Source organism: Necropsobacter massiliensis (genome assembly GCF_000827595.2).
Taxonomy (GTDB): domain Bacteria; phylum Pseudomonadota; class Gammaproteobacteria; order Enterobacterales; family Pasteurellaceae; genus Necropsobacter; species Necropsobacter massiliensis.
The window spans coordinates 1-41,408 of the sequence record NZ_LN776187.1 but is presented as its reverse complement, the minus strand read 5'-3'; the positions used below and the strand labels follow the sequence as shown (position 1 = coordinate 41,408).

The following is a 41,408-nucleotide window of genomic DNA, read 5'->3' as shown; positions in this document are numbered from 1 at the left end:
GCTTGGTGACATTTAACCCGTCTTGTGCCTGTAAACCAAAACCTCCGTTCACTTTCGTATTCAGATTTGTGATATTTTGATTGGTCGCATATAACTGGCTACCGTTTACTGCCTCCGTTGAATCTGCTGCAAGCGAACCGTTCGCCACATTCGTGATCGTCCGGTTGCCCGCATTAATACCGTCGGCGGTGACTTGAACCTTACCAACTGTTAAACCTGTTGTGTTAAAGACATTATTACCCGCGGTTACACTATCTACCGTAATATTTTTCGCTAACGATAAAGTCACGCCCTTTTCCGTTGTGGTACTAATGATATTGCTATCACCGGCAACGGCTAATTCACTGCCCAAAGCATAAGTATGGTTAGTGGTTCCATTACCGAATTTAATACCTTTTGCGATATTTTCTGCATTTTTACTAATATTCTGAGCATTATTGCTCACATTTGTATTAGTCGCATTTAAATCGTTTTTCACGCTATTAATCGCATTGGCATTATTAGTGATATTTTGCGTATTGTTTGCTACGGTTGAATTAGTGGCGTTCAAACCGTCTTTTACAGTATTAATCACATTGGTATTATTAGTGATATTCTGTGCATTATTTGCCACATTTGCATTAGTTGCATTTAACTGGCTGAGATTCACCGCATCACTCTCTGACGTACCATTAGCGACATTAGTAATTGTTTTATTACCCGCGTTAATACCGTCAGCGGTTATTTTTACATCACCAACCGTTAAACCTGTCGTATTCAATACATTATTGCCTGCAGTTACACTACTGACAGTAATGTTGTCTGCCAAGCTCAGTTTCACACCACCATCAATAGTTTCACTGACAAGGTTATTGTTACTTACCGTAACATTTAATGTATCGCCTAACTGATACTGTTTAGCTTTCGTGCCGTTACCAAACTGAATGCCTTTTGCGATGTTTTTCGCATTAGTCGCAACATTCGTATTGGTTGTATTCAATCCGTCATTTAAGGTTTGAATCGCGTTTGTATTATTAATGATATTTTGCGTATTGTTTTCCACTGTTGCATTAGTAACATTTAATCCGTCATGCAATGCATTAATTGCTTTTGTATTATTTGCTACCGTAACATTTGTGGCATTTAATTGACTAAGATTCACAGCATCATTATCTGACGTACCATTAGCTACATGAGTAATCGTCTTATTACCCGCATTAATCCCATCAGCAGTGATATTGACATCACCAACGGTCAAACCGCTCTTATTCAATACATTACCGCCCGCGGTTACGCTCTCTACCGTAATATTTTTCGCTAACGATAAACTTACACCCTTTTCCGTTGTGGTACTAATGATATTGCTATCACCGGCAATGGCTAATTCATCCCCTAAAGCATAAGTATTGTTAGTGGTGCCGTTGCCAAATTTTAGCCCTTTATCGACCGCACTTTTCGCATCAACACCTTGAGTAATATTGGCTTTTGTCGTATCAGATAAATCAACCGCATATTCAGTCACATTATTGGCTTTTTCCGTCGGTTTAACAGTTATTGCCTCCGAGGCATTGACCACTGTTGCCGCATTGGCATTAATGGTGTAAGTTGTCACGCCATTTTCTGCCTGCTGAGAAGTAATATTAGTATTATTCCCTGCGTTTAATAGAACTTTTGCAGCAGTTAGCTGCGCCACTGTTACTGCATCATATAAATCTGTGCCGTTAGCTACATTAGTGATCCGTTGATCTCCCGCATCAATACCTGTTGCTGCAACTTTCACATCACCAACGGTCAAACCGCTTGTATTCAAGACATTACCGCCCGCTGTCACGCTGCTAACCGTAATATTATCCGCCAAGCTCAGCTTCACACCTTTTGATGTTGTAGAACTCACAATATTGCTATCACCGGCAACGGCTAATTCACTGCCCAAAGCATAAGTATGGTTAGTGGTGCCGTTACCGAATTTAATACCTTTTGCGATATTTTCTGCATTGGTCGCAATATGTTGGGTGTTAGTCGCAACGTTCGCATTGGTCGTATTCAAGCCATCATTTAGGGTTTTAATTGAGTTCGCATTATTAGTGATATTCGCCGTATTATTTGCCACAGTTGCATTGGTGGCATTTAACTGACTGAGATTCACCGCATCACTATCTGACGTGCCGTTAGCCACATTGGTGATTTTTTGATGACCCGCATCAATGCCTGTTGCCGCAACTTTAACGCCGCCGACGGTCAAACCGGTTGCGTTAAATACATTATCGCCCGCATTGAGGGTTGTGATATTTGCCGTGCTAAAAGTCACATTGTCGGTGGTTGAAATTTTAATATTACCGTCGGTTTCAGCCGTAACATTAATGTTCTTTCCATCAATAAAGTTTAATGTACGATTAGTTTGATCAATAACTTTAGCCTGTTGCCCATCAACTTGCGCAGTCCAAGACTGTAATGCCGTATCGGCTTTGGCTAACGAACTGTTGGCGCTTTCTGTCAGACTCACGACATAATCCGTCACCGTACCGTTAACCGTTCCGACCACATTCACTTTATCGCTGCCGGTCACCGTTGTGGTTTTCTCGGAATCGTTAATGGCTTTTGCCACTTGTTGTGCAGTCGCAAAAGTATCGCCGTTTTGCACCGCACTTACCGTACCATCAGTTGCGACAGACAAGTCAGACTGATTCACAGAATAGGTTACTGTTGCAGTACTGCCGGTAGGATCAACGGAAACATTCGCCGTTGTCCCCGTTCCATTGGCAAAATTCACATGATCGCCGGAACCTACCACATCTTTTTGAGCAGTATTTTCCTGAATATTCCATGATGAAGCATTGGAAACCGCCGCTTTCAATTGGGCGACGTTAACCGCATCGCTATCCGCCGAACCTGCCGCTACATTGATAATCTGGCGTTTTACCTCCGACGAACCGACACTAACCGCACCGCGAGAGGCTTTAGTATTATTGATTGCCGTTTTTTGAGCCTCATCAGCTGTCGCCGGAATATAGGGTGAATAGCCAGCGGCATCCCAAGAATTTCGATCCGCCACACTTCCGCTACCAATTGCAACGCCATTTTGCACCGTTACGGACGCATTTGCGCCTAATGCAGTACCGTTTAAACCGTCACCGGAAACAGTACTGCCGTTACCAATCGCGATCCCATAATTTTTAGATACATTACTGCCGTGTCCGATTGCCACGGCGCTCACCGCACTGCTGCTCACATTGCTTGACGATCCCACTGCGACGGAATATTGTCCGTTAATGGTAATATTATCCCCCACAGCAACCGCATTGCCGACAGACACTTGCGTATCCGACCCCACTGCCACCGTGCCCTGCCCTGTGCTGGTTACATTGGTGTTATTACCAATGGCAATCGACCCCTGCTGTGCGCCGGTGACACTAGCATTATTCCCCAGCGCAATCGCACTAACGCCGGTAACATTGGATTGTTGCCCGATCGCAATGGCGCCATTGTTTGCCGATGTTCCCACCGCCGATCCATTACCGATCGCAATGCCGCCTTGCGCGGCTTCGACTTTACTGGCGTTACCGATGGCAATCGCACTGTTTTCGACATTTGTGCTCACTGTCGCGCCCCGCCCCAAGGCAAGGCTGTCCTGACCGCCTTGAATTGTTGCCGAATCGCCGATTACAGTATTATTGGCTTTAGCCGTATCGGTAATTGTTGAATTATTGCCCAGTGCGATGCCTGAATTCGCCACACTCGCAATGGTGCTGTCTTTACCGATCGCAATAGAGTTTGCCGATTTTGCACCGTCATTGTTATAGTTATTCCCGCCACTGCTATTAACGCTGAAATAATGTACACCAGCATTAGCAGAAACATTGTCAATTTTCGTATTTAAGAGATTGGCGACACCATACAGCTGACTGCCGTTAATGGCGTCTGTACTGGTTGCGGAAATTAAGCCCGGCGCCACATTTTGCACACGGCGGGTCGCATTTGCGCTACCGACGCTGACAACGCCGGCAACCATATCACCGCCAGCAAAATTTAATACCTGTCCGCTGATTACCGAACTGTCCGAAGTATATGATTGACTCAGGCCTTTGGTTGTACCTGCCTCGGCAACATATGCACTGCCATTACCCAGAAAAACGGAGTTGGTCGCGGTTGTCGTCACATTATTGCCTAAAATAAATGCATTATCGGTTTTCGTCGAGCCAGCAATATTGTTATTATTCCCGATAATCGTCACATCGCTGGCATTGGCAACAGTATTATTATGTCCGAAAACATTTACCCCGCTAACGACGTTATTATTTTTATCGGTGCCCGAAATCGTGTTTTTTATTCCGATTGCAACAGACTTATCCGCGGTCACTGTTGAACCATAGCCAATGGCAATTGCCGGTATGTCGCTACTCGCACCATTATTACCGCCTTTGGCAGTCACATTGGTACCGATAGCAATATCTTTCGTGTTAACGGAAGTCGCATTGTAACCGGCAGCTAAAGAATAAGCGCCGTTTGCCGCAGAAATAGAACCCAGCGCTAACGAATCGGTGCCGTTCGCGCGCGATCCTGCCCCGACTACAGTTGAATTAATACCTAAAGCCGTTGTGTTATAACCTACGGCGGTTGTCCGATTTGTCAATGCCGATGCCATTGCACCGATTGCCGTTGCTTCGATATTATTCGTGCTGTTTATTGAAGATAAATTGGTAGTCCCCGATGTGCCGGTACCATAACCTGCCGTCGCGCCGATACCGATGGCGGTGGAGCCTTGGCTTAACGCCTGTGCATGAACTCCAACCACCACCGAACCGATACCGCTTGAAACCGATTGACGGTATTTATTATTGATTCCTTCGCGGAAATAGCCCGGTGAAGAACTGATATTAAACGTATAAACATTATTAGAATCGTCACCTCCAATGACGATCGCGCCCCATTCAGCGGTAAACGCATCATTACCGATCGCCATAGACTGTTGTGCGTTTGCAGAGGCATTTGCCCCCAGCGCAAGCGCTTGTATGCCGGTGGCAGTCGCATTGGCACCGATAGCCGTCGCACCGTTGGTATCCCCGCCGTAACTGGTTGCAGTTGCATTATAACCAAAGGCTATAGCGGACATCCCGTTGCTGGTTGCACCCACGCCGATTGCAGTGGAATTGACCCCTTTCGCGGTGGAATTGTAGCCCATGGCAATCGCATTCTGCTGCTGGGCTTTGGCGAAGCTACCGATTGCAATAGAATCTTTGACCGATGCACCGGCACTGAAACCCAATGCAACCGCTCCCGTTCCGCTAGTCGATGTATTGGTGCCGATAGCAATAGAATCATTATCACGTGTTGTGGAATTATTACCTATGGCGATGGAATTGGTACCACCGGCAGTTGCCGTGCCGGTATTATAAGGGTATAGACCTCGCATAGTATCCATCGATATTGCGGCATGCACAGTCGATGAGAATGAAATTAAAGAAAAAGCGACCGCACTTAAGGTAAAACCAACACGCGCCAGTACACCTTGATTTTTCGTTATAGAAGAAACCGATGATTTAACCTTGCCGCGATTATTTGCCAGTTCGGATACCACAACAAAATGCTGCGTAGTATGATTCCAGATAACTTTAAACACTTTATTCATAAATACATTCCTTTAAATCTAATAAACAAAATAAACTCTTCCCTTTTATTTCAAAGGGTGTTTTACGTTGATGAAAACGAGAGAAAAAAGACTAACTGTGTGACAAATATCACTCGATAAAAACAGTACTATTCATTGAGTTATATCCCAAACAATGAACAATTTTTACTATCTAAATTCGCGAGAATAAACCGCTGTCTCAAACGAACACATTATCTAATTAAGATGGCGATTTAACCTAAAATTAATACCGAAGATATTCCTTTACTGATCGATGCTATTCGACATAAACCGTTTTAACGGCTTATCTCCATAACAACTACTTTCCTTAATAAAATGTAAATACCTTTTCACTTACAATAAAAAACCACTTTAAACATATTTAATGGAAAATATATTTATAAGTGGCTGTTTTACCTAAACGCCATAATACGCCGAGTCTTACTACAAACTAATAGAGTCTGTATAACACATAAGATATTTACAATGTACTAGACATAGGTCTGCGCCAGTGCGCCAGTGCGCCAGTGCGCCAGTGCGCCAGTGCGCCAGTGCGCCAGTGCGCCAGTGCACGTCTGTAGGTCTGCGCCAGTGCGCCAGTGCGCCAGTGCGCCAGTGCGCCAGTGCGCCAGTGCGCCAGTGCGCCAGTGAACTATAGTCGAATTAAAAGTTTTGTCAACTCAACATCCTACTTAATCATGGTTAAAACGATGATCATTTACCTAACTTTACATAAGCTGACAAAAACTTAATGATTGGTGATAATTAATCTATTTCTGGCGAAAAAATATATGTTCAGCGACTATTCTATAATCGTTCTTTACATAACGGCTTTCTATTCATCAGTTGCTTTATAATGTTATATTTATGCTACAAAAAAACCGCACTTTAATTGCTTAAAGTGCGGTTCAAATTTAATGAGATTTTAAAATTTATTCGGCATCATCCGCCATATTTAGCATTTCGGCCAAACTTGCAGTTGCATCATCTGCGCTGAATGTAAATTCAGCCGCGATTTCTTCATCGTCGATGGCAGATAGTTTTGTCGCAACATCCGCCTCAACAATGCCGGCGGCACGGTTTTTCACACGGTTTTGGTGATACGCAAAACCGGTACCGGCAGGAATTAAACGACCGACAATTACATTTTCTTTTAGACCGCGTAATTCATCGCGTTTACCGGCAACCGCCGCTTCAGTTAATACGCGCGTAGTTTCTTGGAATGACGCTGCAGAAATGAAGGATTCCGTCGCCAATGAAGCCTTGGTAATACCCAACAATTCGCGTTCAAACTCAACCAACGGTTTGCCTTCCGCTTCACGTTTACGATTAACGATCTTCACGCGCGCCACTTCCACCTGCTCGCCTTCCAAGAATTCAGAATCGTAAGCATTGGTAATAATGGCTTTGCGCAACATCTGACGCACAATCACTTCGATATGTTTATCGTTAATTTTTACCCCTTGCAGGCGGTAAACTTCCTGCACTTCATTAACGATATAATCGGTGACCGCATGCACACCACGTAAACGTAAAATATCATGCGGAGTTTCCGCACCGTCGGAGATTAAATCGCCGCGTTGTACCATTTCGCCTTCGAATACGTTGAGCTGACGCCATTTCGGAATCATTTCTTCGTACACTTCACCTTCGGTCGGTGTAATTAATAAGCGGCGTTTACCTTTGGTTTCCTTGCCGAAAGAAACAATACCCGAAATTTCTGCCAGAATTGCCGGCTCTTTCGGTTTACGCGCTTCAAACAAGTCTGCTACGCGCGGCAGACCACCGGTAATATCTTTGGTTCCCACAGATTCCTGTGGAATACGCGCCAGCGGTTCACCAATCGATACTTCCGCACCATCGTCAAGCGTAACAATCGCTTTACCCGGTAAGAAGTATTGTGCCAGCACGTCGGTTCCTGGAATAAAGATGTCATTGCCCTGCGCATCAACCAATTTTAATGCCGGACGCAGATCTTTACCCGCCGTCGCACGTTCACCCACATCCTGTACCACGATGGAGGACAAGCCGGTCAGTTCATCGGTTTGGCGGGTAACTGTCAGACCATCGACAATATCCACGAATTTAACCAAACCGCTCACTTCGGAAACAACCGGCATTGTATGCGGATCCCAGTTGGCAACTACTTCGCCAGCAGTCACTTCCTGACCGTCGCCTTTGCTCAGCACCGCACCGTAAGGTACTTTATAGTGTTCTTTAGTACGTCCGAAAGTATCAATAATGGTCAATTCGGTATTACGTGAAGTCAGCACCAGTTTGCCTTCTTTGTTAGTCACTGATTTGACGTTAGCTAAACGTAACGTACCGGTATTTTTCACCTGAACGCTGGATTCTTTCGCCGCCGCAGACGCCGCACCACCGATATGGAATGTACGCATGGTCAACTGTGTACCCGGCTCACCGATAGATTGCGCCGCAATCACACCAACCGCTTCGCCCTGATTAATCAGATGTCCGCGCGCCAAATCACGACCGTAACATTTCGCACAAACACCGAAATCGGTATTACAGGTTACAACCGACCGCACTTTGATACTGTCTACGGAGTTTTCATCAATCAGATCACAAAGTCTTTCATCCAACAGCGTATTACGTGGAATCAAGACTTCTTCGGTACCCGGTTTCAGAATATCTTCCGCCGCCACACGACCCAATACGCGATCACGCAGCGCTTCTTTTACGTCACCGCCCTCGATTAACGGGGTCATCACGATACCTTCATGGGTGCCGCAGTCGTCTTCAACAATAACCAGATCCTGCGCTACATCCACTAAACGACGGGTTAGATAACCGGAGTTCGCCGTTTTCAGTGCCGTATCCGCCAAACCTTTACGTGCACCGTGAGTGGAAATAAAGTATTGCAGAACGTTCAGCCCTTCACGGAAGTTTGCGGTAATCGGCGTTTCGATAATCGAACCGTCCGGACGCGCCATTAAGCCGCGCATTCCCGCCAACTGACGAATCTGCGCCGCGGAACCACGCGCCCCGGAATCCGCCATCATAAAGATGCTGTTGAAAGACGCTTGTTTTTCCGGCTGACCGTCACGGTTAATCACTTCTTCCGTGGACAAGTTTTCCATCATCGCTTTGGCAACCCGTTCATTAGCAGCCGCCCAAATATCGATCACTTTGTTATAGCGCTCGCCGGCGGTCACAAGACCGGACTGGAATTGTTCCTGAATCTCGGCAACTTCTTTTTCCGCTGCGGAAATAATTTCGTATTTCTTCGCCGGAATCACCATATCGTCAATACCGACGGAGGAACCGGAACGTGCCGCATAAGCAAAACCGGTATACATAATCTGGTCGGCAAATAAAACGCTGGCTTTTAACCCCAGACGACGGTAGCTTTCATTAATTAATTTTGAGATTGCTTTTTTGCCTAATGTCTGGTTAAACAGTTTAAACGGCATACCTTTCGGCGCGATCATCCACAAAATAGCACGACCGACGGTGGTATCGACCAAATGAGTTTGCGCCACAAATTCGTCCGCCGCATTTTTTACATATTCGGTAATCCGCACTTTCACGCGGGAATGCAGTTCCGCCTGACCGGTGCGGTAGGCTTTTTCCGCTTCACGCGGGTCTTGCAGCAACATACCTTCGCCTTTACCGTTCACTTTATCGCGGGTCATGTAATACAGCCCCAACACCACGTCCTGCGACGGAACGATAATCGGCTCACCGTTCGCTGGCGATAAAATGTTATTGGTGGACATCATTAACGCACGCGCTTCCAACTGCGCTTCCAGCGTTAACGGCACGTGAACCGCCATTTGGTCACCATCGAAGTCCGCGTTGAACGCCGCACAAACCAACGGATGCAACTGAATCGCCTTACCTTCAATCAAAATCGGCTCAAAAGCCTGAATCCCCAGACGGTGCAAGGTTGGTGCACGGTTTAACAAAATCGGATGTTCGCGGATCACTTCAGCCAGAATATCCCATACGATAGCGTCTTCACGCTCGACCATTTTCTTCGCCGCTTTAATAGTTGTAGCGAAGCCGCGGCTTTCTAATTTTGCATAAATAAACGGACGGAATAACTCCAACGCCATTTTTTTCGGCAGACCGCATTGATGCAGATGTAAGTAAGGCCCTACAGTAATAACTGAACGACCGGAATAGTCAACACGTTTACCCAACAGGTTCTGACGGAAACGACCCTGTTTACCTTTGATCATATCCGCCAACGATTTTAATGGACGACGATTTGAACCGGTGATCGCGCGACCGCGACGACCGTTATCCAACAGCGCGTCGACCGATTCCTGCAACATACGTTTTTCGTTGCGCACGATAATATCCGGTGCAATCAAATCCAATAAACGTTTCAGACGGTTGTTACGGTTAATCACGCGACGGTATAAATCGTTCAGATCGGAGGTAGCAAAACGACCACCATCCAACGGCACCAACGGACGTAAATCCGGCGGCAACACCGGCAGTACAGTCATCACCATCCATTCCGGTTTATTGCCAGACTGAATAAAGGCTTCCAATAATTTCAAGCGCTTAGTGATCTTTTTGCGTTTGGTCTCGGAATTGGTTTCCTGCAATTCTTCACGCAGTGTCTCGCATTCCTGTTCTAAATCCATATCACGCAGCAGGGACTGAATGGCTTCGGCGCCCATTTTCGCATCGAATTCGTCCGCCCAGCGATCTTCGGCATCCATATATTGTTCTTCGGTTAACAACTGACCTTTTTCCAGATCGGTCATGCCCGGTTCAATCACAATATAGGACTCAAAATACAGCACCCGTTCAATATCGCGCAACGGCATATCCAATAATAAACCGATACGGGACGGCAATGATTTTAAAAACCAGATATGCGCCACCGGCGAGGCGAGTTCAATATGCCCCATGCGCTCACGGCGCACTTTTGCTTGCGTCACTTCCACGCCGCATTTTTCACAAATCACACCGCGGTGTTTTAAGCGTTTATATTTACCGCATAGACATTCGTAATCTTTTACCGGCCCGAAGATACGCGCACAGAACAGACCGTCGCGTTCGGGTTTAAATGTACGGTAGTTGATGGTTTCCGGTTTTTTGACTTCACCGTATGACCAAGAACGGATCATATCGGGTGAGGCCAATCCAATTTTAATCACATCAAAATCTTCTGAGGTTTTTGATTGCGTTTTTAAAAACTTAACTAAGTCTTTCACAGATTTGCTCCTGTCGGAGTTAAACTTATTCAAGTGCGGTCAAAATTTTTAATATTTCCACCGCACTTGGGCGTACTTTGCAAAATGTTACATGCCGTAACCGGCACACTCGGTGCCGCCCTGCCGCAGGTCTAAGCCAAAAACGGGCAAGGCGAATCGACTACTCTTCATCCAAGTCGATATTAATACCGAGGGAACGGATCTCTTTCATAATAACGTTGAAAGATTCCGGCGTACCCGGATCCATTTGATGTGTACCGCCGACGATATTTTTATACATCTTGGTACGACCGTTCACATCATCAGATTTCACGGTGAGCATTTCCTGTAAGGTATAAGCGGCACCGTAGGCTTCCAGCGCCCAAACTTCCATTTCCCCGAAACGCTGACCACCGAACTGCGCTTTACCGCCCAGCGGCTGCTGAGTCACAAGGCTGTAAGAACCGGTGGAACGCGCGTGCATTTTGTCGTCAACCAAGTGGTTCAGTTTGAGCATATACATATAACCGACAGTTACCGGGCGTTCGAATTTCTCACCGGTACGACCGTCATACAAGGTAATCTGACCGGAAGTCGGCAAGCCGCCCAATTCCAACAGACCTTTGATTTCCTCTTCATGTGCACCGTCAAATACCGGTGTTGCCAGCGGCATACCTTTGCGCAGATTTTGCGCCAGACGCATGACTTCTCCGTCGGTAAAGCTGTTCAGATCCACAACCTGAGAACCACCGCCGAGATCATAAGCTTTCTGAATATAACCGCGCAGTTTCTCAACGTCCTGTTTCTGTTTAATCATGGCATTGATCTGATCGCCGATACCTTTCGCTGCCAACCCTAAGTGGGTTTCCAGAATCTGACCGATATTCATACGGGACGGAACGCCCAGCGGGTTCAATACGATATCCACCGGCTGACCGTTTTCATCGTACGGCATATCTTCAATCGGGTTAATTTTGGAAATAACCCCTTTGTTACCGTGACGACCCGCCATTTTATCACCTGGTTGAATCTGGCGTTTCACCGCAAGATATACTTTCACCACTTTCAGTACACCCGGTGCCAAATCATCACCTTGAATGATCTTGCCGCGTTTTACTTCAAGTTTGTGTTCAAAGTCCTTACGCAATTCTTCATATTGCTCCGCCAGTTGTTCCAGCTGATTCTGTTTTGCTTCATCGGCTAACGTCTGTTCCAGCCATTTACTGCGTTCTAGTTTATCCAGCTGGCTTGCATCAGCGCCGCTGCTCATTAACAAATTCCGCACACGGGCAAATAAACCGGCTTCCAGAATTTCAAGCTCTTCGACCAAGTCTTTTTTCGCCTGTTTTAACTGCATTTCTTCAATTTCAAGCGCGCGTTTGTCTTTTTCCACACCGTCACGGGTGAAGACCTGAACATCAATGACCGTACCGGAAACGCTGTTCGGCACGCGCAGCGAAGAATCTTTTACGTCGGAGGCTTTTTCACCGAAGATTGCACGCAGCAATTTTTCTTCCGGCGTTAACTGGGTTTCACCTTTTGGTGTTACTTTACCCACCAGAATATCGCCGCCGCGCACTTCCGCCCCGATATATACGATACCGGACTCATCCAGTTTGCTTAATGCGGCTTCACCCACGTTCGGAATATCTGCGGTGATTTCTTCGGAACCTAATTTGGTATCACGCGCCACACAGGACAATTCCTGAATATGAATCGTAGTGAAACGATCTTCTTGCACCACACGTTCAGACACCAACATGGAGTCTTCAAAGTTATAACCGTTCCACGGCATAAATGCCACTCGCATATTCTGACCCAGCGCCAGTTCGCCTAAATCGGTGGACGGACCGTCAGCCAGAATTTCACCGCGTTCAATCGGCTCGCCTAATTCCACGCAAGGAATCTGGTTGATACAGGTGTTTTGGTTGGAACGGGTGTATTTGATCAGGTTATAAATATCAATACCTGCTTCACCGGCAACAGTTTCGTCCTCGTTGACTTTCACCACGATACGCGATGCGTCCACATATTGAATGGTTCCGCCGCGTTTCGCCACGACCGCCACACCGGAGTCAAGCGCGACTGGTTTTTCCATACCGGTACCGACCAGCGGTTTGTCCGCACGTAAAGTCGGTACTGCTTGACGCTGCATGTTCGCCCCCATCAAGGCACGGTTCGCATCGTCATGTTCAAGGAACGGGATCAATGCCGCCGCAACGGAAACCACCTGCTGAGTAGAAACGTCCATATAATGAATTTCTTCCGGACGATATAAACCGGACTCACCATATTCGCCGCGACAAGTCACGAACGCATCGGTAAAACGCAGCTCGGCATCAAGATTTGAGTTTGCCTGCGCGATAACGTACTTGCCTTCTTCAATCGCCGATAAATATTCGATTTCTTCCGTCACCTGACCGTTAACCACTTTACGATACGGCGTTTCTAAGAAACCATAATCGTTAGTACGTGCATACACGGATAATGAGTTGATCAAACCGATATTCGGACCTTCCGGCGTTTCGATTGGGCAGACACGACCATAGTGAGTCGCATGTACGTCACGCACCTCAAACCCAGCACGCTCACGGGTTAAACCACCCGGACCCAATGCGGAAATACGACGTTTATGTGTGACTTCCGATAACGGGTTGTTCTGATCCATAAACTGAGACAACTGTGAAGAGCCAAAAAACTCTTTCACTGCGGCGGAAATCGGTTTCGCATTGATTAAATCCTGCGGCGTTATCGCATCCAAATCGCCTAAAGACAGACGTTCTTTCACGGCGCGTTCAACACGTACCAATCCGATACGGAATTGGTTTTCCGCCATTTCACCGACAGAACGAATACGGCGGTTACCTAAGTGGTCAATATCGTCCACCTCACCACGACCATTTCGAATGTCGATTAATTTTTTCATTACGCTGACGATATCTTCTTTGCTTAAGATACCGCTACCGACGGTTTCTTCAAGACCTAAAGAGCGGTTGAATTTCATCCGACCGACCGCAGATAAATCGTAACGTTCCTGCGAGAAGAATAAATTATCGAATAAACCTTCTGCCGCTTCTTTTGTCGGCGGTTCACCCGGACGCATCATCCGGTAAATTTCAACCAGTGCGCTTAAGCGGTCGTTAGACGGATCAACGCGTAAAGTTTCCGAAATATAAGGGCCGTAGTCCAAATCATTGGTAAATAAGGTTTCAATGGTGGTGTAACCCGCCTGCGCCAGTTTGGCTAAAAGCTCCAGCGACAGTTCCATATTGGCAGGACAAATCAGTTCGCCGGACTCTAAATCCACATAATCTTTTGCCGCGACTTTACCGACGATATATTCCGTTGGCACTTCAACCTGCGCAATCTGATCTTTTTCTAAGGTACGAATATGCCGGGCCGTAATACGACGACCGCGCTCAACATACACTTTACCGTTCGCTTCAATATCGAAAGACGCAGTTTCGCCGCGCAGTCTTTCCGGTACCAGCGTCATTAATAATTTATTATCGCGAATCTCAAACTGAATTTTATCGAAAAACAGATCCAGAATTTCTTCCGTGCTGTAATTCAGCGCACGTAAGATAATGGTTGCTGGTAATTTACGGCGACGGTCAATACGGGCATATAAATTATCTTTCGGATCAAACTCAAAATCCAACCAAGAACCGCGGTAAGGAATAATACGTGCGTTATACAACACTTTACCCGATGAATGGGTTTTCCCTTTATCGCTGTCAAAAAATACGCCGGGGCTGCGATGCAACTGCGACACGATCACACGCTCAGTACCGTTAATAACAAAAGTACCGTTATCGGTCATCAGTGGGATTTCGCCCATATACACTTCTTGTTCTTTAATATCTTTAATCGTGCCGGGCGCCGCATCTTTGTCGTAGCTGACTAAACGCAATTTTACTCGCAACGGTGCAGCGAAAGTGGTACCGCGAATCTGACATTCTCTGACATCAAATACCGGCTCGCCCAACTGATAGCTGACATATTGCAGCTCGGTATTGCCATTGTTGCTTACAATCGGAAATACGGAACGAAACGCCGCTTCCAGACCTTGCTGGCCTTCCGGATCGCGTTGAATGAATTTATCGAAAGAATCGAGTTGAATGGTTAATAAATAAGGGACATTTAAAACTTGCGGACGTTTGCCGAAGTCTTTACGAATACGTTTTTTCTCGGTATATGAGTAAACCATAGGGTTCCTCTGCTTGCTGTTCAGTGACCCAATCGTACCTGCATCAAAAATGCGAAAGCCGTACGACAATGATTAACCGTTAATAATGACCGCACTCTGAACCTTACTTCTATAGTGGGACGATAACTCAAAATAAAGACTTAATCTTGAGCAAGATAGAAACCATAACGGCTAATGTATTTCTACCCTAGGATAACACAAAAGGCTAGACGAAATAGTCATCTAGCCGGGAATGCGAAATTCGGACCGATGATTATACAAAAACTATCGATTCAAGGCAATAAAATTAACAAATAAATAATCGAAAAGTGCTGTGCTTTTTTCTGTAGTTTCGACAAACCAGCAATCTTACCAATGCTGTTTTATCCTGCGCTTTATCGGGGTAACAAAAAAGCCAACGAGATTTCGTTGGCTTTTTTACACCTGAAAACAGGTAAGACACCAAATCAATGATTATTTGATTTCTACCTGTGCGCCAGCTTCCTCTAAAGATTTTTTCAGTTCTTCAGCTTCAGCTTTAGCAATGCCTTCTTTCAATACTGCCGGTGCAGATTCAACTAAGTCTTTAGCTTCTTTCAAGCCTAAACCTGTTGCACCGCGAACCGCTTTAATTACAGCAACTTTGTTAGCGCCTGCTGCAGCAAGAACAACGTCGAATTCAGTTTTTTCTTCTGCTGCTTCAGCTGGACCTGCCGCTACTGCAACTGCTGCTGCCGCTGCGGAAACACCGAATTTTTCTTCCATTGCAGAAATTAATTCTACGATTTCAGTTACAGATTTAGAAGCGATCGCTTCAATGATTTGTTCGTTAGTTAATGACATAACAATCAATTCCTAAAGTAAATAAATTAAACCAATTAAGAAACGCTTGAATTAAGCCGCTTCCTGTAATTTGTCGCGGTATGCCGCAAGTGTGCGTACAAGTTTGCCTGCCGCAGCTTCTTTCATAGTACCCATTAAACGTGCAATTGCTTCTTCGTAAGTCGGTAATGTTGCTAAGAATTCAACATCTTGGATCTTACCTTCAAAGGCGGCACCTTTAATTTCAAACTTATCGTTTGCTTTAGCGAAATCTTTGAATAAGCGCGCTGCCGCACCCGGATGTTCGTTAGAAAACGCGATAAGTGTCGGACCGACAAAAGTATCTTTCAAGCATTCGTAATCTGTTCCCTCAACCGCACGACGCAATAAAGTATTACGTACCACACGGATTGACACCCCAGCTTCACGAGCTACTTTACGTAGTTCGGTCATTTTATCAACAGTAACACCACGGGAATCCGCGATAACCGCCGATAGGGCACCTTTGGCTGCTTCATTTACTTCGGCAACAATTGCTTGTTTGTCTTGAAGATTTAATGCCATTGGCTGTTAGCTCCTGAATACACTCCGATTGCTCGGAATAAAATTACCCGATATCACAATATCGGGACGGATTCGGTGCACAGAAGCAAGAAAAATTCTCATTCTGTATCACCATCTACGTAGGATAATTAAGATACTAACCGAATTGAAACGGCTTACATCCCCTACGGTCTTCGACGGGGCTTGATAAAGGTCAAGCACCATCAGAACATTATGCCTTAAAGGCATAAAGAGGGCGCGTATTATATATACAATGCACACCCTTGTAAAGCAAGATACGGATTATAAGCCGGCGTGATCCACCGCAACACCTGCACCCTGCGTAGTAGAAAGGCTGACTTTCTTAATAAAGATACCTTTTGCGCTGGCCGGTTTCGCTTTATTCAACGCCGCTAATAACGCTTGTAGGTTTTCTTTTAATTGTTCTGCGGAGAAATCCGCTTTACCGATAGTGGTATGGATAATACCGTTTTTATCGTTGCGGTAACGAACCTGACCGGATTTTGCGTTTTTAACTGCTTCCGCCACATTCGGTGTCACAGTACCGACTTTCGGGTTCGGCATTAAGCCGCGCGGACCTAAAATCTGACCCAACTGACCGACAACGCGCATTGCATCAGGTGATGCGATAACCACGTCAAAGTTCATTTCGCCTTTTTTAATCTGTTCGGCTAAATCTTCCATACCGACTAAATCTGCACCAGCTTCTTTTGCCGCTTCAGCATTTGCACCCTGTGTAAATACTGCGACACGAACGGAACGACCGGTACCGTTTGGCAATACGGTTGCGCCGCGAACGTTCTGATCGGATTTACGCGCGTCAATACCCAAGTTAACTGCGACATCAACACTTTCAACAAATTTTGCAGTGGCGAATTGTTTTAATACTGCGATCGCTTCATTGATCTCATACACTTTGTTTGAATCAACGCCCGCTTTAATCGCTTTCATACGTTTGGTTAGTTTAGCCATTGATTAGTCCTCCACTACCAAACCCATTGAACGTGCAGTACCTTCAATAGATTTCATCTTAGTTTCAACAGTCGCACCGGTCATATCGGCCGCTTTCACTTCAGCGATTTCGCGTACTTGTGCACGGGTTACTTTACCGACTTTGTCTTTGTTCGGTTTACCTGAACCGGATTTAACGCCTGCTGCTTTTTTCAGTAATACTGCCGCTGGCGGTGTTTTGGTCACGAATGTGAATGAACGGTCTGCATAGACAGTGATAACGACCGGAATCGGCAAGCCTTTTTCAATGCTCTCAGTACGAGCATTGAACGCTTTACAGAATTCCATAATGTTCACACCCTGCTGACCCAAAGCCGGACCAACCGGTGGTGAAGGATTTGCCATACCTGCCGCGACTTGCAGCTTAACGTAGGCTTGTACTTTTTTTGCCATTTTAGTTTCCTCTTAATGGGTGATAACGCTATTAACAGCTCCCCGTGGTTACGAAGGGTCGTATTCTAATCAAACACGACCTCTATTTCAAGTAAAATTCTCGCTTTTATCCGCCTAAACCAACTACCGTCAGGCAAAAGTGCGGTCAAAAATTAACGCGTTTTTTCCACCTGACCAAATTCCAACTCAACTGGCGTCGCACGACCGAAAATAGAAACGGAAACTTTCAGGCGACCTTTTTCGTAATCCACCTCTTCCACCGTTCCGTTGAAATCGGCAAACGGTCCTTCCGTCACCCGCACTTCTTCGCCCGGTTGGAACGTGGTACGCGGTTTCGGTTTATCGGAATTCTGCTCAAGACGATTTAAAATAATATCCGCTTCACGATTACTGATCGGCGCCGGTTTATCCGGTGTGCCACCGATAAAGCCCATTACGCGCGGCACACTGCGCACCAGCTGCCAAGTATAATCGTTCATTTCCATTTGTACTAATACATAGCCCGGGAAATATTTACGTTCGCTTTTACGGCGTTTGCCGCCGACATTTTCAACCACTTCTTCCGTCGGAACCAGCACTTCACCGAACTGATCTTCCATCTGATGAAGTTTAATATATTCGCGCAACGTTGCGGCGACCCGCCCTTCAAATCCTGAAAAGGCTTGCAACACATACCAACGTTTTTTTGCTGCATTTTCCGTCATGTTAGAACCTCAAATCCGTCAAAAATGTAACTACCGATACGATAATCGAATCCATTCCCCATAAAATGAGTGATACGACCACGGTGACGCCCATCACAATCAACGTTGTCTGCATTGCTTCCTGACGCGTAGGCCATACAACCTTTCTTAATTCCGTTCTGGAGTCTTTCAAAAATCCGCGCGCTTTCGTCCCTTGATTGGTGACCGCTGCAATACCCAATGCGGCAAGCAGTAACACAACAACCCCGACAACACGTACAGGAGTCGAAAATTGCTCGACTAAATAAATATTACCTAATGCAGCAACGGCAATGACAACCACTACAAGCAGCCACAAAAAGTTATTTGCTCCTTTGGACTTTCGCTCATCAACGACTTCCGGAGCATTTTTCTTTTTATCAATATCTAACGCCATAATTTAATCCATTATTCAACTGTTAAAACAGGGATCCGCTTTGAACGCGTGATTGTAGCACTTTCTGATTTTATTGCCTATCAAAAATATCTGCTTTTATGACATATTTTTCCGCCCATAACAAAAAGGGCATCTTTCGATACCCTCTTTATTCGACATGTTCGCTTGACTATTTGATAATCTTCGCTACCACACCCGCACCAACGGTACGACCGCCTTCACGAATCGCAAAACGTAAACCTTGGTCCATCGCGATTGGGTGGATTAAGCTTACTGTCATTTTGATATTATCGCCTGGCATTACCATTTCCACGCCTTCCGGTAACTCGATAGTACCAGTTACGTCCGTAGTACGGAAGTAGAACTGTGGACGGTAGCCTTTGAAGAATGGAGTATGACGACCGCCTTCTTCTTTGGACAATACGTATACTTCAGATTCAAAATCAGTATGCGGAGTAATTGAACCCGGTTTCGCCAACACCTGACCACGTTCGATTTCTTCACGTTTGGTACCACGTAATAATGCACCGATGTTTTCACCTGCACGACCTTCGTCTAACAGTTTACGGAACATTTCAACACCGGTTACGGTTGTTTTCGCTGTCGGTTTGATACCCACGATTTCTACTTCATCACCAGTACGGATAATACCGCGTTCAACACGACCAGTGACTACCGTACCACGACCAGATATTGAGAATACGTCTTCAATTGGCAACAAGAATGGTTGGTCGATAGCACGTTCCGGTTCAGGAATGTAAGTATCTAAGTGGTTGGCTAATTCCAGGATTTTTTCTTCCCATGCCGCATCGCCTTCCAACGCTTTTAACGCTGAACCACGTACGATTGGCGTGTCATCTCCCGGGAAGTCATATTGAGACAGCAGCTCACGCACTTCCATTTCAACCAATTCTAATAACTCTTCATCGTCCACCATGTCGCATTTGTTTAAGAATACGATAATGTAAGGAACGCCGACTTGGCGACCTAATAAGATGTGTTCGCGAGTCTGTGGCATCGGACCGTCAGTCGCCGCAACGACAAGAATCGCACCATCCATCTGTGCCGCACCGGTAATCATGTTTTTCACATAGTCCGCGTGTCCCGGGCAGTCAACGTGTGCGTAGTGACGTGTCGGTGTGTCATATTCAACGTGAGAAGTGTTGATGGTGATACCGCGCGCTTTTTCTTCCGGCGCGTTATCAATCTGGTCAAATGCGCGTGCCGCACCGCCGTAATGTTTGGATAATACGGTTGTGATTGCTGCGGTTAAAGTTGTTTTACCATGGTCAACGTGGCCAATTGTACCCACGTTAACGTGCGGTTTTGTACGTTCAAATTTTTCTTTAGACATTGAGAGTCCCTCTAAACAAACACGGTTATCGATGGTTCAATATACCACATTAACCAAATGTAGAAAATCAAGTAATGCTAACCAGGAGAGAAAAATTAAGAAGTGGTGCTGATAGGCGGATTTGAACCGCCGACCTCACCCTTACCAAGGGTGCGCTCTACCAACTGAGCTATATCAGCGCTTTACTTGGAGCGGGCAGCGGGAATCGAACCCGCATCATCAGCTTGGAAGGCTGAGGTAATAGCCATTATACGATGCCCGCAGTCCTAAATTCATCTGTCCCATCAGGATTCATTAAAATGGTGGAGGGGGAAGGATTCGAACCTTCGAAGGCTGAGCCGGCAGATTTACAGTCTGCTCCCTTTGGCCGCTCGGGAACCCCTCCGCATTTAACAAAACACTTGTTTATGAAAATGGTGCCGACTATCGGAATCGAACTGATGACCTACTGATTACAAGTCAGTTGCTCTACCTACTGAGCTAAGTCGGCGTCATAAGCAAGTGAGGCGTATTATAGGGAAAAATTTACCTGTGACAAGCATTTTTTATTAAAAAAATCTTTTTTTTTAATCATTCGGCTATTTCTCAAACAAAACGCATAAATTTTATAAAAAAAGTTGTAATATAGTGAAAATTTTTATGCGCAAGCATGCATTTATAAGGTATATTCCCCCTATTCAATGATCAATTACAGGTGCAAAGATTACCGTGGAATCCCCAACGCCGGACGTCTATTCAAGCCAGTTAACGCCGTTTCTTACCTTTAATCGTCAGCAATGGGCCGAGTTGCGTAAGTCCGTTCCGCTGAAACTGACCGAACAGGATCTTAAACCGCTGCTTGGTTTTAATGAAGATCTGGCGTTAGACGAAGTCAGTACCATTTATCTGCCGCTGGCACGCTTGATCAACTATTATATAGAAGAAAATCTGCACCGCCGCACCGTGTTGAACCGTTTTCTCGGCGGGCAGCATCCCGAAGTGCCTTATATTATCAGTATTGCTGGCAGTGTCGCAGTCGGTAAAAGCACTTCGGCAAGAATTCTGCAATCTTTACTTTCCAACTGGCCCGAGGTACGGAAAGTGGATCTGATCACCACAGACGGCTTTTTGCACCCGCTGGCAAAATTAAAGCGGGATAATTTACTGCATAAAAAAGGCTTTCCGGTATCCTACGACACACAACGCCTAATTCGTTTTTTAGCCGATATCAAATCCGGCAAAGCCGAAGTACAAGCGCCGATTTATTCCCATTTAACCTATGATATCGTGCCGGATCAATTTAATCTCGTTGACCGTCCGGATATTCTAATCTTGGAAGGACTGAATGTGTTGCAAACCGGCGGCAGCAACGCCAATCAGACCTTTGTTTCCGACTTCGTGGATTTTGCCGTGTATGTGGATGCGGAAGAAGCGCTGTTGAAGGAATGGTATATCCGCCGGTTTCTGAAATTCCGCCAAAGCGCGTTTAATGATCCGAATTCATATTTCAAACATTATGCCGCCTTATCAGAAACCGAAGCCATTGCCACGGCAGGAAAAATCTGGGATGAAATCAACGGATTGAATTTAAGACAGAATATTCTACCGACCCGCGAACGGGCAAATTTAATTCTGAAAAAAGGCGCCGATCACGCCGTCGAGCTGGTCAAGTTAAGAAAATAAACAAAAAAACGACCGCACTTTTTCTTCAACAAACCGGGCAAGCCGAGCTTATCCCGGTTATTTGTTTTTATTCCACCATAAAACAGGCGATTTTCACCCCGTCTGGATAGGTTTTCAAGCTCGGCTGTTGCTGCTTACAACGTGCTGTCGCTAAGTGGCAGCGGGTATGAAAGGCACAGCCCTGCGGCGGGTTCAACGGACTCGGCAGTTCACCTTCCAGCTTAATCCGTCGGCGACGTAACGCAGGTGAAAGTCGTGGCGTGGCGGAAAGTAGCGCCTGCGTATAAGGGTGGCGCGGATTATTGAAAATATGTGCGCGGCTTCCCTGCTCCACGCAACGCCCTAAATACATCACCATAACGTCATCGGCAATATGTTCCACGACCGATAAATCATGGGAAATAAACACATAAGACAACCCCAGTTCAGCCTGCAATGTCAGCATTAAATTCAATACCTGCGCCCGCACAGACACATCCAGCGCTGAAACCGGCTCATCCGCCACCACAATATCCGGATTCAGCATTAACCCGCGCGCAATGGCAATGCGCTGGCGCTGCCCGCCAGAAAACATATGCGGATAACGATCGTAATATTCCGCACGCAACCCGACTTTCGCCATCATATCCAGCACACGCGCTTTACGCGCCGATGCGGAAAGTGCGGTGTTAATTATCAACGGTTCTTGCAAAATGCTGCCGATTGTCTTGCGTGGATTTAAGGACGCATAAGGATTCTGAAAAACTATCTGAATTTTCTGCCGCCGCAACTTACGAGTGGTCGGGTCATCGGTCAGAAGATGCCGTCCGTGATAAAATAATTCTCCCGCAGTGGGCGATTCAATCAAGCTCAGCAAGCGCCCCAGCGTCGATTTTCCACAGCCCGACTCGCCTACTACCGCCAGCGTTTTCCCCTTATCCAAACGAAAAGACACGCCATCCAGCGCTTTCACCGTCTGGGATGCAGAAAACAGACCTTTTTTCAACGAGTAATATTTTTTCAGATTTAACCCTTCGAGCAACGGTGGCGATGCGGACGGTTCAGACATGGCTCGGTTCTCCTTGCGAATTCAACGGCGTATGGCATTTTACCTGATGTTCATGCAGTTGATAGAGTGGCGGCTCCTCTCGCCGGCAATGTTCCGTCGCATAAGGACAGCGCGGATGCAGCAAACAGCCATGCGGTCGGTCATATTTGCCCGGCACCACGCCTGGCAAGGATTGTAGGCGCGATTTACCCGCGGCGAATTCCGGCAACGAACGCAACAGCGCCTGGGTATAGGGATGTCGTGGCGTGGTAAAAATCGTTGCCGCCCGACCTTGTTCTACGATCTGCCCAGCATACATCACGATAATACGCTGTGCCGCTTGTGCCACTAGCGCCAGATCATGAGAGATCAGAATCAGCGCCATATTTTCTTTTTTCTGTAACGCCAGCAGGAGATCCATAATTTGTGCCTGAATGGTCACATCCAGTGCGGTGGTCGGTTCGTCGGCAATCAGTAATTTCGGGTTACAAGCGATCGCCATGGCGATCATCACGCGTTGGCTCATCCCGCCCGATAACTGATGGGGATACACCGACAAACGAGATTCCGCTGCGGGAATACCGACCAAGCGCAACAATTCGATTGCGCGAGCGCGACGAGATTTTTTATTGCCGCCCTGGTGCGCCTTTAACGCTTCCATAATCTGAAATCCAATGCTGTAACAAGGGTTCAGACTGGTCATCGGATCCTGAAAAATCATTGCGATTTCCGCTCCGATTAGGTGCTGCCTTTCCTTTTTATTGAGGGTCAGTAAATCGCGCTGATCAAAAACTAGCCTCTCGGCACTAACTCGCCCCGGATAGTCAATTAATCCCATAACCGCCAGCGAACTCACCGATTTGCCCGAGCCAGACTCACCGACAATACCGAGCACTTCACCCTCATCAATATGATAGCTGATCCGATCCACCGCTTGAAATGCGGCGTTTTGCGCACCGAATCCGACGGAAAGCTGCTCAACCTTCAGTAATGCCATATATTCTCCCGCTTATTGCCGTAGTTTCGGATCCAGTGCATCGCGTAAACCGTCGCCCATCAAATTAAACGCCAACACGGTCAGCAATACCGCCAAGCCCGGAAAAGTCACCACCCACCAAGCCCGTTGCACAAATTGTAACGCTTCCGCCAGCATAGCGCCCCACTCCGGTGTCGGTGGCTGTGCGCCAATCCCAAGAAAACCCAGCGCCGCCATATCTAAAATGGCATTAGAAAAACCCAATGTGGTTTGTACGATAAGCGGTGCTACGCAATTCGGCAGGATAACGATAAACATCAGCCGCAAAGCGCCAGCACCGACCACGCGTGAAGCGATGACATAATCACGATTGATTTCGTTTAAAACGGCGGCACGGGTCAGCCGCACATAACTTGGCAGCGAAACCAGCGCAATGGCAAAAGATGCATTCAGCAACGACGGACCTAAAATCGCAACAATCGCAATTGCCAGCAATAAACTCGGCATCGCCAGCATAATATCAATCAGGCGCATAATCAGCAGATCCACCAGTCCGCCGGCATAACCTGCTAACAACCCCAACGACACGCCAAAAATAAAAGATAACGACACCACCAGCAAACCGATCAATAGCGACAATCGCGCACCGTAAATCAAACGCGACAGAATATCGCGCCCCACATCGTCGGTGCCCAGAAGATAGCGCCAGCTGCCGCCATCCTGCCAAGCAGGCGGCATTAATAACGCCTCTCTTGCCTGCGTAATCGGATCGTACGGGGCTACGACGTCGGCAAAAATACTGAGGACAAAAATCACCACAATATATGCCAATCCGATTACCGCGCCTTTATTGCGACCAAACTGCGCCCAAAACTCTCGCAGTGGCGTTTGCACCCTGATTGGCGTTACGAATTCGGACATAACATTTCCCCACTTATTATTGATGGCGAATACGTGGATTCAGCACGCCATAAAGTAAATCAACACATACATTAATCAGAATAATGAGCGTCGCAATAATCAGCACCGCACCTTGCACCACCGGATAATCGCGGTCGCGAATTGCCTCAATCACCCATTTGCCGATTCCCGGCCAAGCAAAAATAGTTTCGGTCAGAATCGCACCAGACAACAGCTGCCCGACAATCAACCCAATAACCGTCACTACCGGAATCAAAGCATTACGCAGAGCATGCACTACAATCACCCGCATCGGAGTCAACCCTTTGGCGCGGGCGGTACGAATATAATCCTCGCTCAACACTTCCAACATAGACGAACGCGTCATGCGCGAAATCACCGCCAACGGTACCGTCCCCAACACTACGGCGGGCAAAATCAGGTGCGAAACGGCGGATTGAAATGCGCCCGCCTCGCCGGACAACCAGCTGTCAATCAGCATAAAACCGGTAATTTCATCAATCCAAAATGCCGCATCAATTCTGCCGGAAACCGGTGTAATCCCCAACTGCACCGACATCACCAACATCAATAGCAGCCCCCACCAGAAAATCGGCATCGAATAGCCGGTCAGCGACACCGCCATAACCGTGTGATCAAATATCGAACCGCGCTTTACCGCCGCCACCATTCCCACCGGAATACCGATAATCACAGCAAACAAAATCGCGCACACAGACAATTCAATGGTGGCAGGAAACAGCGATAAAAACGCCTGCATCACCGGCTCGTTATTTTTGAACGATTGACCTAAATCACCGTGCGCAATACTTTTTAGATAATTGCCGTATTGAATATACAACGGCTGATCCAATCCCAGCTGCCGTTTCATTTGTTGGTGCATTTCCGGGCTTAATCCGCGTTCTCCCATGCGGATTTCAATCGGATCGCCCGGAATCAAATGAAGCAGCGCAAAGGTCAGCAATGTAATGCCGATAAAGGTCGGCACAACCATGACAATACGCTTAAAAATAAACTGAAACATAAATTGCTCCATATTTAACACCGGACTGTATGCTGAGAACGCCCCCGCAAACGCAGCGACACGCTTGCAACAAGCAAGACTAAAAACAACGCCGAAAACGACCGCACTTTCGGACCGCCCGCAAACCGCATAGTAGTCTCTACCGAAGCGCATTGTTCAGCGTGGCGGCATTGCCAGCGGTAGGCGTTACACTGCTTGATTGCGCCATTATCAATGGTGATTTCGGATAGTTATATCACTAAACCCGCCACTGACCTAACGATAAAAATGCGGTCAAAGACAACCGCACTTTTCACCCTCAATAGCCCTACTCGACACTGACACCATAAAATGCGCTGTAACCGAACGGGCTTTGTTTATAATCCCGCACGCGCAAACTTAACGGTGTAAACGTAACCGAATGGGCGACGGTAATCCACGGCGCCTGTTCTTTCACGATAACCTGCGCCTGTTTATACAGCTGCGCTCGCGCATTTTGATCTTTCAAACTGATGGCTTTTGCCAGCAGCGCATCAAACTCGGCATTTTTCCAGCGTGCATAATTGCTGTTGCCCGCATTCTCACCGCTTAATAGCGGCGACAGGAAATTGTCTGGATCGCCGTTGTCGCCCGACCAGCCGTAGGTGCCAGCAGCAAACTGCCCTTCTTTGGTACGTTTGATGTAATCACCCCATTCATAACTGACCAACTTGGCTTTCACACCGATTTTTTCCCAGTCATTTTGCACAATTTCTGCCATGCGACGCGGATTCGGATTAGAATTACGCACTACCGGTTGTACCCATAATTCGGTTGTAAAACCGTTTGGATAGCCGGCTTCAGTCAGCAGTTGTTTGGCTTTTTCCAGATCATAAGGATAATCCTCGATCGCATCGTTATAGCCCCAAATCGTCGGCGGTAGCGGATTTTTCGCCGCAATGCCGGCACCCTGATAAACCACATTCAAAATCGTTTGCTTATCGGTGGCGTAATTCAGCGCCTGACGCACTTTTAGATTATCAAACGGTGCTTTTTCGGTATTAAATGCGATATAAGCCACATTCAGCCCTTCCTGCGACAGCAACTGAATTTTCGGATCCTGTTTCATGCGCACTAAATCCGCCGCATTCGGAAAATCCATCATATCGCAGGCGCCGGTCTGCAATTTGGCATAACGCGCGGTAGCGTCCGGCGTAATGCTGAAAATCAGGCGGTCAATCGGCGCTTTCCCTTTCCAATATGCTTTATTGGCGAGAAAACGAATCGCCTGCTCAAGCTGATAACCGGCAAACACGAACGGACCGGTGCCGATCGGCTGGTTATCAATGGTTTCTGGTTTGCCCGCCGCCAACATGGCATCGGCATATTCGGCCGAATAAATGGAAATAAAATCCATACCGAGACTGGCAAGGAACGTGGCGTCCGGTTTAGTCAGGGTAATGCGCACCGTATGCTCATCCAGTTTTTCTATTGATTTCAGCAGGCTTGGAAATTTCATTGCGTTGAAATAAGGATAAGTGCCGTTGGACACCTTGTGATAAGGGTGATTCGGGTCAAGCTGGCGATTAAAGGAAAACAAGACATCATCGGCGTTAAACTCACGAGTTGGGATAAAAACCTTATTTGAGTGAAATTTCACCCCTTTGCGCAAATGAAAGGTATAAGTCAACCCGTCGTCGCTGATTTCCCAACTTTCTGCCAGCCCCGGCTCCAGCTCCGTACTGCCGCGTTTAAACTCCACCAAACGATTATATACCTGCTGCGAACTGGCATTATAGGAAATGCCGTCCATCACCAGCGCCGGACTGAATCCGGATGGCGAACGGCTGGTACAGTTGATGAAGGTGGTTTCTTGCGCCGCTGCCAATGTGGCGACGGACAGCAGTAATGCAGCTAGGGATAATTTCACGCTGAATTTCATTCTTCCTCCGGATTTCAAAAGATTACGATAAGACCGTACAGCATACCGATTACAGTCTAGCGGGGTTGGTCGCGTATGTTAAGCGCCGCGCCGTATAAAATGCGCAACTGCGCCTCACTATATGATCAAAGTGCGGTGAGTTTAAAGAATAAAATTGTCTTTGCTATAACCAAAGACTATATAAAACGGAAAACCGGGACAATGCCCGGTTTCTCAATGAAATAATCTGCGTTAATGGAAAAATGCCGCAACTTCGACAAACACCTTCAGCAAACTGGCATTCAATAAGTCAATAAAGAACGCACCAACCATAGGGACGATTAAAAATGCTTTATGCGACGGTCCATAATGAGAAGTTACCGCCTGCATATTGGCTACCGCGGTCGGGGTTGCGCCCAAACCGAAACCGCAATGTCCGGCACTCAGCACAATGGCGTCATAATCTTTCCCCATTGCGCGGTAAGTTACCACTACCGCATACAGCGCCATGACTACAACCTGTACGACCAACAGGACAAAAATCGGCAGCGCCAGATCCGCCAGTTCCCACAATTTTAACGACATCAGCGCAATCGCCAGAAAAATCGACAAACCGACCGTGCCTAATACATCAATCGCGGCGTCCGCCACTTTAAATTTGAAAATATGCGCCAGCGCATTGCGGATAATCACCCCGGTAAACAAACACCAGACAAAAGTCGGCAGCTGAAACGCGGTGCCTTTTGTCCACATATCCAGATGCTGCCCCACGAACAAACAAATAGACAGCATAGTAATGGTTTCGATGACTGAACGGGTATTGATCTTACGGCGATATATGGGTTTTTCAAAGGCTTCTTCCACATCGTCCACATTTTCATCTTCCAGCACTTCTTCTTTATGTAAGCGCTTCAGTAAAAAACTGGCGACCGGACCACCGATAATCCCGCCAAACACCAGACCGAATGTCGCGCAGGCCATCGCCAGCTCCATGGCGCCCTGAATACCGAAACGGGCAGCCAGATCTTCAGCCCAGGCCGCGCCAGTACCGTGCCCGCCGGTTAATGTCACCGAACCGGCAATTAACCCATAAGCCGGATCCAGCCCTAACAACATGGAACCGAACACACCGACTACATTCTGTAACGCAATCAGTCCCGCCGCTACAAACAGGAACACCACCAGCGGCTTACCACCTTTCACCAGGCGGGCGAAGTTTGCGCTTAATCCAATAGAACTGAAAAAAACCAGCATCATATTACGCTGTAAATCCGTATCGAAACCGAAACTGACGCCCCACATCTGATGCGCGAACGTTAACGCGATCGCCACAATAAACCCGCCGACTACCGGTTCCGGAATATTGTAGTGATTTAATAAATGAATGCGCTTGACTAAAAAATAACCGAGCAGTAAAACAAGACAGGCCAGCGCCAGCGTTTCATAAGTATCAAAATTCATATTTTCCTCTTAATTATTATGCCGAACATCAGGGTATCGTCCGGAATATGAAAGGGTATTTCGTGCTTAAAATACACCTAAAATGCAGCGGATAAAAGGGTTTATCCGCGAAAAAAGGGAAGAAAATATAACAGAAAAACATCACTTTCGCCATAATAACGGAATATAAAGTCGAATCTTAGACGCTCAACCAAAAAGTCACCGGTCCATCATTGGTCAGGCTTACCTGCATATCGGCGGCGAATTTACCACTGGAAACACGGATTTTTTCACCGCACTTTTGCACAAAATAGTCATATAACTGACAGGCCGCCTCCGGCGATGCACCGCGGGAAAAACTCGGTCGCAACCCTTTTTGCGTATCCGCCGCCAACGTAAACTGGGACACAATTAACAGCTCACCGTCGATTTGCTGCACATTCAGATTCATTTTGCCCGCCGCATCGGCAAACACCCGATAATTCAACACTTTTTCCAGCAAGCGATCGGCTTTTATGCGGTCATCATCTTTTTCCACCCCAAGCAACACCAGCAGCCCCGCCCCGATTTGACCGACCGTCTCGCCCGCAATCTCGACTTTTGCCTGCGTCACCCGCTGAATCAACGCAATCATTTCTGCGCCTCAATTTGTTTCAAATCCAACTCGCCGCGCTTTAACCGCTGCATATCCGCCAACACTGCCGACAGCTGCGCGCCGAGCAAAATAGCAATCCAGCTAAGTTGAATCCACAACAGCATAATCGGCAACGTCGCCATTGCGCCGTAAATCAGCTGATAAGACGGAAAGGTTTTGATATACCAAGCAAACGCCTGTTTGCCCAGCGTAAAAAATATCGCCGCCACCAGCGCGCCGGCAGCCGAATGGCGAATACTGACTTTTTTATTCGGTACCACCGTATAAATCAGAGTAAAAATAAACCACGTCAGAAAAAAACTGACCACACTCAGCGAACTGATCCCGAACGGCAGGCTAAATGTCGTTGTCAGCATTTCCTTGGTCATTGCACTGAGAAAAAGACTGGTCGCCATCATCAACGGACCGAGGGTTAATATCATCCAGTAAATAGCAAAAGAAAACATCAGCGGACGCACGCTGCTGTCGCGCCAAATGGAATTTAGCGTGCGATCAATGGAATTAATCAGCATCAGCGCAACCACAATCAGGCTGATAATCCCGATTGCGCTCATTTGTTTAGAATTGGTGACGAACTGATCAAGATACTCGCCTACCACATCACTTGCCTGCGGAGCGAAATTATTAAAAATAAACAGTTTCAATTCGCCGGTCACATCATTAAATACCGGAAAGGCAGAAAAAATCGAAAACACCACCATAATCAGCGGCACCAGCGCCAGCATCGTACTGTAAGTCAGATAACCTGCTGCCTGCGTCAGTTTATTTTGATTAAAGCGATACCAAAACAGTTTAAAAAACAGATTCAGGCGTTCGAATAAAAACGACATAGCATCTCTCCGCAACAATGTTTGAATTTTTTCCCCGAACCGCAAATACAGGGCTGCTTCATCGCTGGCAACGGCACGGTCGGATCGGCGAAATACCAGCACCCATCGATATGCACAAACAAGGATTTCTCATGATGGTCCCGCGTGCCTCGCTCAGCAGCAAAAACCGCGTTAAATTCCACCGCACTATGGCGAGCGCTCAGCTGCGACTGATAATCAATAATCTGCAAACCGAGCCAATGTATGTTTTCCGCCCAACGACGCAGCGCGTTTTTATCCAACAACGGCTGCTGGCTCGGCACCGTCGTGCGCACAATATAATCAATATCCCGCCGCACAAACGCCGCATAACGGGAACGCATCAACTGCTCGGCGTTTTGCGCATACCGCGTCCCTAAATGCAACGGCGCACAGCAATCCGCATAATCTTTACCCGACTGACAAGGACAAAGTGCGGTCGTTTTTTCGATAGTTTCCGATATATTCATCATTTAATTCTTCAATTTATTCAAGTACATCTCACCGATAAACGGGTAATATCACCGGTATATTAATAAAAAATCCGCCCTTAGCCCACCATTATCGCGGCAAAACACGTTATTTTTTGACCGCACTTTATTTTTTCCTTATTATTTCACCACGATTTCCCTCCATAATATAAGGACAATTTTATGCAATATTCATTGGCACAAACCGAACAAGGGCAGGTATTGGGCATTACCGCCAAAATGGCGAACCGCCACGGTCTGATTGCTGGCGCCACCGGGACAGGCAAAACCGTTACCTTACGCAAAATGGCGGAAGCCTTCAGCGATGACGGCGTGCCGGTTTTTCTGGCGGATGTCAAAGGCGATCTATCCGGTCTGGTTCAGCCGGGCGAGCTACAAGGCAAAATTGCCGAGCGCATTGCGCAATTCCAATTGGGCGGCGACAGCTATCTAAGCGGTTATCCGGTGTCGTTCTGGGATGTTTTCGGCACTACCGGCATTCCGCTGCGCACTACCATTTCAGAAATGGGACCGTTGCTGCTTTCCCGTCTGCTTAATCTTAACACCACACAGGAAGGGCTGCTAAATCTGGTATTCCGGGTCGCCGATGACAAAGGATTATTGCTTATCGATCTGAAAGATCTGCGTGCCATGCTGAAATATGTGGCGGAAAATGCGAAAACCTTTCAACTGGAATACGGCAACGTCTCCGCCGCCAGCGTCGGCGCGATTCAGCGGGCGCTGCTTACGCTGGAAAATCAGGGCGCAACCCATTTATTCGGCGAGCCGGCGCTGAATCTGGACGATTGGCTGCAAACCCGCGACGGCAAAGGTGTGATCAACGTGCTGAATGCCGAAACGCTGATCAACTCGCCGCACATGTACAGTGCCTTTTTATTATGGCTTATGGCAGAATTATTTGAACGGCTGCCCGAAGTGGGCGATCCGGACAAACCGAAATTCGTGATGTTTTTTGATGAAGCCCATTTATTATTCGACGGCGCACCGAGCGTGTTGGTAGACAAAGTGGAGCAAGTGGTGCGACTTATCCGTTCCAAAGGCGTCGGTATTTACTTTGTTACCCAAAATCCGCTGGATCTGCCCGACAGCGTACTGGGGCAGCTTGGCAATCGGGTTCAGCATGCTCTACGCGCCTTTACGCCGCGTGACCAAAAGGCAGTCAAATCCGCCGCCGAAACCTTCCGCGCTAACCCGCAGGTGAATGTCGCAGAAGTGATTTCCATGCTGGGCGTAGGACAGGCGTTGGTCTCCTTTTTAGATGAAAAAGGGATGCCGACACCGGTGGAAATCGCTTATATTTATCCACCGAAAAGCCAGCTTAAACCCATTAGTGAACAACAACGCGATGCTTGGGTGAAAGATGACGATCTTTACCGCTTCTATCGCGATGATGTGGATAATCTGTCCGCTTTCGAAATTCTACAGCAACAGGCGGATCTCGCCGCCGTTGCACAAAAACAGGCACAACAAGCGCAAGAGGAAGAAGAAAACGGCATTATCAACCGCCTTAACCGCATGTTGTTCGGCACCAAGAAAAAAGGCGAACAACTGACGGTTACCGAGCAGGTTGTCAGCAGTGTGGCAAAATCCGTTGGTCGCAACATCCGCAGCCAAATCACCAAACAAATTATGCGCGGTATTTTAGGTGCGTTAAAAAAATAGGGCGTGTGCTAACAGCGCTTATTGGCATAAAGTGCGGTCGAAAATAGGTTTGTTTTTCACCGCACTTTACGTTTGCTTAACTTTACGTTTGCCTATTTTTTGTGGTCTTCATTAGCCACAGTTTATTTTTCACATCACAATATTTAACTAAAAAATAGCTGTTCGAGTAATTTATCACCAGAAAAAATGTCACCAAAACAAACCGCACCTTGAGATCCGACCAGTCTAACCTATCAATACAGAATAAAATAAAAATAAATAATATTAACAATCAGTTATAATTATTTTCTGATTGTTATTCTTTTATTTTATATGCCAAATTCGGTGTTATTCTGTATAGCAATTCATCAATAAGAAATAATTATTTTTCTAAAAAAATTAACATTATTTTCAATATGGTTTTTGTGAAGTATAATTCGGCAACTTTTTTTAAATAAAAAAAATACTCTACTTTATTTCTTTAATAATTCAATCCATTTTTATGAAAATAACCATCAATAAACTAACCTGCGCACTGGTCTGTGCCGGGCTGTGCACCTCTTTTGCCAGTTACGCCGCTGAAGATTCGCTAACGCAGGAATTACAACAATTAAAAAATCAACAACATTTTAATCAGGTGAACGAAGGCTTAAAAAGAGCCGAGCAGTTTTTGCATCAACCAAATCGTGCCGAATCTAAAAAACTTGCTATTGAAGATGACAGCGACGCGTCCGCTCCGCGGATCAACGCTATTCGTATTGATTTGCAAGGTCAGACTGTTCCTTTGGATTTTGACACCACCGTTGCCGCTTATGTCGGTAAACCGCTGACCACCAAGCAAGTGTTTGAACTCGTCAAAGCGCTGACCGATGTGCTGTATCAGGCGGGTTATGTTACCAGTGCCATCGGTTTAAAAGATGCACCTTCCGAGGGCAATTTGGATTTTATCGTGCATTGGGGATTTGTGCATGATTATTATGTGAACGGCGAAATGCCACAGCGCTTTAAAGATAAAGCGATGGTCTCAGTGTTACCCAACATGCGTGATGAAATCTTTAATATTCACGATATCGATCAATTGGTTGAAATCTTAAACACGGTAAATAAATCGGCAAAAATCAACGTCACCGCCGCTCAACAACCGGCTTATTCAAATGTCGATATTCAGGTGCAACGGAGCAGCTTACCGCGCTTAACATTAGGCGTGAATAATTCCGGCAGCGGAAATAACGCTAACGGACGCAATCAGGCGACCTTGAACTTAGCTTGGAGCGATTTATTCGGCACCAATGACAGCTGGAATTTCTCTACCGGTTATCGTTTTTATAAAAACAGCAAGCGTAACGGGCAACAAAATTACACCTTACTGTATAGTCAGCCGTTCTCTTTTTATACATTAGATCTCAAAGCGTCGCAATCGGATAATGAAAAAGAATTAGTTGGCAGATATCGTTATTCTTCTCACAACACGGTAAAAACCGCCAGTGCCAAATTAACCCGTTTATTAATGCGCAACCGGGAATCCATTCTTTCCGCCTATACGGAAATTGAATTTAAAAAACGTAAGAATTACATCGGTACAAGAAGAACCAAGGATTATCACCATAATAAATTAACGGTTGGATTATCCTATATCAGCAATTTATTTAACGGCAAATTTTACGGCGATGTGGCTTACTCGAACGGATTACACTGGTTTCAGGCAGACAGCCTTGCCTACACTCGAAACGGCGAAAAAACGCTAAAAAGCCTGTCCGCCACCTTAAGCTGGTATAAACCATTGTTATTGTTACAGCGTCCTGTTAATTATCAGCTTCGTTTCGGCGCCCAATATTCGCCTTACAGTGTTTATTCGGACGAGCAATTTTCAATCGGTGACGAATATACAGTAAGAGGCTTTAAAGGCGGGGTCAGCTCCGGAGACAAGGGCTATTATTTATCCCAAACCGTTGATATGCCTTTTTATCCGGGGACAAGCGATCTAATGCAGCTCAAACCATTTTTCGGCGTTGATGTCGGACGCAATTACCAGCGCTTACCGAAACATAATGAAACCCTTGCGGGCTTCGCCGTAGGTGCAAAAGCAACAATAAAAAATGCGTCCGTTTCGTTCAGTTATGCGAAACCGATAAAAAATATCAAACACAATAAAAATAACCATGTTTACTATGTAAACGCGTCAATCACATTTTAATTAAAGAGAACCGACTATGAACAAAAATCGTTATAAACTTATTTTCAGCAAATCCCGCGGTTGTTTAATTCCGGTGGCGGAATATATTAAATCGGCATTAGGCGGCGGTTCAAAAGCTAAAGAATCAGATAAAAAAACCGTACAAGACAAACCTGAATATATAAAATCCGTATTATCTAACTTTGTTGGCGCTTATTTAAATCCAGTGAAAAGCGTCGATATTCTTAAAAGCAAAAATATTTCCTTACTGTTGCTGACCGTTTTATCTTCCGCCGCTTTTGCCGAAGATGGCGCGATAGTTGATCCGAACAATCGCAATACCAAAATTAAATATACCGAAAATAAAGTTCTGATTGTCGATGTTGCCAAACCGGGAAACGATGGAATCTCCGATAACCATTTTAGTAAATTCAATGTTGAAAACGGTTCTGTTTTCAACAACAGCCTGCAAGAGGGAAATTCCTATTTAGTCGGTCATTTAGACAAAAACCAAAATTTTGATAAACAAACCGCCAAAGCCATTCTGACTCAGGTGACCGGCAGCGAGATGAGCAAAATTCGCGGCGGGTTGGAAGTATTCGGCGATAAAGCAGATTTGCTGCTGGTTAACCCGAACGGCGTGAATATTAATGGCGTACAGACTTTTAATACGGATCGTTTTGTGGTGTCCACCGGTGAAGTCGCACAGCCTCAAGATGGCGTGAACCTTTCGGTTAAACGCGGAACCGTCACCATTGATGAAAACGGGTTGGCCACCGACGGGTTGAAATATTTAGATATTGTTGCCAAAAAAATTGAACAAAAAGGCGCGATTCGCCATGCAAAAGAGTCTAAAGATGCGCAGCAGACCAATATTACATTAGTGGCGGGTTCCAGTGAATTTAACGTAAGAGACAGTAAACTGACCGCTAAAAATGAGAAAAGCGACGATGTCGCCATTAGCGGCAGCGAAGCGGGCGCTATGTATGGCAATCACATCAGACTTATCACAACAGATAGCGGCGCCGGGGTAAATCACAAAGGCATTATTCTGTCCGAATCAGATATTGCTTTGAATAATAACGCTGGCAAGGTAGAAGTCAATACGGTGCAATCCAAAGGCAATATTTATGCGGAAGGCAGTCAGGATTTTTCTGTTACCGGTGAATTAAACGCGGATAAGCACATTCAATTACGCAGCGAGACAGTTCGTGTCGAAAAAAATGCCAAAATTCGCGCACAACATGTCAATGTGAGCAACGCCAAACAGGTTCAAGTTAAAGAGAATGCGAAGATCGCAGGTCCACAAGTCGATATTCACAGTAATATCACGACCGTTGACGCCATAGAAAAAATCACCGCCACTCACCTTAGCGTTAAAGGACAGACATTGGAAAATAACGGTATCGTCTCAAGCCGACACGCTAAAATTGATGTTGATAAATTAGTCAATAACGAGACAATCCTTGCTCAAAAATCGTTGCATATCACCACCAAAGGGATGGCGGCGGACAGCTTGATTATGGGCGGAAAACTGCAAGGTTTTGATCTGGATAAGTTAAAAAACCAATTTGAACGACATAAAAACGGTTTCCAAAACGCTGGTACAATTCAAAGTCTGGAAAATGCTACGCTCACCTTTAAAGACAATACCAATTATTTTTCATCACTGCATAAATTACCGGAAGCTAAAGCCTCATTAACCCTTTCGGCTCATCATCTGAATATTAATAACAAAGCTGATCTGCAAACCGAAGGCAACCTGACATTAACAGGACAGGAATTTACTAACGAAGGGGTACTAGCCAGCGGTAAACATTTATCTGTCAATATTACCAATAATATTAACAACCGCGGCTTATTGGGAGCGCGGAAACACTTAACGTTAACTTCGGAGAAAGGCAATATTATTAATAATGCTGGCGGCGTATTTCACTCTGAAGGTGAAATGACACTTGACGCCCATGATCAGGTCTATAATGCCGGTGACATACTTTCTAAACGCAAACTGACTATCAGCGCGCAACGTTTATTGAATGACGTTATTCTGAACAAAAATGATGTATCAGTCATCAGAACACGGCAGGATAAAACCCATAATCATTACGGTAGAACATGGACTGGTGTTTATCGCTTTTTGGGTTATATTCCGGAATTAAAAAATGATTTACAAGCATTGCACTTAGGAAAAATCCGTTCCGAAGGCGGACTGACTTTCAATCAAAAGGATTCTTCCCTCGCTGAGGCCGGCATTATCAATCACGGGGTGATTAATATTCGCGGTACCTTCGAAAATAACGGCACAAAGCAGATTATTAATAATATGAAATCAATAGATAAAACTATTGTGGATTATTTAAAACAACCAACATTTGCAGTCTTATCTTTCTATCCAAAATTCAATTTATTTGGCACTGGATTAGCTGGACCAGGCGTCAAAGAATTTCGTAATTTATTTGACATGATCGACTACGTACTCAGCAAAGATTACGCACTGTACTATACTAGATTGTATCTTAGTGAAAGAGCACAAGTCTTCAAACTGCTCAAATCCATTGAACACCCTCAATTGCAACAAGTGCTGACCGCAGCACTCGGACAAAACTGGGAAGGGCAATCCATGGAAACGCTAGCCAAAAACTGGCAGCGGACAAAAGAAGGAAAAACCACCGCACTTCACTTTTACCCGGCAGAAAAGGCAAAAATTTTAGCGGACAACATCACCGGCGAAGCTGATTTACTGCGTAACGGCGAACAGGCTGAAAAAGACAGTTTTAATAATGAAATTAATGTCGGTAAACACAAGCTGAATATTCCGGCACCGCAATTTAAGCCGTTTATTGCAGACGAAGAACAACACAGCGGCATTGATCTTTCCGTACTGGCAGAATTACTGGCTAATCCGAATTTATTTATCGACCGTTCGCTGCAATTAGAAAAACCGAAACATCAGCCTCTACCTCATGATAAAGAGGATAACGACTTACTGCAGGAATCTGAAGAAGAAAAACAGCTGCGCTTAGAACGCGAGCTTGAACAGGCTCGTCAGAAAAAATTACAGGCGGAAAAACGGCATCAAGAACTTGCTGCGCAAAAACAAAAAGAAAAAGCACAGCAACAAGCCTTAGAACGCAAAAAACGCGAAGACGCCCTAAAAGCGCTACAGGAGAAACAACGCCAAGAACAAGAAGAACTGAAACGCAAATTACAAGCTGAAAAAGAAACGCAGGCCCGTAAGCAACATGAAGACGAGTTGAAAGCGCTTGCAGAAAAACATAAAAAAGAACAGGAGGCACTGCAACAGAAGCTGGAAGCGGAAAAACAGGCACAGCTTGAAAAGCAGAGAAAAGAGCAAGAAGAGCAGTTGCGTAAATTAGAGGAATATAAGAAAAAACTGGAAGAAGCGCGTAAAAAAGCGGAAGAATTCGCTAAACGACGTGAAATTCCCGAGCAGAAAAACCGTCCACGGGTTGAGGTGGATCCGCTTTACCACACGCGAATGAAATACATTAATCAGAAAGATTATGTCGGCGGCAACTATTTCTTTAATAAAATTGCGCCGAAGACTGAAAGCAACAAAGTAAACACGGTTGGCGACGCGTATTTCGAGCATCAATTGATTACGCGTACCATTGAGAAAAAAGTCGATAATCATCTGGCACTCAAATACAATCTAAGCAATGTTCAATTGGTTAAACGTTTAATGGATAATGCTTATCATAGCGCCAAAGATCTTCATCTGACTTTAGGTCAGGCGTTAACTAAAACGCAGCAGGATAACTTGAAAGAAGATATTGTTTGGTATGTAAAATCTACCGTAAACGGAAAAGAGGTTTATGTTCCGCAGGTGTATTTTGCGAAGCAAACTTTAGAAGATGCAGCAAAATATAAAGGTTTTGATACAGCATTGATTAAAGCTGGAGACGACGAGTTAAAAACTAAACATGTTGAAAACTCCGGCTCAATCTCTGGCAATAAGATCAATATTGAAGCGGAAAACAAAATTAAAAATCAGGGTTCAATCCAAGCTCAGGATAAATTAAAACTGAAAGGGCATAAAGGAATTGAATCTAGCGCGAAAACCTATGTGGATGACAAAGGTAATACCACGGTTGAAAAATCGAAAATCAAGAGCGACAAACATCTTCATCTGGAAACCGATCTCGACAGTAATATTGATCTTGCAGGTGCCGATGTCAAAGCAAAATCCGGTTATGTCAGAACCAAAGATCTCAATGTAAAAGACACCCATGAAACACAAAGTTCGCATAAATCGACAACGATCCCATCGGGTAACGGGTTGAACGGTTCTCTCGCCGGTGGTATTTCTGAAGATAATTACAGTGCAAAATCGGTGGGTTCAAACGCGGAATTTGATCATCTGCATCTTGCAGTGGCGGGCAATGTCACTCAGCAAGGCAGCAAAATAAAAACCAACCGCACCACGGGGATTGTACAGGGCCATTATGTCGCCAAAGGTGGTAAAAATATCCGCCATACCGAAAAAGAGAAAAACCTCGCCCAAAACTATGGCAGTGCTGAAATCAATGCCTTTGGTTATGGTGCGTCCGTATCCGTCGATCAAGAAAACGGTATCACAACAGAAGCTGGGCAATCAACCAGTGCCGGTGCCAGCGCAGAATATGGTCTTTCGTTCTCTAGAACTAAAACTACAGAAACCGAACTGAAGCATTCCAATAGCGAATTGGATGCCAAAAGCGGTCATTTGCACATTCAAAAGGACTTAGATATCGGCGGGTTAGATATTAATAAATCAACTCCGGCAACGCCGAGCGACAAAAATGAAACTGCAGGCACGCAGCCGAAAACCCAAAGTGCGGTCAAAAATCAGCCTAAAAAAGACAATCCGGCATTTAAAAAATTATCGGATGAAGAAATCGCCAATCTCATGGCGGAAAAAGATGAAAGTTTCTTTGAGGCACAGAAAGACATCGCAGCTAAAGACGAAAAACAAGGCTTTAAACTGTCTGCGGACAGAATTTTGTCAACCAAACAAAAAAATGAGATTGATAAAACCTCTGAGTCATCGAAATTTACATTAGGTATGACGGCGGAAGGGCATTCCTCAGTGCTTGATGCCGCTGCCAATATTGCAAAACAGGCGCGAGATAGCAAAAAAGGTGTTAAGCAAGATACGACTGCTGCGTTGCAATATGCAAGTGATGTAGTTAATTTAGTCACCGGCGACTTAGTCGGCGGTTCGGTCAAAGCGCAGGTCGGATATTCCCAAAAATACAGTGAATCTCATGAGATCTCCGATAACAAAAATACATTGAACGGGAAATTAACTTTTACTGCGCGCAGCGGAGATGCCACATTCAATAATGTTGAGACTAACAAAGAAACCACAGATCTCACGATTAATGCGAAAGGTAATGTGAACATCAACGCCGGCGAAACCAAACGTGCTGAGAGTGAACAATCAGAAAGTAAAAAATTATCGGTGGGAATCAGTGCAGCCTGCGGTATTGCCGCCCAAGGTTGCTCTGTTGGTGCCAGCGCAAAAGTTGAAATGAGTACCGGAAATACAAAAGGACAGGCTATCACCTACCAGAATAGTAAATTAAAAGGTAAACGCATTGAAATTAATTCCGACGGTAATTTTAATCTTTCCGGAGGAAATATTGATGCCGATAAATATATAACGGATATAAAAGGTAAAACGAATATTGAATCTAAACAAGATTCTTATAAACGTGAGCATAACCATTTTGATCTATCCGCTTCTGTCGGCGCTTCAGTCAGTTCAACCGGCTTTGGTAAACCAACCGGAAGCTTTGGCGCTAACGGCGGTAAAGAGAAAGAAGAAAGCCACAAAGTCAACGAGCAATCCGGAATTAAAGCCAAACATATCAGCGGTACACTCAATGACGTTAATTTAAAAGCCGGTTACATTGTTGACGAAAGCAACAGCAATGATTTAGAAATCAAAGGCCAAATAACACATCAGAATCTTAATGACTCTCATCATAAAGATGGCGGTAAATTCGGTGCAACTATCGGTGCGAACAAAGATGGAGTAAAACAACTGGATATTCGGGGAGGTCGTTCAGAACAACTCCACTATGAAGCCACACAGCAATCTACGATTGCGGGAGTTAAAACAAATCAGCAAAGCGATACACCAATAAATCAGGATTTATCAAAATCAAAAAGTATTCAACGTAATGATCAATACGCCAGTACTAAATTCCAATTTGAGACATTGGACATCACTAATATGGTTAAAAAAGGAATCGATAAAGCCCAAAAATTAAAACAAAATACAAATACAGAAAATCCTATTTACGAAGAAATTCCACAAGGCACTGGCGCTCAGGCAGTTCAACGCAGTTCTTCTCAGGAAGCCGAATACAGTACAGTAAATAAAGCAGCAAAACCATCGGCTAAACCAAGATCAAAATCCACCGACGAAGCGA

23 protein-coding genes and 4 tRNA genes are annotated in these 41,408 nt (G+C 45.7%); 4 read left to right on the top strand and 23 right to left on the bottom strand.

Features of this window, described 5'->3' with window-relative positions; translation table 11 throughout:
• From BN3349_RS08390 to BN3349_RS08325, 14 genes are all read right to left on the bottom strand, one after another.
• Positions 1-5,605 (bottom strand): ESPR-type extended signal peptide-containing protein (locus tag BN3349_RS08390; RefSeq protein WP_040976873.1); only part of this gene is annotated, 5,605 nt, incomplete at its 3' end.
• A 932-nt stretch (positions 5,606-6,537) separates the two neighbouring features.
• Complete coding sequence (rpoC, locus tag BN3349_RS08385; RefSeq protein ID WP_040976872.1) at positions 6,538-10,800, bottom strand: DNA-directed RNA polymerase subunit beta'; 4,263 nt, start codon at positions 10,798-10,800, stop codon at positions 6,538-6,540.
• A gap of 160 nt (positions 10,801-10,960) precedes the next feature.
• Complete coding sequence (rpoB, locus tag BN3349_RS08380) at positions 10,961-14,989, bottom strand: DNA-directed RNA polymerase subunit beta (RefSeq protein WP_040976871.1); 4,029 nt, start codon at positions 14,987-14,989, stop codon at positions 10,961-10,963.
• Between the two features lie 453 nt (positions 14,990-15,442).
• Positions 15,443-15,811 (bottom strand): 50S ribosomal protein L7/L12, encoded by a 369-nt coding sequence (gene rplL, locus BN3349_RS08375; protein ID WP_032093554.1) that lies wholly within the window; start codon positions 15,809-15,811, stop codon positions 15,443-15,445.
• Positions 15,812-15,862: 51 nt separating this feature from the next.
• Positions 15,863-16,354: a 50S ribosomal protein L10 gene (gene rplJ, locus BN3349_RS08370; RefSeq protein WP_032108141.1), complete on the bottom strand. Its 492-nt coding sequence runs from the start codon at positions 16,352-16,354 to the stop codon at positions 15,863-15,865.
• A gap of 282 nt (positions 16,355-16,636) precedes the next feature.
• Positions 16,637-17,326 (bottom strand): 50S ribosomal protein L1, encoded by a 690-nt coding sequence (gene rplA, locus BN3349_RS08365; RefSeq protein ID WP_040976870.1) that lies wholly within the window; start codon positions 17,324-17,326, stop codon positions 16,637-16,639.
• Positions 17,327-17,329: 3 nt separating this feature from the next.
• Positions 17,330-17,758: a 50S ribosomal protein L11 gene (gene rplK / locus BN3349_RS08360; RefSeq protein WP_040976869.1), complete on the bottom strand. Its 429-nt coding sequence runs from the start codon at positions 17,756-17,758 to the stop codon at positions 17,330-17,332.
• A 152-nt stretch (positions 17,759-17,910) separates the two neighbouring features.
• The gene (nusG, locus tag BN3349_RS08355; RefSeq protein ID WP_040976868.1) at positions 17,911-18,462 is read right to left on the bottom strand and encodes a transcription termination/antitermination protein NusG; all 552 of its coding nucleotides are present in this window, start codon (positions 18,460-18,462) and stop codon (positions 17,911-17,913) included.
• Position 18,463: 1 nt separating this feature from the next.
• Entirely contained in the window at positions 18,464-18,877 is a 414-nt protein-coding gene (secE, locus tag BN3349_RS08350; RefSeq protein ID WP_040976867.1) for a preprotein translocase subunit SecE, read from the bottom strand.
• Between the two features lie 169 nt (positions 18,878-19,046).
• Positions 19,047-20,231 carry an elongation factor Tu gene (gene tuf, locus BN3349_RS08345; RefSeq protein WP_040976866.1) on the bottom strand — a complete coding sequence of 395 codons (1,185 nt, stop codon included), beginning with the start codon at positions 20,229-20,231 and terminating at the stop codon, positions 19,047-19,049.
• A gap of 103 nt (positions 20,232-20,334) precedes the next feature.
• Positions 20,335-20,410, bottom strand: a tRNA-Thr gene (locus tag BN3349_RS08340).
• 8 nt (positions 20,411-20,418) lie between these two features.
• Positions 20,419-20,493: transfer RNA gene (locus BN3349_RS08335), tRNA-Gly, on the bottom strand.
• Positions 20,494-20,531: 38 nt separating this feature from the next.
• A tRNA-Tyr gene (locus BN3349_RS08330) sits at positions 20,532-20,616 on the bottom strand.
• Between the two features lie 29 nt (positions 20,617-20,645).
• Positions 20,646-20,721 (bottom strand) — tRNA-Thr (locus BN3349_RS08325).
• A gap of 218 nt (positions 20,722-20,939) precedes the next feature.
• Between BN3349_RS08325 and coaA the strand changes: the two genes are divergently transcribed.
• On the top strand, positions 20,940-21,893 hold the full coding sequence (gene coaA / locus BN3349_RS08320) for a type I pantothenate kinase (RefSeq protein WP_040976865.1): 954 nt from the start codon (positions 20,940-20,942) through the stop codon (positions 21,891-21,893).
• A 67-nt stretch (positions 21,894-21,960) separates the two neighbouring features.
• Here coaA and BN3349_RS08315 read toward each other — a convergent pair whose 3' ends face one another.
• The 9 genes from BN3349_RS08315 to BN3349_RS08275 all read right to left on the bottom strand — a co-directional run bounded on the left by BN3349_RS08315 (position 21,961) and on the right by BN3349_RS08275 (position 31,136).
• Complete coding sequence (locus BN3349_RS08315) at positions 21,961-22,941, bottom strand: peptide ABC transporter ATP-binding protein (RefSeq protein ID WP_040976864.1); 981 nt, start codon at positions 22,939-22,941, stop codon at positions 21,961-21,963.
• Positions 22,934-23,917: a dipeptide ABC transporter ATP-binding protein gene (gene dppD, locus BN3349_RS08310; RefSeq protein WP_040976863.1), complete on the bottom strand. Its 984-nt coding sequence runs from the start codon at positions 23,915-23,917 to the stop codon at positions 22,934-22,936. The genes BN3349_RS08315 and dppD overlap by 8 nt, the downstream gene beginning before the upstream one ends.
• Positions 23,918-23,929: 12 nt before the next feature.
• A complete protein-coding gene (dppC, locus tag BN3349_RS08305; protein ID WP_040976862.1) occupies positions 23,930-24,817 on the bottom strand; it encodes a dipeptide ABC transporter permease DppC in 888 nt (295 codons plus the stop codon).
• 16 nt (positions 24,818-24,833) lie between these two features.
• A complete protein-coding gene (locus tag BN3349_RS08300) occupies positions 24,834-25,841 on the bottom strand; it encodes an ABC transporter permease subunit (RefSeq protein WP_040976861.1) in 1,008 nt (335 codons plus the stop codon).
• 307 nt (positions 25,842-26,148) lie between these two features.
• Positions 26,149-27,741 carry an ABC transporter substrate-binding protein gene (locus BN3349_RS08295; protein WP_040976860.1) on the bottom strand — a complete coding sequence of 531 codons (1,593 nt, stop codon included), beginning with the start codon at positions 27,739-27,741 and terminating at the stop codon, positions 26,149-26,151.
• Between the two features lie 231 nt (positions 27,742-27,972).
• The gene (gene gltS, locus BN3349_RS08290) at positions 27,973-29,181 is read right to left on the bottom strand and encodes a sodium/glutamate symporter (protein ID WP_040976859.1); all 1,209 of its coding nucleotides are present in this window, start codon (positions 29,179-29,181) and stop codon (positions 27,973-27,975) included.
• A gap of 178 nt (positions 29,182-29,359) precedes the next feature.
• A complete protein-coding gene (dtd, locus tag BN3349_RS08285; RefSeq protein ID WP_032108124.1) occupies positions 29,360-29,794 on the bottom strand; it encodes a D-aminoacyl-tRNA deacylase in 435 nt (144 codons plus the stop codon).
• Positions 29,791-30,645 carry a virulence factor BrkB family protein gene (locus BN3349_RS08280; protein ID WP_040976858.1) on the bottom strand — a complete coding sequence of 285 codons (855 nt, stop codon included), beginning with the start codon at positions 30,643-30,645 and terminating at the stop codon, positions 29,791-29,793. Before BN3349_RS08280 ends, dtd begins: the two co-directional genes overlap by 4 nt.
• Positions 30,621-31,136: a YchJ family protein gene (locus tag BN3349_RS08275; RefSeq protein ID WP_048736553.1), complete on the bottom strand. Its 516-nt coding sequence runs from the start codon at positions 31,134-31,136 to the stop codon at positions 30,621-30,623. Before BN3349_RS08275 ends, BN3349_RS08280 begins: the two co-directional genes overlap by 25 nt.
• Before the next feature lie 180 nt (positions 31,137-31,316).
• On the opposite strand from BN3349_RS08275, the gene BN3349_RS08270 reads away from it, so the two are divergent.
• The 3 genes from BN3349_RS08270 to BN3349_RS08260 form a co-directional block, all read left to right on the top strand.
• Complete coding sequence (locus tag BN3349_RS08270; RefSeq protein ID WP_040976856.1) at positions 31,317-32,816, top strand: helicase HerA-like C-terminal domain-containing protein; 1,500 nt, start codon at positions 31,317-31,319, stop codon at positions 32,814-32,816.
• A gap of 481 nt (positions 32,817-33,297) precedes the next feature.
• Entirely contained in the window at positions 33,298-34,989 is a 1,692-nt protein-coding gene (locus BN3349_RS08265) for a ShlB/FhaC/HecB family hemolysin secretion/activation protein (RefSeq protein ID WP_040976855.1), read from the top strand.
• A 16-nt stretch (positions 34,990-35,005) separates the two neighbouring features.
• The coding region (locus BN3349_RS08260) for a two-partner secretion domain-containing protein (protein WP_048736551.1) at positions 35,006-41,408 on the top strand (6,403 nt) is incomplete at its 3' end.

Excerpts from the sequence above, each read along its gene's own strand:
- rpoB (WP_040976871.1), bottom strand. The coding sequence starts at position 14,989 with ATGGTTTACTCATATACCGAGAAAAAACGTATTCGTAAAGACTTCGGC.
- rplL (WP_032093554.1), bottom strand. The coding sequence starts at position 15,811 with ATGTCATTAACTAACGAACAAATCATTGAAGCGATCGCTTCTAAATCT.
- rplJ (WP_032108141.1), bottom strand. The coding sequence starts at position 16,354 with ATGGCATTAAATCTTCAAGACAAACAAGCAATTGTTGCCGAAGTAAAT.
- rplA (WP_040976870.1), bottom strand. The coding sequence starts at position 17,326 with ATGGCTAAACTAACCAAACGTATGAAAGCGATTAAAGCGGGCGTTGAT.
- rplK (WP_040976869.1), bottom strand. The coding sequence starts at position 17,758 with ATGGCAAAAAAAGTACAAGCCTACGTTAAGCTGCAAGTCGCGGCAGGT.
- nusG (WP_040976868.1), bottom strand. The coding sequence starts at position 18,462 with ATGACGGAAAATGCAGCAAAAAAACGTTGGTATGTGTTGCAAGCCTTT.
- secE (WP_040976867.1), bottom strand. The coding sequence starts at position 18,877 with ATGGCGTTAGATATTGATAAAAAGAAAAATGCTCCGGAAGTCGTTGAT.
- tuf (WP_040976866.1), bottom strand. The coding sequence starts at position 20,231 with ATGTCTAAAGAAAAATTTGAACGTACAAAACCGCACGTTAACGTGGGT.
- BN3349_RS08315 (WP_040976864.1), bottom strand. The coding sequence starts at position 22,941 with ATGTCTGAACCGTCCGCATCGCCACCGTTGCTCGAAGGGTTAAATCTG.
- dppD (WP_040976863.1), bottom strand. The coding sequence starts at position 23,917 with ATGGCATTACTGAAGGTTGAGCAGCTTTCCGTCGGATTCGGTGCGCAA.
- dppC (WP_040976862.1), bottom strand. The coding sequence starts at position 24,817 with ATGTCCGAATTCGTAACGCCAATCAGGGTGCAAACGCCACTGCGAGAG.
- BN3349_RS08300 (WP_040976861.1), bottom strand. The coding sequence starts at position 25,841 with ATGTTTCAGTTTATTTTTAAGCGTATTGTCATGGTTGTGCCGACCTTT.
- BN3349_RS08295 (WP_040976860.1), bottom strand. The coding sequence starts at position 27,741 with ATGAAATTCAGCGTGAAATTATCCCTAGCTGCATTACTGCTGTCCGTC.
- gltS (WP_040976859.1), bottom strand. The coding sequence starts at position 29,181 with ATGAATTTTGATACTTATGAAACGCTGGCGCTGGCCTGTCTTGTTTTA.
- dtd (WP_032108124.1), bottom strand. The coding sequence starts at position 29,794 with ATGATTGCGTTGATTCAGCGGGTGACGCAGGCAAAAGTCGAGATTGCG.
- BN3349_RS08280 (WP_040976858.1), bottom strand. The coding sequence starts at position 30,645 with ATGTCGTTTTTATTCGAACGCCTGAATCTGTTTTTTAAACTGTTTTGG.
- BN3349_RS08275 (WP_048736553.1), bottom strand. The coding sequence starts at position 31,136 with ATGATGAATATATCGGAAACTATCGAAAAAACGACCGCACTTTGTCCT.
- BN3349_RS08270 (WP_040976856.1), top strand. The coding sequence starts at position 31,317 with ATGCAATATTCATTGGCACAAACCGAACAAGGGCAGGTATTGGGCATT.
- BN3349_RS08265 (WP_040976855.1), top strand. The coding sequence starts at position 33,298 with ATGAAAATAACCATCAATAAACTAACCTGCGCACTGGTCTGTGCCGGG.